We start from the raw sequence: 53,612 nt of genomic DNA, 5'->3' as shown, positions 1-53,612 counted from the left end.
GTCACATGCAGGAGCTGCTCGACGAGCCCACGCGCAGCGCCGATCGTGCCGGCGCGCCCGATCTGCCGCGCATCACCAACGACATCACCTTCGACCACGTGACCTTCCAGTACGAAGGCAGCCAGACGCCGGTGCTGGACAATCTCAGCCTCAAGCTCAATGTCGGCAAGCGCATTGCCATCGTCGGTCCCTCGGGCTCCGGCAAGAGCACGCTGCTGAATCTGATCCTGCGGCTCTATGTGCCGGACGAGGGGCGGGTCACCATCGACGGCGTCGACGTCCGCAAGGTGACGCTGGATTCGCTGCGCCGGAGCATGGCGGTGGTGTTCCAGGAGAACATGCTGTTCAACATGTCGATCCGGGAGAACATACGGCTCGGCAAGGAGGGCGCGACCGACGAGGAGGTGGAGGAGGCGGCCAAGAAGGCCGAGATCCACCGCTACATCATGAGCCTGCCGCAGCGATACGACACGCCGGTGGGCGAGCGCGGCGATACCTTGTCGGGCGGCCAGCGCCAGCGCATTGCGATCGCGCGCGCGGTCATCCGTAATCCCTCCGTGCTGCTGCTGGACGAAGCCACTTCGGCGCTCGACCAGACCACGGAAGCCGCAATCAACCGCACGCTGCTGAAGGTTGCCAAGGGCCGCACCATGATCTGGTCGACCCACCGCCTGACCTCGGTGGTCGAGATGGACGAGATCATCGTGATTTCAGGGGGCAGGGCGATCGAGCGCGGCTCGCATGCCGAGCTGCTCGCCAAGAACGGCACCTATCGCAAGCTGTGGAACGACCAGATCCACCAGCCTCATGGCGCGCCGGCTCACATCGACGAGGACAGCGACGATGACGACGAGGATGAAGACGACCTCGACGAGGACGATGAGGAGGAATGACCGAGAAAGTTCGGCTCCAGATCGAAGGCTCCTCCAAGCGGCCGCAATAGCCCCTGAACCGACCAGGCAATGAAGCGTGCCCAGCGCTGCGCCGTCCAATAGGGGCTCGTCGCAATCGAGACCGAGCGGAAGTCGAACGCCTTCGCCTCCGACCAATCGTCGCACGCCCGCTTGACCGGATCTGCGTAGAAGGTGGCGATCTTGCTTGCATCCATCCCGTCGGAGGCCAGCCACTGGGGGATGTAGAGGTTGCAGAGCCGCTCGACGTCGGTGAAGACCTTGTCGCAGCCGGTGCCGGCGGCAGGGCAGGAGGTCGAGAAGGCATCGCCCACCAGCACGAGGCCGGGTTGGCCGCTGGCATCGTTCACATAGAGATCGACCGGGCGGATTTTCAGCTCACCGGGAATGTCGAATCGTCCGGTGATGCGCTTGAGCCGTGGCAGCGCGGCGTTCAACGTCTCGGCGGGCGCGCGGCGCAGCTCAAGCAGCCAGGGATCGTCGAAGCTGCGGTAGACGAACAGATTGGCGCGCATCCGCGTCCCGATCGGAAAAAGCGTGAGATAGGGGATGCGGTCGCTCGGCCGTTCCGAGAAATAGGTCAGCGCCGGGAAGTCGAACGAGTCCCGTCCCGCGGGCACCACGTCGAACCCGATCGAAATCGAATGGCAGGCACTGACGACTGTTCGGGCAATTCCCAGCTGGTGGCGCAGGCCGACATTGAGGCCGTTGGCGAGCACGACAAGCCGGGCGGAGACCATCTCGTCGTTGGAGAGAGTGACCTTCTGCCGCTCCGTACTTGTCTCGACCGAGACGGCCTTGGCGCAGACGCGCTCGACGCCGGCAGGAATTTCGTCGCGGACAGCGTTGACGAGGGAATCGTAGAGGATGTTGAACTGCCGGCTTGGCGCCTTGTCGAGAAGACGGCCGAAGCGCGCGATCCAGTTCTCACCAACAAAGGTCGCGCGGCGCAGCACCGATTCGGCGATTCCCGTCTGCAGGAATCGCCCGACCTGCACGTGGCCGCTCAGTTTTTCGACTCGAAAGTCCGCAGAATAGCTCTCATGCGGATCGATCAGGATGGTCGAAATGCCGCTACGGCCGAGCATCGCGGCGGCGGTCGAGCCGGACAATCCCCCGCCGATAATGGCAATGTCGGTGTACCGCATGGTGCCAATCCCTGCCCAAGGCGGTACATTGGCGCCCCAACAGGAAAGAAAGCCTTAGCCAAAGGTCATAAAAGTATATTTAACCCGGGTATAAATTGGATTCGAGGTGGCGGAACGCGCTCTTCATTTCCATGTCGCGAAGGCGCAGCGAGCGGCCCAGGAAGCGATTTCGGCAGGCGCGGGAAGCGCTTCTGACTGACGTTTCGCCTTGACTTGACCGACTCCCACTTATAGAACCCCCTCACTTAACGACAGGCGGTGAGCATCGCCAACGTCGGAACGGGCCACCTGTTTGATCCCCTGGGATCGCCAAGACAGGCACCAACCTCGACGAATGCCGCTCAAACGCTGTCGATCATAGCTAGGCAATGCCAGTGCGATTTTAGGTCTCGTGAGCATGTTCTCTCGAGATCGAATTCGGATGCATGACCTCGGTGCGCGGACCGCAGCTTCAAGCTGACCGGTTCAACTACTGCGGTCCTCTGTGGCGTCGAAGCGCTTTCCGCCCGTTAATGGGTGGTTGGCGCGATTTCGCTTTGTGCGGATTGTTCCGCGCAAGGTGGCCTCGTCGGGCGGGTAGCTCGAAAGAATTTGCGGACCCGGTGACGGGCCGCGGCAGAACACAAAGGGTAATGCCAGGATGCCGACGATCAACCAGCTGATCGCTCAACCGCGGGAAGTGCAGAAGTCGCGCAAGAAGGTGCCGGCGCTGCAGCAGTCGCCGCAGAAGCGCGGTGTTTGCACGCGCGTTTACACCACGACCCCGAAGAAGCCGAACTCGGCGCTTCGTAAGGTTGCCAAGGTGCGCCTGACCAACGGCTTCGAGGTGATCGGCTACATCCCCGGTGAGGGCCATAACCTCCAGGAGCACTCGGTGGTCATGATCCGCGGCGGTCGCGTCAAGGACTTGCCCGGCGTGCGCTACCACATCCTCCGCGGCGTCCTGGATACCCAGGGCGTCAAGAACCGTAAGCAGCGCCGTTCGAAGTACGGCGCCAAGCGTCCGAAGTAAGCGGGAACCAGGTCCATGTCTCGTCGCCATTCTGCCGAAAAGCGCGAAGTCCTTCCCGATCCGAAGTTCGGGAATATCATCGTCACGAAGTTCATGAATTCGGTGATGTACGCCGGAAAGAAGTCGGTCGCCGAAGGCATCGTCTACGGCGCGTTCGGCCTCATCGAAAGCAAGACCAAGCAGAACCCGCTCGGCGTGTTCGAGCAGGCACTCGAGAACGTCATGCCGACGATCGAAGTGCGCTCCCGCCGCGTCGGCGGCGCGACCTATCAGGTTCCGGTCGAAGTTCGCTCGGTGCGCCGTCAGGCGCTGGGCATTCGCTGGTTGATCTCGGCTGCGCGTGACCGCAACGAGAAGACGATGACCGAGCGGCTCTCTGCGGAGCTCCTGGACGCGTCGAACAACCGGGGTAACGCCGTCAAGAAGCGCGAAGACGTGCACCGGATGGCGGAAGCCAACCGCGCCTTCTCGCACTATCGCTGGTAACGGCGACACACGGAATCTAAGGAACACTCCATGCCCCGCGTTCATGCCATAGAGAACTACCGTAACTTCGGTATCATGGCGCATATCGATGCCGGCAAGACCACGACCACCGAGCGCATCCTCTATTATACCGGCAAGAGCCACAAAATCGGCGAAGTGCACGAAGGTGCCGCGACGATGGACTGGATGGAGCAGGAGCAGGAGCGCGGCATTACGATTACGTCGGCCGCGACCACCGCGTTCTGGGAAGGCAAGCGTCTCAACATCATCGACACTCCCGGCCACGTCGACTTCACCATCGAAGTCGAGCGCAGCTTGCGCGTGCTCGACGGCGCCGTGTGCGTGCTCGACTCGAACCAGGGCGTCGAGCCCCAGACCGAGACGGTCTGGCGCCAGGGCGACAAGTACAAAGTTCCGCGCATCGTCTTCGCCAACAAGATGGATAAGACCGGCGCCGACTTCTACAAGTGCATGCAGGACATTATCGATCGTCTCGGCGCAAAGCCGATCGCGATCCAACTTCCGATCGGTTCCGAGAACAACTTCAAGGGTCTGGTCGATCTCGTTCGCATGAAGGGCGTGATCTGGGAAGAAGAGAAGCTCGACGCCAAGTTCGTGGACATCGATATTCCCGAGGACATGGTCGAGAAGGCCAAGGAATATCGCGAGAAGCTGCTGGAAGCCGCCGTCGAGCTCGACGACGAAGTTCTCGCCGCTTACCTCGACGGCAAGGAGCCCGATGAGGCGACGTTGAAGCGCTTGATCCGCAAGGCCGTGCTGACTGGCGCGTTCTTCCCGGTGTTGTGCGGCTCGGCGTTCAAGAACAAGGGCGTGCAGCCTTTGCTCGACGCGGTCGTGGATTATCTGCCGTCGCCGGTTGACGTGCCCGCCATCAAGGGCGTCGATGAAGACGGCAACGAGGTGGTTCGCCTGCCGGACGACAAGGAGCCGCTGGCTCTGTTGGCCTTCAAGATCATGGACGACCCGTTCGTCGGCACCATCACCTTCTGCCGCATCTATTCCGGCACGCTGCTGTCGGGTACCGGCGTCATCAATTCGACGCGCGACCGCAAGGAGCGCATTGGTCGCATGTTGCTGATGCATGCGAACAACCGCGAAGACATCAAGGAAGCCTATGCCGGCGACATCGTTGCGCTGGCTGGCCTGAAGGAAGCGCGCACCGGTGACACGCTGTGCGATCCCGACAAGGCGGTGATCCTCGAAAAGATGGAATTCCCCGAGCCGGTCATCGAGATCGCGATCGAGCCCAAGTCCAAGGCCGACCAGGAAAAGCTCGGTGTGGCGCTGGCGAAGCTCGCTGCGGAGGATCCGTCCTTCCGCGTGTCGACCGACCAGGAGTCCGGCCAGACCATCCTCAAGGGAATGGGCGAGCTCCATCTCGACATCAAGGTCGACATTCTCCGCCGCACCTACAAGGTCGATGCCAACATCGGCGCGCCACAGGTGGCGTTCCGTGAGCGCGTCACCAAGAGGGCCGAGGTCAAGTACACCCACAAGAAGCAGACCGGCGGTACCGGTCAGTTCGCGGAAGTGTCGATCGTGGTCGAGCCGAACGAGCCCGGCAAGGGTTACGAGTTCGAATCCAAGATCGTCGGCGGTGCGGTTCCCAAGGAATACATCCCCGGCGTCGAAAAGGGCCTCAACAGCGTGATGGGCTCTGGTGTCGTCGCGGGCTTCCCCGTGGTCGACGTCAAGGTTCAGCTCGTCGACGGCAAGTATCACGACGTCGACTCGTCGGCGCTCGCCTTCGAAATCGCTTCGCGTGCTGCATTCCGCGAAGCCTTGCAGAAGGGCAAGTCCGTCCTGCTCGAGCCGATCATGAAGGTCGAAGTGGTGACCCCGGAAGATTACACCGGCTCCGTCATCGGCGACCTGAATTCCCGGCGCGGTCAGATCCAGGGCCAGGACATGCGCGGCAACGCCAACGTCATCAACGCGATGGTGCCGCTCATGAACATGTTCGGTTACGTGAATAACCTGCGCTCGATGAGCCAGGGTCGCGCAACCTTCACCATGCAGTTCGACCACTACGCAGAAGCGCCGGCCAACGTGTCGGCAGAAGTCCAGAAGAAGTTTGCCTGATTGTCGTCGGTCTCGAACTGACGATTGAACGGAGAGTCAAATGGCCAAAGCAAAGTTTGAACGTAACAAGCCGCACTGCAATATCGGCACCATCGGTCACGTCGACCATGGCAAGACGTCGCTGACCGCGGCGATCACCAAGGTCCTCGCCGAAGCCGGCGGTGCGACGTTCACGGCGTACGACCAGATCGACAAGGCGCCGGAAGAGAAGGCGCGCGGCATCACGATCTCGACGGCGCACGTCGAATACGAGACCAAGAACCGCCACTACGCGCACGTCGACTGCCCCGGCCACGCCGACTACGTGAAGAACATGATCACCGGCGCTGCCCAGATGGACGGTGCGATCCTGGTCGTGTCGGCCGCTGACGGTCCGATGCCGCAGACCCGCGAGCACATCCTGCTCGCCCGCCAGGTCGGCGTTCCCGCGCTGGTCGTGTTCCTCAACAAGTGCGACATGGTCGACGATCCGGAACTGCTCGAGCTGGTCGAGCTCGAGGTTCGCGAGCTGCTCTCGAAGTACGAATTCCCGGGCGACACCATCCCGATCATCAAGGGCTCGGCGCTCGCCGCCCTCGAAGATTCCGACAAGACGCTCGGCCATGAGGCCATCCTCGAGCTGATGAAGCAGGTCGACGCTTACATTCCGCAGCCGGAGCGTCCGGTCGACCTTCCGTTCCTGATGCCGGTTGAAGACGTGTTCTCTATCTCGGGCCGCGGCACCGTCGTGACCGGCCGTGTCGAGCGCGGTATCGTCAAGGTCGGCGAGGAAATCGAGATCGTCGGCCTGCGCGCCACGCAGAAGACCACGGTTACCGGCGTCGAAATGTTCCGCAAGCTGCTCGATCAGGGCCAGGCCGGCGACAACATCGGTGCGCTGCTTCGTGGTACCAAGCGCGAGGACGTCGAGCGCGGCCAGGTGCTGTGCAAGCCGGGTTCGGTCAAGCCGCACACCAAGTTCAAGGCTGAGGCCTACATCCTCACCAAGGAAGAGGGCGGCCGCCACACCCCGTTCTTCACCAACTACCGTCCGCAGTTCTACTTCCGCACCACCGACGTGACCGGTGTCGTGCATCTGCCGGAAGGTACCGAGATGGTGATGCCGGGCGACAACATCGCGATGGAAGTGCACCTGATCGTGCCGATCGCGATGGAAGAGAAGCTCCGCTTCGCGATCCGCGAAGGCGGCCGCACCGTCGGCGCCGGCGTCGTCGCCTCGATCATCGAGTAATTACGAGAATAGGGATCGGCGAATAGCGAATGTGACATTCGCTATTCGCTATTCGCCACCCCACTGAAGAAAGACCACGGCAATGAACGGCCAAAATATTCGCATCCGTCTCAAGGCGTTCGACCATCGTATCCTCGATACGTCGACCCGCGAGATCGTGAACACGGCGAAGCGCACCGGCGCGCAGGTCCGCGGACCCATTCCGCTGCCCACCCGCATCGAGAAGTTCACCGTCAACCGTTCGCCGCACGTCGACAAGAAGAGCCGCGAGCAGTTCGAGATGCGCACTCACAAGCGCCTGCTCGACATCGTCGACCCGACCCCGCAGACCGTCGATGCTTTGATGAAGCTCGACCTGGCCGCCGGTGTCGACGTCGAGATCAAGCTCTAAGATTTTTGGATCACGTTCGCCACTAGCGGACAGAAAGAACAGGAAGCACGCCGATGCGCTCCGGAGTGATCGCACAAAAGGTCGGGATGACGCGGGTCTTTACAGAGGCCGGCGAACATATCCCCGTGACCGTGCTGAAGCTCGGCAATTGCCAGGTCGTAGGCCACCGCACCGAAGAGAAAAACGGTTATGTCGCGCTCCAGCTTGGTTCTGGCAGCCGCAAGACCGTGTACATGCCCAAGGCGGAGCGCGGCCAGTTCGCGGTCGCCAAGGTCGAGCCGAAGCGGCAGGTCGAGGAATTCCGCGTCTCCGCGGATCAGATGATCCCCGTCGGTGCCGAGATCCTGGCCGACCACTTTGTCGTCGGTCAGTTCGTCGACGTCACCGGTACTTCGGTCGGTAAGGGTTTTGCCGGCGGTATGAAGCGCTGGAACTTCGGCGGTCTGCGCGCCACTCACGGCGTCTCGGTCTCGCACCGTTCGATCGGTTCGACCGGTGGCCGTCAGGATCCGGGCAAGACCTGGAAGAACAAGAAGATGCCCGGTCACATGGGCGTCGACCGCATCACCACGCTCAACCTTCGGGTCGTTCAGCTCGATGTCGAGCGCGGTCTGATCCTCGTCGAAGGCGCCGTTCCCGGTTCCAAGGGCGGCTGGATCCGCGTGCGCGACGCCGTCAAGAAGCCGCTGCCGAAGGAAGCTCCGAAGCCCGGCAAGTTCAAGGTTGCTGGCGAAGCGGACGCTGCTCCGGCTGCGCAGGAGGCGTGAGATGGAATTGAAGGTCACGACCCTCGAAGGTAAGGAAGCCGGCTCGGTCCAGCTTTCCGACACCATTTTCGGCCTCGAGCCGCGCCAGGACATCATTGCACGTTGCGTGCAGTGGCAGCTCAACAAGCGCCAGGCCGGTACGCACAAGGCCAAGGGCCGCGCCGAGATCTGGCGCACCGGCAAGAAGATGTACAAGCAGAAGGGCACCGGTGGTGCTCGTCACGGCTCGGCTCGCGTGCCGCAGTTCCGTGGCGGTGGCCGTGCCTTCGGTCCGGTGGTGCGTTCGCACGCCACCGACCTGCCGAAGAAGGTCCGTGCGCTCGCCCTCAAGCATGCGCTCTCGGCAAAGGCCAAGGACGGCGATCTCATCGTGATCGACAAGGCCGCGCTGGAAGCTGCCAAGACCAAGGCGCTGCTCGGTCATTTCTCCGGTCTGGGTTTGACCAACGCGCTGATCATCGACGGCGCCGAGCTCAACAACGGCTTCGCCGCTGCAGCCCGCAACATCCCGAACATGGACGTGCTGCCGATCCAGGGCATCAACGTCTATGACATCCTGCGCCGTCGGAAGCTTGTTCTGACCAAGGCCGCCATCGATGCGCTGGAGGCGCGCTTCAAATGACGAAGAACATCGAGCCTCGCCACTACGACGTGATCCTGTCGCCGGTCGTGACCGAAAAGGCCACGATCGCCTCAGAGCACAACAAGGTGCTGTTCAAGGTGGCCGCAAAGGCGACCAAGCCGCAGATCAAGGAAGCGATCGAGAAGCTGTTCGACGTCAAGGTCAAGAGTGTCAACACGCTGGTCCGCAAGGGCAAGACCAAGATCTTCCGCGGCAATCTCGGCTCGCAGTCGAACTCCAAGCGCGCGATCGTGACTCTCGAAGAGGGTCACCGGATCGACGTGACCACCGGTCTGTAAGGTCGTACGACGATGGCACTGAAGACATTCAATCCCACGACGCCGGGCCAGCGCCAGCTGGTCATGGTCGATCGTTCGGCCCTCTACAAGGGCAAGCCGGTCAAGGCGCTCACCGAAGGCAAGCACTCCTCTGGCGGCCGCAACAACACCGGTCGCATCACCGTGCGCTTCCGCGGCGGCGGTCATAAGCGGACGTTGCGTACGGTCGATTTCAAGCGTGACAAGGTCGATGCGCCCGCGACGGTCGAGCGGCTGGAATACGATCCGAACCGCACCGCGTTCATCGCGCTGGTCAAGTACGAAGACGGCACCCAGGCCTACATCCTGGCGCCGCAGCGTTTGGCCGTCGGTGATTCCGTCGTCGCCGGCAACTACGTCGACGTGAAGCCGGGCAATGTCATGCCGCTCGGCAACATGCCGGTCGGCACGATCATCCACAACATCGAGGTCAAGATCGGGAAGGGCGGCCAGCTCGCCCGTTCCGCGGGCACCTACGCCCAGCTCGTCGGTCGCGACCAGGACTACGTGATCGTCCGCCTGAACTCGGGCGAACAGCGCCTGGTGCACGGCCGTTGCCGCGCCACGATTGGCGCGGTGTCGAACCCGGATCACATGAACACGTCGATCGGCAAGGCCGGCCGCAACCGTTGGCTGGGCCGCAAGCCGCACAACCGCGGTGTTTCCATGAACCCGATCGACCATCCGCACGGCGGTGGTGAAGGTCGTACCTCGGGCGGTCGCCACCCGGTTACTCCGTGGGGCAAGCCGACCAAGGGCAAGAAGACCCGCTCGAACAAGTCGACCAACAAATTCATTCTCCTAAGCCGCCACAAGCGGAAGAAGTAAGGAACGCCGGACATGGTTCGTTCAGTCTGGAAAGGCCCGTTCGTCGAGGGTTCTCTGCTCAAGAAGGCAGATGCCGCGCGCTCGTCCGGCCGTCACGACGTCATCAAGATCTGGAGCCGTCGCTCGACGATCCTGCCGCAATTCGTCGGCCTGACCTTCGGCGTCTACAACGGTCAGAAGCACGTGCCGGTGGCCGTCAACGAGGAAATGGTCGGTCACAAGTTCGGCGAGTTCTCGCCGACCCGTACCTTCCATGGCCACTCCGGGGACAAGAAAGCCAAGAAGGCTTGAGGATTAAACGATGAGCAAACCTAAGCGCGAACGGAGCCTCGCCGAGAACGAGGCCAAGGCGGTCGCCCGGATGCTGCGGGTGAGCCCGCAGAAGCTCAACCTGGTCGCCCAGCTCATTCGCGGCCGGAAGGCGGCTGCTGCGCTCGCCGACCTGCAGTTTTCGCGCAAGCGGATCGCGGTTGACGTGAAGAAGTGCCTGGAATCGGCTATTGCCAACGCCGAGAACAACCACGACCTCGACGTCGACGATCTCGTCGTGGCGCAGGCCTTCGTCGGCAACGGCCTCGTGATGAAGCGCTTTGCCGCCCGCGGCCGTGGCCGCTCGGGCCGTGTCTACAAACCATTTTCACAGCTGACGATCATCGTTCGTCAGGTCGAAGCCGCAGCAGCGGCTTAAGGGACGCAGGAGAACACGATGGGTCAAAAGATCAATCCGATCGGTCTGCGTCTCGGCATCAACCGGACCTGGGATTCCCGCTGGTACGCCGGCAAGCAGGAATACGGCAAGCTGCTGCACGAGGACGTCAAGATCCGCGAGATCCTGCACAAGGAGCTCAAGCAGGCGGCCGTCGCCCGCATCGTGATCGAGCGTCCGCACAAGAAGTGCCGCGTCACCATCCACTCGGCTCGTCCGGGCGTGGTGATCGGCAAGAAGGGCGCCGACATCGACAAGCTGCGCAAGAAGGTCGCGGACATCACCGCGTCCGACGTCGTCATCAACATCGTCGAAATCCGCAAGCCGGAGCTCGATGCGACGCTGGTGGCCGAGTCGATCGCGCAGCAGCTGGAGCGCCGCGTGGCGTTCCGCCGCGCCATGAAGCGCGCCGTCCAGTCGGCGATGCGTCTCGGCGCGGAAGGCATCCGCATCAACTGCTCGGGACGTCTGGGCGGTGCGGAAATCGCGCGCATGGAGTGGTACCGCGAAGGTCGCGTGCCGCTGCACACGCTGCGCGCAGACATCGACTACGGCGTTGCGACCGCGTTCACGACCTTCGGCACCTGCGGTGTCAAGGTCTGGATCTTCAAGGGCGAGATCCTCGAGCACGATCCGATGGCCCAGGACAAGAGAATGGCCGAAGGTGAGACTGGTGGCGGCGGCGATCGCGGCGGCCGGCAGCGCCGGGACAACGCTGCAGCCTGACGCCAGCACAGAGAATTTGAGGGCTTGAAGCCATGATGCAACCTAAGAAAACGAAGTTCCGGAAGGCGCATAAGGGCCGTATCCACGGCGTTGCGTCTTCGGGCGCGACGTTGGCGTTCGGCCAGTTCGGCCTGAAGGCGACCGAGCCTGAGCGCGTCACCGCGCGCCAGATCGAAGCCGCTCGCCGCGCGCTGACCCGTCACATGAAGCGCGCCGGCCGCGTCTGGATCCGCATATTCCCCGACGTTCCCGTGTCGAAGAAGCCTGCCGAAGTCCGCATGGGTTCCGGCAAGGGCGCGCCGGAATTGTGGGTCGCGCGCGTCAAGCCGGGCCGGGTACTGTTCGAGATCGACGGCGTCAACACCCAGACAGCGCGTGAAGCGCTGACCCTGGCGGCAGCCAAGCTGCCGATCAAGACGCGCTTCGTCGAGCGCATTGCGGAGTAATGGCCATGGCCCAGATGAAAATCGAAGACATCCGCGCGTTGAGCCCCGATCAGCAGGATGACGCCATCCTGAACCTGAAGAAGGAGCGCTTCAACCTGCGCTTCCAGCGCGCCACCGGGCAGCTCGAGAACACCTCGCGCCTGCGCGAGGCCCGCCGTGACATCGCCCGGATCAAGACCGTCGCCGCGCAGACGCGCGCGAAGAAGAAGTAAGAGGCTTACGAAGATGCCGAAACGTACTTTGCAGGGCGTGGTCGTCAGCGACAAGCAAGCCAAGACCATCGTGGTGCGCGTCGATCGCCGCTTTACGCACCCGATCTACAAGAAGACGATCCGCCGTTCGAAGAACTACCACGCGCACGACGAGAGCAACGAGTTCAAGCCGGGCGACATGGTGTGGATCGAGGAATCGAAGCCGATTTCGAAGTTGAAGCGCTGGGTCGTGATCCGGGGCGAACACAAGAAAAGCGCCTGATCTGTTGGCTTTAGCCGACTGACTTCAGGTAAATGTTGAGCGCCGGCTGGGCTGGCGCAAAGAGAAGAGGACGAGGTGCATCAATGATTCAGATGCAGACCAACCTCGACGTGGCCGATAATTCTGGCGCACGCCGTGTCATGTGTATCAAGGTGCTCGGGGGCTCCAAGCGCCGCTACGCCACGATCGGCGACATCATCGTTGTCTCGATCAAGGAAGCGATTCCGCGTGGCAAGGTGAAGAAGGGCGACGTGATGAAGGCCGTCGTGGTGCGCGTCCGCAAGGACATCCGCCGCGCCGACGGTTCGGTCATCCGCTTCGACCGCAACGCCGCCGTTCTGATCAACAATCAGTCCGAGCCGGTCGGTACCCGTATCTTCGGGCCCGTGCCGCGCGAGCTGCGCGCCAAGAACCACATGAAGATCATCTCGCTCGCGCCGGAGGTGCTGTGATGGCTGCGAAGATCCGCAAGGGCGACAAGGTCGTCGTGCTGACCGGCCGCGACAAGGGCCGCACCGGCGAGGTGTTCGAAGTGCGGCCCGACGCCGGTACGGCGCTGGTGCGCGGCATCAACATGGTCAAGCGTCACCAGAAGCAGACGCAGGCCCAGGAGGGCGGCATCATCTCGAAAGAGTCGCCGATCCAACTGTCCAACATCGCGTATGTCGGCAAGGACGGGAAGCCGACCCGCGTCGGATTCAAGATTCTGGCGGACGGCAAGAAGGTCCGCATCGCCAAGAGCTCGGGAGCTGAGATCGATGGCTGAGGCCGCTTACACGCCGCGCCTGCGCGCGGAATACGACGCGAAGATCCGGACGGAAATGACCGAGAAGTTCGGTTATGAGAACGTCATGCAGGTTCCGCGGCTGGACAAGGTCGTGCTGAACATGGGCGTTGGCGATTCCGTCAATGATCGCAAGAAGGCCGAGAACGCCGCTGCGGAATTGACCCAGATCGCCGGCCAGAAGGCGATCGTGACCTATTCGCGCATCGCGATCGCGACCTTCAAGCTGCGTGAGAACCAGCCGATCGGCTGCAAGGTCACGCTGCGCAAGGCCCGCATGTACGAGTTCATCGATCGCCTGGTGACGGTCGCGCTGCCGCGCGTCCGCGACTTCCGCGGCTTGAACCCGAAGAGCTTCGACGGCCGCGGCAACTACTCGCTCGGCCTCAAGGAACACATCATTTTCCCCGAGATCGACTTCGACAAGGTCACGGAATCCCGCGGTATGGACATCACCGTCTGCACCACGGCCAAGACCGACGACGAGGCGAGGGCCTTGTTGACCGCTTTCAATTTCCCGTTCCGGCAGTGAGACGCTGACCTAAAGCCTCTCAAACGCGGATACCCAGGAGCCAAGCATGGCAAAGAAGAGTTCAGTCGAAAAGAACAACCGGCGCAAGCGGATGGCGAAGAACGCCGCTCCGAAGCGCGAGCGGTTGAAGGCGATCATCGCCGACAAGTCGCTGCCGATGGAGGAGCGGTTCGCCGCGACCCTGAAGCTGGCGGAAATGCCGCGCAACTCGTCGACGACCCGCATCCGTCTGCGTTGCGAGCTGTCGGGCCGTTCGCGCTCGAACTATCGCTTGACCAAACTGTCCCGCATCGCAATGCGGGATCTTGGCTCCAGGGGCATGGTCCCGGGCCTCGTAAAGTCCAGCTGGTAAGGAGGGTCGTTTAGATGTCTACGCACGATCCAATCAGCGATCTGATCACCCGCATCCGTAACGCGCAGATGCGTTCCAAGAACAAGGTCTCCACGCCTGGCTCGAAGATGCGCGAGAACGTCCTCGAGGTGCTGAAGAGCGAGGGCTACATCCGCGGTTACGCCACGCTCGAGCACTCCTCGGGCCGCAGCGAGATCGAGATCGAGCTGAAGTATTTCGACGGCGAGCCCGTTATCCGCGAGATCGAGCGTGTCTCCAAGCCCGGGCGTCGCGTTTACGCCTCGGTGAAGAACCTGCCGCGGGTCAATAACGGACTCGGCATTTCGGTGTTGTCGACGCCGAAGGGAATCATGGCTGACCACAGTGCGCGTGAAGCGAACGTGGGCGGTGAAGTTCTCTTCACGGTGTTCTGAGAAGGATTTTTGATCCATGTCACGTGTTGGCAAAAGGCCGGTAGCGGTGCCGTCGGGTGTGACCGCGACCGTCGACGGGCAGACCGTCAAGATGAAGGGGCCGAAGGGCCAGCTTCAGTTCGTCGTCCATAACGACGTCGAGGTGAAGCTCGATAACGGGCAGGTCAAGGTGAACCCCCGGGTCGAGACCAACCGCGCGCGGGCCCTGTACGGGACCGCTCGCGCCCAGGTCGCGAATCTGGTCGAAGGCGTCACCAAGGGTTTCGAGAAGAAGCTCGAAATCACCGGCGTCGGTTACCGCGCCGCGCTGCAGGGCAAGAACCTGCAGCTCGCGCTCGGCTACAGCCACGATGTGGTCTACGCGATCCCGGAAGGGATCACGATCACCGTGCCGAAGCCGACCGAGATCACGGTGACCGGCAGCGACATTCAGCGCGTCGGCCAGGTCGCCGCCGAGATTCGCTCCTATCGTCCGCCGGAGCCCTACAAGGGCAAGGGCGTGAAGTATGTTGGCGAATTCATCTTCCGCAAGGAAGGCAAGAAGAAGTAACGGAGCCGGTCATGTCGAAAGCCAAGGTTACGAATGCCCGGCGCAAGCGCAGTGTACGTCTGAAGCTGCGCCGCTCGGGTGGCGGCCGTCCGCGCCTGTCGGTGTTCCGCTCGTCCAAGCACATCTACGCCCAGGTCATCGACGACCTGAAGGGCGAGACGCTGGCCTCTGCCTCGTCGCTCGAGAAGTCGATGCGCGATGGCGGCAAGACCGGCGCCGACATCGATGCGGCGAAGGCGGTCGGCAAGCTGCTGGCCGAGCGCGCCGCAGAGAAGGGTGTCAAGGAAGTCGTGTTCGATCGCGGCAGCTATCTCTATCACGGGCGCGTCAAGGCTCTTGCCGACGCGGCGCGTGAGAGCGGGCTGAGCTTCTAACAGAATTTGAGGATTGAGGCGTAAGCCTCTGAAGGACTGGAAAAACCATGGCAGAACGCGAACAACGTGGTGGACGCGATCAACGCGGCGGCGGACGTGAACGCAGGGAAGAGCGCGACAGCGAGTTCGTCGACAAGCTCGTCCACATCAATCGCGTCGCCAAGGTCGTCAAGGGCGGCAAGCGCTTCGGTTTCGCAGCGCTGGTCGTGATCGGCGACCAGAAGGGCCGCGCCGGCTTCGGTCACGGCAAGGCGCGCGAAGTGCCCGAGGCGATCCGCAAGGCAACCGAATCCGCCAAGCGCAACCTGACCCGCGTGTCGTTGCGCGAGGGCCGCACGCTTCATCACGACATCGCCGGCCGTCATGGCGCGGGCCGTGTTTACCTGCGCGCAGCTCCGGCCGGTACCGGCATCATCGCCGGCGGCCCGATGCGCGCCGTGTTCGAGACGCTCGGCGTCCAGGACGTGGTTGCGAAGTCGATCGGCTCGTCGAACCCGTACAACATGGTTCGCGCGACCTTCGATGCGCTGAAGCATCAGGATTCGCCGCGCTCGGTCGCTGCCCGCCGCAATATCAAGGTGTCCACCCTCCAGTCCCGCCGTATCGGTGGTGACGCCGAGGCGGTTGCCGAATAACGCAAGCTTTTCGGAGTAGACGCCCATGGCCAAGAGTGCCGTTACGACCGCAAAGACGATCAAGATCGAGCAGACCGGCAGCGCGATCCGCCGCCATCACTCGCAGCGCTCGACGCTGATCGGGCTCAAGCTCAACAAGATCGGCCGCACCAGCGAACTGCCGGACACCCCGGCGGTCCGTGGCATGATCTTGAAAGTTCACCATCTCGTTCGCATCGTCGACGAGAAGTAAGCAAAGGCGCACGATCCCGGAGCGGGGACCCGTTTTCGGTGAAGGTCATGCGCAAGAAACAAGGAGCAGGGCGATGAAGCTCAGCGATATCGCCGACAATGCCGGCTCGCGCAAGAAGCGTATGCGCGTCGGCCGCGGCATTGGTTCGGGCAAGGGCAAGCAGGCCGGCCGCGGGGGCAAGGGCCAGACCGCGCGTTCGGGTGTGCGCATCAAGGGTTTCGAAGGCGGCCAGATGCCCTTGCATCGTCGTCTGCCCAAGCGCGGCTTCAACAACATCTTCCGCGTCGAGTTCGCCGAGATCAATCTCGACCGGCTCCAGGACGCGGTCGATGCCAAGAAGATCGACACCGGCAGCGTCGTGAACGTCGAATCCCTGGTCAAGGCCGGCGTGCTGCGCCGCGCCAAGGGTGGCCTGCGGCTGCTCGGCCGTGGCGAGTTCAAGGCCAAGCTCAACATCGAAGTGCACGGCGCCTCGAAGACCGCGATTGCGGCAGTCGAGAAGGCCGGCGGCTCGGTGAAGATCCTCGCGCCTGCCAAGGAAGAAGGCGAGGCGGCGTAACAACTGCGTCATCGGCCCGCGGCTCGCGGGCCTTTACGCATGCGGGACGATGGACTTATCGAAGCCGTAGCCCCAGATAATGTCCGGTGTCCGGTATAATGTAGCCCGGCCGCGGGCATAACGGCGCAATAAGCGGCGGGAGAAAGTCCAAGATGGCCTCTGCAGCGGAACAACTGGCAGCCAATCTCAATTTCGGTGCGTTTGCCAAGGCCGACGAACTGAAGAAGCGCATCTGGTTTACCCTGGGTGCGCTGCTCGTTTATCGGCTCGGGACCTACATCCCGCTCCCCGGCATCGATCCCAACATCTGGGAGCAGGTGTTCCGCTCCCAGGCGGGCGGCATCCTCGGCATGTTCAACATGTTCGCCGGCGGCGGCATTCACCGCATGGCGATCTTTGCGCTGAACATCATGCCGTACATCTCGGCCTCCATCATCATCCAGCTCCTGACCACCGTCTCGCCGCAGCTCGAGGCGCTGAAAAAGGAAGGCGAGTCCGGCCGCAAGCTGCTGAACCAGTACACCCGCTATCTCACGGTGATCCTGGCCGCGTTCCAGTCCTACGGCATTGCGGTGGGCCTCGAAGGCGCCGGCAACGTCGTCAGCGACCCCGGCATGTTCTTCCGCCTGTCGACGGCGATCACGCTGACCGGCGGCACCATGTTCCTGATGTGGCTGGGCGAGCAGATCACCTCGCGCGGCATCGGCAACGGCATTTCCCTGATCATTCTCTCCGGCATCGTCGCCGAGCTGCCCGCGGCGCTCGCCAACATGCTCGAACTCGGCCGTCAGGGTGCGATGTCGACCGGCCTGATTCTGGTCGTCATCGTCATGGCGGTGGCCGTGATCGCCTTCATCGTGTTCGTGGAGCGCGCCCAGCGCCGGCTCTTGATCCAGTATCCAAAGCGCCAAGTCGGCAACAAGATGTTCGAGGGGCAGTCCTCGCATCTGCCGCTCAAGCTCAACACCTCGGGCGTGATCCCGCCGATCTTCGCGTCCTCACTGCTGCTGCTGCCGACCACGGTTGCGAACTTCAATGCGGGCAGCGGGCCGGAATGGTTCCAGTGGATCACCACCCAGCTCGGCCACGGCCGTCCGCTGTTCCTGATCATGTATCTGGCGCTGATCGTGTTCTTCGCCTTCTTTTACACCGCGATCGTGTTCAATCCGACCGAGACTGCGGACAATCTGAAGAAGCACGGCGGCTTCATTCCGGGTATCCGCCCGGGCGAGCGTACCGCGGAATATATCGACTACGTGCTGTCGCGCATCACCGTGCTCGGCGCGGTCTATCTCGCGATCGTCTGCTTGATTCCAGAAATCCTGATCTCCTACGCGTCGGTGCCGTTCTACTTTGGCGGCACTTCGCTGCTGATCGTCGTCAGCGTCACCATGGACACGGTGGCACAGGTGCAGGGCTATCTCCTGGCGCATCAGTACGAAGGCCTGATCCGGAAGTCGAAGCTGCGCGGCCGCCGCCGTTAAGCGCGGCGTCCTCTTGGGCGGCGCAATTGCCGCCGCCGATTCGCCGCGCGTGCAACGCGCGCGGACGGCGAGCCGGCCATTCGGTCGCCTCGGCAAAGCCGCTCTTACTGTCGTGCAAGCACTTATCTCCAAGCACTGGTCTCAAAGGCTTCTTGGCGTCCGGCCATTTGCTCCCCTATGATATGGGTAGCGGTGCGGCGCTGATTATGATTTGCACTGTAACTGGACTTCAAAACACAGGTGCACGACGTATCGCGCACCAATCGGGGGGCGTACGCCGATGAGAATTATACTTCTGGGGCCGCCGGGATCGGGCAAGGGCACCCAGGCGCAGCTGCTGGTGCAGCGCTATGGCATCGTCCAGCTCTCGACCGGCGAGATGTTGCGTGCAGCGGTGGCGGCCGGAACGCCGGTCGGTCTCAAGGCCAAGGAGATCATGGCCAGCGGCGGCCTCGTGCCAGACGATGTCGTGGTCGGAATCATCTCCGATCGGATCGATCAGCCGGATGCCAAGAACGGTTTTATCCTCGACGGTTTCCCGCGGACCGTGCCGCAGGCCGAGGCGCTGGATGAGCTGCTCAAGCACAAGCACCTCAAGCTCGATGCCGTGATCGAGCTCCGCGTCAACGAGAGCGCGCTCCTGAACCGTGTCGAGACTCGCGTCGCCCAGATGCGCGAGCGCGGGGAGGAGGTCCGGCTCGACGACACTCCGGAAGTCCTCACCAAGCGACTCGCCAGCTACCGCAACCAGACGGAGCCGCTGATTCACTACTATTCCGAGCGGCGGAAGCTCTCGACCATCGACGGCATGATGGCCATCGACGAGGTCACCCGCGCCATCCATCGCCAGCTCCTGGCGCTCGGGGCGGTCGAGCCCAAGACACATGGCAAGACCCGCGCCCGGAGCGCGGCCAAGGCGGCCCCGGCCAGAAAGGCCAAGACTGCTAAGAAATCGGCCAAAAAGCCCGTGAAAGCGGCCAAAAAGGCTGCGAAATCCAAGAAGGCGGCCAAGAAGGCGACGAAGGCAGGCAAGAGAATCGTCAAGAAAGCCGCCAAGAAGGTAGGAAAGAAGAAGGCAGCCAAAAAGACCGCCAGGAAGGCTGTCAAGAAAGGTGCCAAAAAGGCCGCAAAAAAGGTCACGAAAAGGCGAGCTAAGCGCTAGCAGCGGTTGACGAAAGCCCCCTGAATCCCCTAATAAGCCCCGCATCCAAGTCGGATAGTTTCAAACGATGCCGGGCCCCAGGAAGACCAGGGGTGGGCGTCGTGTTCGCGTTTGTGAACACCTGCCCGAGAAACCAAGCACTTAAAGCCCGATTCCTGACGAGGGATTGGCGACAGGAGAGAAGGCCGTGGCCCGTATTGCCGGCGTGAACATCCCGACCAACAAGCGCGTGCTGATCGCGCTCCAGTACATCCATGGCATCGGTCAGAAGATCGCCGGTGAGATCATGGAGAAGGTGAAGATCCCAGACGATCGTCGGGTCAATCAGCTCAGCGACGCCGAAGTGCTTCAGATCCGCGAAGTGATCGACCGCGACTATCTCGTCGAGGGCGATTTGCGTCGTGAGGTCGGCATCAACATCAAGCGTCTGATGGATCTCGGCTGCTACCGCGGCCTGCGCCATCGTCGCGGTCTGCCGGTGCGTGGCCAGCGTACCCACACCAATGCGCGTACGCGCAAGGGTCCGGCCAAGGCCATCGCCGGCAAGAAGAAGTAAGTTTTCGCATCCAATCACGGCGTGTGGCGACCCGGGGATGACCCGTTCGCCACGCGCCTTTCGTTCCACAGGTGTAGCCGCTGGCATTACGGCGGCGTTTGAGATCTTCAGGAAAGGTAGTCTATGGGCAAGGAAGCCACCCGCGTTCGTCGTCGTGAGCGCAAGAACATCGCCTCCGGCGTCGCGCACGTGAACTCGTCGTTCAACAACACGACCATCACCATCACCGACGCGCAGGGCAACACGATTGCCTGGTCCTCCGCCGGCACGATGGGCTTCAAGGGCTCGCGCAAGTCGACCCCGTATGCCGCACAGGTTGCCGCCGAGGACGTGTCGAAGAAGGCGCAAGAGCACGGCATGCGCACGCTGGAAGTCGAAGTCGCCGGTCCCGGTTCGGGCCGCGAATCGGCGCTCCGGGCGCTGCAGGCCGCGGGCTTCACCGTCACCTCGATCCGCGACGTGACCACGATCCCGCACAACGGTTGCCGTCCCCGTAAGCGTCGGCGCGTTTGATACCAGATTGCGGGCGCATCGGCGCCCGCGATGACTTTTTGCAAAGCCGTGGAAATGATCTGCGGCCTTTCTCCAACGCCAGTGCCTGCAACAGCAGTCTGACTGGCCTGTATGGGTGAAACAGTGACGATCCAGAAAAATTGGCAAGAACTGATTCGGCCGAACAAGCTGCAGGTACAGCCCGGCAGCGATCCGACCCGTTTCGCGACCATCGTCGCCGAACCGCTCGAGCGCGGCTTCGGCCAGACGCTCGGCAACGCGCTGCGCCGCATCCTGCTGTCCTCGCTCCAGGGCGCGGCAGTGCAGTCGGTGCACATCGACGGCGTGCTGCACGAGTTCTCCTCGATCGCGGGCGTCCGTGAGGACGTCACCGACATCGTGCTCAACATCAAGGACATCTCGATCAAGATGCAGGGCGAAGGCCCCAAGCGCATGGTCGTCAAGAAGTCCGGCCCGGGCGTCGTCACCGCCGGCGACATCCAGACCGTGGGCGACGTCGTCGTGCTCAATCCCGACCTGCAGATCTGCACGCTCGACGAGGGCGCCGAGATCCGCATGGAGTTCACGGTCGCAACCGGCAAGGGCTACGTTCCCGCCGAGCGCAACCGCCCCGAGGACGCACCGATCGGCCTGATCCCGGTCGATAGCCTGTACTCGCCGGTCCGCAAGGTCTCCTACAAGGTCGAGAACACCCGCGAGGGCCAGATCCTCGACTACGACAAGCTGACCATGACGATCGAGACCAACGGCGCGCTGACGCCTGATGATTCCGTCGCCTACGCTGCGCGCATCCTGCAAGATCAGCTCAACGTGTTCGTCAACTTCGAAGAGCCGCGCAAGGAAGTCGCCCAAGAGATCATCCCGGACCTCGCCTTCAACCCGGCCTTCCTCAAGAAGGTGGACGAGCTCGAGCTGTCGGTGCGTTCGGCCAACTGCTTGAAGAACGACAACATCGTCTACATCGGCGACCTCGTGCAGAAGTCCGAAGCCGAAATGCTCCGCACTCCGAACTTCGGCCGCAAGTCGCTGAACGAGATCAAGGAAGTGTTGGCCCAGATGGGTCTGCACCTCGGCATGGAAGTGCCGGGCTGGCCGCCGGAGAACATCGACGAGCTCGCCAAGCGCTTCGAGGATCACTACTGATCCGAACGACGACAGGCTGAGGCGCGAATTCATCGCGCCTTAGCGGGCGAACGCAGGCAGCCCACCTGAGCAACTGGTCCGACGAACCGTCGCGACGAATGAAATTCAAGGAATAGATAAATGCGTCACGGCAAGGTTCATCGTAAGCTCAACCGCACCGCCGAGCATCGCCGCGCGATGTTCGCCAACATGTGCGCCGCGCTGATCAAGCACGAGCAGATCGTCACCACGCTGCCGAAGGCGAAGGAATTGCGTCCGATCGTCGAGAAGCTGATTACCCTCGGCAAGAAGGGCGGGCTGGCCATGCGCCGCCAGGCCATCTCCGAAATGCGCGACAAGGATCAGGTCAGGAAGCTGTTTGACACGCTCGCGCCCCGCTACAAGGATCGCCAGGGTGGCTACACCCGCATCATCAAGGCCGGCTTCCGCTACGGCGACAACGCCCCGATGGCCGTGATCGAGTTCGTCGACCGCGACGTCGATGCCAAGGGCCAGGACTCCGGTCCGGTGCAGGAGAAGGAAGCCGAGGCGGCGTAAGCCGACCGGCAGAGAGTTTTCAGAAAGCGGCGCCTTCGGGCGCCGCTTTTTTATTGGCCGTCCTCGTTGGTTGCGTCCTGCTCCTCACGCGTCGGTGAGTGCCGATTGCTATCGTGCCGGCAGCGCCCAATATCTCCGCCAGCATCAACGGAGATCACGCATGAACATCGACCTTTCCGGAAAGACCGCCCTCGTCACCGGCTCGACCGCCGGCATCGGCCACGCCATCGCCAAGGGCCTTGCCGGCTCGGGTGCGAGCGTCGTGATCAACGGACGCGGCCAGGACAAGGTCGATGCCGCCGTGCGCAAGCTGGAAGGCGTGGGCGGGAAGGTCCGCGGCATCGCTGCCGATGTCTCGACCGCTGCGGGCTGCAAGGCGCTGGCCGCGGCGCTGCCGGAGGTCGACATCCTCGTCAACAATGCCGGCATCTTCGAGCCGAAGGACTTTTTCGACATTCCGGACGAGGACTGGAGCCGCTTCTTCGAGGTCAACGTGATGAGCGGCGTGCGTCTGTCACGCGCGTATATGAAGGGCATGCTCAAGCGCAACTGGGGCCGCATCGTCTTCATCTCCTCGGAGTCCGGGCTCAACATTCCCGTCGAGATGATCCACTATGGAATGAGCAAGACGGCGCAGCTCTCGGTCGCGCGGGGCCTGGCGCAGCTCACCCGCGGCACCGGCGTCACCGTCAATTCCGTGCTGCCGGGCCCGACAATGTCGGAGGGCGTCGAGACGTTCGTGAAGGATCTTGCCAAGCAGAACGGCCAGTCGGTCGATGAGGCCGCGGCCAATTTCGTCAAGCAGCATCGCCCGAGCTCGCTGATCCAGCGCTTCGCCAGTGTCGACGAGATCGCCAACATGGTGGTTTATGTCGCCTCGAAAGAAGCGTCCGCGACCAACGGTGCGGCGCTGCGCGCGGAAGGCGGCATCGTCAACACGATTGCCTGAGGCCTGCGCATGCCGGCCTACGTGATCTCCGAGGTCGAGGTGCGCGACAGAACCGCGATGGAGGCCTATCGCACGTTGGCCGCGGCAACCATCGCGCAATATGGCGGCCGCTATCTCGTGCGTGGCGGCGCCACTGAGGTGGTGGAGGGCGGCCCGCCGCCCAAGACCATCATCATCGTGGAGTTCCCATCGATGGCGCGGGCGCAGGAATGGTACGCGTCAGTGGAATATGCCGAAGCGCTAAAGCTGCGGCAAACGGCGCTGGAGCGACGGTTGATGTTCGTCGAAGGCGTGGTTCCAGTCTAGCTGGTCTGCTCGCTTGCCCCTTCAATTCGCGACGTGACCGGCTAAAACGGCTCATGCTCTGGCCCCTGTCGACCCGCCATAAACGCCTGTTCAGGCTGACATCCGCGCGATGGCAGCGGCGGGCGATCTTCGTGCTCGGTGGGATCGGGGTTGGCGCCGCGGCGGTGGTGCTGGCCCAGCTCGCCGATCTCGCCCAGCACGCCTTTGCGCTGCTGTTGGCTCAGTCGCGCTACGTCGTACTCGCGGTGACACCTCTCGGCTTCATGCTCTCGGCCTATCTGACCACCCGGCTGTTCCCGAACGCACAGGGCAGCGGCATTCCCCAGGCGATCGCCGCGCGGCATCTGACCGACCAGGCGGCGCGCGAGAGCCTGGTCTCGATCCGAATCGCGATCGGAAAAGTGATCCTCACCTTGTTCGGCCTGCTATGCGGCGGCTCCGTCGGCCGGGAAGGACCGAGCGTTCAAGTCGGCGCTTCCATCATGTTCGCCCTCGGCCGCGTCTCGCCACGCCGCCAGCCCGGATTGATCCTGGCCGGCGCGGCCGCCGGCGTCGCGGCCGCCTTCAACACACCGCTGGCGGGAATCGTCTTCGGCATCGAGGAGATGAGCCGTGCTTTCGAGACACGTACCAGCAGCCTCATCATTGCGGCGGTGATCGCGGCCGGCCTGACCTCGCTCGCTCTGATGGGCAACTACGCCTATTTCGGCAGCAGTGCGATGTCGCTGGCCCCCGGCGTCGACTGGCTGGCGGTTCCGGTGTGCGGCGTGGTCGGCGGTTTGGCTGGCGGCATCTTCAGCCGTATCGTCATCATTATGGCGCGCGGCTTGGCCCATCCGTTCGGACGCGCGGTGAAGGGCCACCCTCTGTGGTTCGCGCTTGCGTGCGGATTGGCGGTCGCGATCTGCGGCCTTGTCTCCGGCGATACGATCTATGGCACAGGCTACCAGCAGGTAAAGACGGCCCTGGAGCAGGGCGGACCGCTGCCGCAGGACTTCGGCATCCTCAAGCTTCTCGCCACCACCTTCGCGGCAATCAGTGGCATACCCGGCGGAATTTTTTCGCCGTCACTCGCCGTTGGAGCCGGCCTCGGCAGCAATATCGCGTCCTTCTTCCACGACGCTCCGGTCGGCGCGATCATGCTGCTTGGCATGGTGTCGTATTTTGCCGGTGTGGTGCAGGCGCCGATCACCGCTTTCGTCATCGTGACCGAGATGACCGACAACCACGCCATGGTGGTGCCGTTGATGGCCGCCGCCCTGATTGCACATGCCACATCGCGGATGATCTGCGAGGAAGGGATCTACCACGCGCTCGCCAAGGGCTTTATCGAGCGGGCGACGCGTCCGCCGGAGACGAATGCGGCGCCCGGTTCGAGCTAGGACCTACCACCCCTCCAGCACGATCTTGCCGCGCGACTTGCCACTCTCGAGCAGTGCATGCGCGCGCTTGAGATTGATCGCGTTGATCGTGCCAAAGGTCTGGTCGAGCGTCGTGCGCAGCACGCCCTTGTCGATGAGGTCGGCGACATCATTGAGCAGATGATGCTGCGCGATCATGTCGGCGGTCTGGAACGAGGAGCGCGTGAACATCGATTCCCAGTGCACCGAGATCGCCTTGCCCTTGAACGCGCTCACGGTGAATTCCGGGGGATCGTCGATCAGGCCGAACTTGCCTTGCGGTGCCATGAATTCGGCGATGTTCTTGTAGTGCTGGTCGGTGAAGGTGAGGCTCGCCACCAGCGCGACCGGCGGCAGCTTGAGCTTCTCGATCTGCTCCTTCATCGGCTTGCCGTGGTCGATCACCGCATGCGCGCCGAGATCGAGGCACCATTTTTGCGACTCCGGTCGCGTCGCGGTCGCGACAACCGTAAGGCCGGTGAGGCGGCGTGCAAGCTGGATCAGGATGGAGCCGACACCGCCGGCGCCGCCCGTGATCAAGAGCGTGCGCGGATCAACACTCTTGCCGGGCACCGCACCGAGCCGATCGAATAACAGCTCCCACGCGGTGATGGAGGTGAGGGGTAGGGCGGCGGCCTGCGCAAACGACAGGCTCTTCGGCTTGTTGCCGACGATGCGCTCGTCGACGAGATGGAATTCGGAATTGGTACCCTGGCGCAGGATCGAGCCGGCGTAAAACACCTCATCGGCCGGCTTGAACAGCGTGACGTCCGGACCGACGGCGTCGACCACGCCGGCCGCGTCATAGCCCAGAATCTTCGTCTCGCCCTCGGGCGGGGCTGCGCGCTTGCGCACCTTGTAATCGACCGGATTGGCCGAGATCGCCTTCACGGCCACGCGGATATCACGGCCCTTCGGTTCGGGCTTTGCGGTCTCGAAATTGATCAGCGCGTCCTGATCCTCGATCGGAAGCGACTTCCTGTAGCCGACGGCCTTCATGGCGTGTCTCCTTCAGACAGCGTTGCAGATGCTGGGTCCCGGGTTCGCATTTTGGCGCCCCGGGACGACAGGCGAGACCTAGAACGCGAACTGCGTCCGCATCGCGACCGCATCGAATTTCGAGCCGACATCGGCGGTCGAGACCGGCGAGGCCTGCCTCGACACCGTGCCATGCAGATAGTCCAGCATGAAACGGACGTTGCCGTTGACGTACCAGTTCAGCGCCGCCGTGTAGAGGGTCTGCCGGCCGCCTGCGACGCCGGTGGCGGTTCCGAGCTGATCGTTGAGGTCGACCGTGGAGAACCGTCCCGCGATTTCCCACGCGCCCCAGCCACCGCCCTCGAGCGAGAACGGGTGCGCCGGCTTAACGCCGCCATAGGCCGCATTCGCCGCATTGTAACTGCGGCTCTCGCCCGTCAGCACGTAGCCGGCCTGCGCGTAGCCGCCCTGGAATTTGAGGCTCGGCGCACCCAGCGGCGGCAGGCCGGTATTGGCGCTGCGATCGATGTTGTACCAGAAATACTCGCCTTGCAGGATCAGCGGTCCATAGGTGGCGGCCGCTTCGACGCTGTAGACCTGCGCGCCGGAGGCATTGGCGATTGCGCCGGTCGTAGCCAGTGCCGTGGGATCGATGCGCAGTTCCGGACGATCGCTCAGCGTCACCGTCTGTGCACCCGTCACCAGATTGCGCGTCGGCTGGATCAGCCATTCGGCATTGCCGCCGAGATGGACTGAGTAGTCTTTGCCACTGACGACCTGGCCGGCGACACGGGCGACCGCGCCGTATTGTTCCGTGGTGCCGTTCGGCGCAACGCTCGAGGCTGAGTGGATCGCACCGGTAGCGGGACCGGTAACATAGCCGCCCGCCCAGAACATGTCGTTGTACCAGCGCGTGCCGACAGCCGAGCGGAAGTCGCCTGCGGCGATGCTGGTGGCAACGATGCCCGCCGAGGCGCGCTCCATGAACATGATGTCGTTGGAGCTCGTGGCCTCATCGAGCGTGTAGGGCAGGTCCATGATGCCGCCTTCGATGGCCATCTTGCCGCCGAATGGCTTCAAGCCGGTGTAGCTGAGATAGGCGTTCTCGACGCCGGAGACGCCGCCGCCGGGCAGCGAACCCGGAGCTGCGCCGCCAAATCCGTCGGAGGAGCCGCCGAAGTCGTAGATCAGCGCGAAATTCCAGTCATTGAAGAACTTGCCGGCGAGACCGATGCGCGCGCGGCGGACGTTCTCGCCGCTGTCGAGCTTTTGTGGCACGGTAGCCGCTGTGTTGGGCCGATAGTCATAGCCGCCGACATCGTAGTGCACGCGGCCTGTGATTCCGACGCAGTTTGCTCCATCGGCAGTGCAGATGGTGGGCCGGTTGTTCGGCATCGTCACGACGACGCCGGATGCGGGCGCCGGTCCCTTGAGCGGGATCGCCGCGTTGGCGTTGGCGACGACGGCCTTCGCTTCGGACCGCGCTTCGGCTTTCGCCTCCGCCTTCGCCTCAAGCCTGGCCTTCGCCGTCGCCGCGGTATTCGCGGCGGTCTGGCTCTGGAGCTTGTCGAGCTTCTGCTCCAGCATCTTCAACTGCTGCTTCAGGAGCGCGATCTCCTGGTCGCTGCTGCTCGCCGATTGGGCCTGGGCCTGCGAAGCTGCCAGTGCGGCGGCGAGACCAATCGCCGTGGCTGCAATTCTTGTCCTGCTCACGTCATGACTCCATCGTTTGATGAACTTCCCCAAGTCGCTGGCGGAGAGCCTAGGTGTGATCGATGACTGCCCCGCGACGCTGCGCCCGGTTGCGCGGTTCCCACTGGTGTAAATTCGCCGCAACCGAATCCGCCTTGCACCACCATGCAAGATGACGCACATCATGCCAATCCACAGCCCCGGCAAATTGCCATTTCGCACGCACAGCTTGCAGGCCGGACACACCAAAAAGGGGGGCGAATATGGCGCCGGGCGCCCTTCTATTGGGGGGCGAACGCGCCTATATTCCGGCGTCTTTTCCAAGAGGTAGGAATGTTTCGATCGACCTGGACCGCCGTCGTCACGGCACTGTGCATAGCCTTTTCGGCCAGCTTCAATCCGGCCGCCGCGCAGGACCGCCGTGTGCCGTCCTCGCCCGCCGAACTGCGGCTGTCTTATGCGCCGATCGTGCAGCGGGTGCAGCCGGCGGTTGTCAACGTCTATGCCGCCAAGGTGGTGCAGAACCGCAACCCGTTGCTCGATGACCCAATCTTCCGCCGCTTCTTCGGCGTGCCCGGCCAGCAGCAGGAGCAGGTGCAGCGCTCGCTCGGTTCGGGCGTGATCGTCGATGCGTCGGGGCTCGTTGTCACCAACGTCCACGTCATCGAAGGCGCCGACCAGGTCAAGGTGTCGCTGTCGGACAAGCGTGAGTTCGAGGCCGAGATCGTGCTGAAGGACTCTCGCAGCGATCTGGCCGTGCTGCGTTTGAAGGACACCAAGGAGAAGTTTCCGGCTCTCGAATTCACCAATTCGGACGAGCTGATGGTAGGCGACGTCGTGATGGCGATCGGCAATCCCTTCGGCGTCGGCCAGACCGTGACTCACGGCATCATCTCGGCCTTGGCGCGCACGCAGGTCGGCATCACCGACTACCAGTTCTTCATCCAGACCGACGCGGCGATCAATCCCGGCAATTCCGGCGGCGCGTTGGTCGACATGAGCGGCAGGCTCGCGGGCATCAACACCGCGATCTATTCGCGCTCCGGCGGCTCGCAGGGCATCGGCTTCGCGATCCCCGCCAACATGGTGCGCGTCGTCGTCGCCTCCGCCAAGGGCGGTGGCAAGGCGGTAAAACGGCCATGGCTCGGCGCGAAGTTGCAGGCGGTGACGCCGGAGATCGCCGAGAGTCTCGGCCTGCGTTCGCCGACCGGTGCGCTGGTCGCAAGCGTCGTTCCGAACGGCCCGGCGGCCAAGGCCGGGCTGAAATCGTCCGACCTGATCGTCTCGATCGACGGCCAGACTGTGGATGATCCCAACGCCTTCGACTATCGTTTCGCCACACGGCCGCTCGGCGGCACGGCGCAGATCGACGTGCAGCGCGGTGGCAAGCCGGTCAAGCTGACAGTGGCGCTGGACGCCGCGCCTGATACCGGCCGCAATGAGCTCGTCATCACCGCGCGCTCGCCTCTCCAAGGTGCGAAGGTCTCGACCATCACCCCGGCGCTCGCCGACGAGCTGCATCTGGACGCCGACACCGAAGGCGTCGTGGTCACCGATCTCGGCGGCGACAGCGCGGCCGCAAATGTCGGCTTCCAGAAGGGCGACGTCATCCTGGCGGTCAACAACCAAAAGATCAGCAAGACCAGCGATCTAGAAAAGGCGGCGGCCGAGCGCCAGCGCATCTGGCGCATCACGCTGGTGCGCGGCGGCCAGCAGATCAACGTCACGCTGGGCGGATGAGTCCGAAACGACCACAGGAGACGCCAACTCTCTTCGCCGCGGCGGGGCTCGATCACGAGGCTCCGCATCCGCTGCCGGATCGGCTGCGGCCGCGCGCGCTCTCGGAGGTCGTCGGCCAGGATCACATCCTGGGTCCCGACGGCGCGCTGACGCGCATGCTGGAGACGCGCACGCTGGGCTCGCTGGTGTTCTGGGGCCCGCCCGGCACCGGCAAGACCACGGTGGCGCGGCTTCTCGCGGACGCCACCGATCTGCATTTCGAGCAGATCTCCGCGGTGTTCTCCGGCGTCGCCGATTTGAAGAAGGCCTTTGAGGCGGCGCGTGCACGCCGCGAGATGGGCAAGGGCACGCTGCTGTTCGTCGATGAGGTGCATCGCTTCAACCGCGCCCAGCAGGATTCGTTTCTGCCCGTCATGGAAGATGGCACAGTGGTGATGGTCGGCGCTACCACCGAAAATCCGTCCTTCGAGCTCAACGCGGCGCTTCTGTCCCGGGCGCGCGTGCTGGTGTTTCGCTCGCTCGACGCGGCCGCGATCGAAAAGCTGTTTGCGCATGCCGAGGAGGTCGAGGGCCGCAAGCTGCCCCTCGACGAGGAAGCGCGCGCCGTGCTGGTGCGCATGGCCGATGGCGACGGCCGCGCGTCGCTGACGCTCGTCGAGGAAGTCTGGCGCGCCGCGCGCAAGGACGAGATTTTCGACGCCGCGCAGTTGCAGGAGATTTTGCAGCGCCGCGCGCCGATCTACGACAAGTCGGCCGACGGCCACTACAATTTGATCTCGGCGCTGCATAAGTCGGTGCGGGGCTCCGATCCCGATGCCGCGCTGTATTATCTCGCGCGCATGCTCGATGCCGGCGAGGATCCGCTGTTTCTGGCCCGCCGCGTCGTGCGCATGGCTGTCGAGGATATCGGGCTTGCCGATCCGCAGGCGCTGGTCATCGCCAACGCCGCCAAGGACGCTTTCGACTTCCTCGGCCATCCCGAGGGCGAGCTCGCGATCGCGCAGGCGGTGGTCTATCTCGCCACCGCGCCGAAATCGAATGCCGTCTACACCGCCTTCGGCACAGCGATGCAGGTCGCAAAGCAGGCCGGCTCGCTGCTGCCGCCGAAACACATTCTGAACTCGCCGACCAAGCTGATGAAGTTGGAAGGCTACGGCGCATCTTACGAATACGACCACGACGCCCCCGACGCCTTCTCCGGCCAGGATTACTTCCCGGAAGCCCTGGGCCGCCAGACCTTCTACGACCCGCCCGACCGCGGGTTCGAGCGGGAGATCAGGAAGCGGCTGGATTATTGGGCGAAGTTGCGGAAGGAGCGGGGTGGGGCCTAACCCTTTCGGGCTTGCCGCAGGGTTCGATTTACGGTTTACGTAACGCGTAATTCACGCTAGTCCGGCCAAGAAATCGCCATGCCCCGCACGCCCATACATCCCGGTGAACACCTTGCCGAAGAACTGCGACAACTCGGCATCTCCGCCGCAGAACTCGCGCGTCAGGTCGATGTACCCGTGAACCGGATCACCGGCATCATCAATGGACAGCGCGGAATCACGGCCGATACGGCGTTGCGTCTTGGTCACTGGTTCGACACCAGCCCGCAGTTCTGGATGGACCTGCAGCAGCAATATGAGCTGCGCCTCGCGGAAGAAGAGGTGGGGGCGCAGGTTGCGTCGCTGCCGCGCCGCGCGACGGTGCAGTCGACACGAAAGCTTGGAAAAACCGCATGAGCCGCCGCATCAAGAGAATGAACCCGAAACCTCGCGAGCGCGACGAGCGCAAGGAGGCGCGTCCGTTCAAGGCGCGCAGCGCCAAGGCGGCGGGGCCGCGGCCTGGGGCGAAGCCAGGCGGGAAGCCGCCGCGATTTGCGGCCGAGCGCAACGAACGGCGCGCGCCCAAAGCTGTTGTGCAGGAAACGCCGGTTGCTGCAAAGCCCGTCGAGGCATTGCTGCCGACCAAGGTGCAGACCGTCAAGGTGACAGCCGACGAGAACAACATGCGCGTCGATCGCTTCCTTGAAGCGCACTTTCCCGGCCTCTCATTCTCCCACATCCAGCGCGTCGTTCGCAAAGGCGAGCTGCGCGTCGACGGCAAGCGCGTCGACAGCAAGGACCGCCTGGAGGAGGGTCAGAGCGTCCGCATTCCGCCGCTGAAGCTCGACACGCCGAAGGCACCCAACCCGCAGTCGGAGGCGGCGCAAAAGACGCTTGCCGCGCTGAAGGAGATGACGATCTATGAGGACGACGACGTTCTCGTCCTGAACAAACCGGCCGGTCTCGCCGTGCAGGGCGGCTCGGGCATGACGCGACACATCGACCAGATGCTGGAGGTGATGCGCGATTCCAAGGGCCAGAAGCCGCGCCTCGTGCATCGCATCGACAGGGAGACGTCGGGCTGTCTCCTGGTCGCCAAGACGCGCTTTGCCGCCTCGCATCTGACCGGCGCGTTCCGTTCGCGGTCGGCGCGAAAAACCTATTGGGCGCTGGTGCCGGGGCTACCGAAGCCGAAGCAGGGCCGCATCTCGACATTCCTTGCCAAGGAAGAGAGCGAGGACGACACCATCATGCGCATCGCCCAGCATGGCGACGAGGGCGCAAGCCACGCTGTGACATACTATGCGGTGGTCGAGACCGCCGGCAACAAGCTGACCTGGGTGTCGCTGAAGCCGGTGACGGGGCGCACCCACCAGCTGCGCGCCCACATGGAACATATCGGCCACCCCATCGTCGGCGATCCCAAATATTTCAACATCGAGAACTGGCAGCTGCCGGGCGGCCTGCAAAACCGGCTGCACCTGCTGGCACGCCGCATCGTCATCCCGCATCCGCGCGGCGGCTTCATCGATGCCACCGCGCCGCTGCCGCAGCACATGCAGCAGTCGTGGAACCTGCTCGGACTCGACGCAAGCCGGTTTGATCCGATCGAGAACGCGCCTGAAGAGTAGTTGAACGGGGGCGGTTGAAGGGTTGGTGACTGGGCAGGGACCGAAACAAGATGCGCGAATTGTTCGATGAAGCTGCGGGGCGATCCCCGCTCGATCCGCAGGAGTTGGTCCGCCAGGCCACGCGCGTGCCGTTGCGCAAGCGTTTCTACAAGGAGGCTGGGGTAACCGAGGCCGAGGACGGCTTCGCCATCACCCTCGATGGCAAGGCGATCCGAACGCCCTCCGGGCGCCAGGTGGTGATCCCCTCGCGCGCGCTGGCCGACGCAGTGGCTGCCGAGTGGGCGGATCAGAACGAGACGATCAAGCCCATGACCATGCCGCTGACGCGGATCGCCAACAGCGTGGTCGAGGGCGTCGTCGACCGCGTCGATCTCGTCACGGACGACCTCGCAAAATACCTCCAGTCCGATCTGCTGTTTTATCGCGCCGGCCATCCCGAGGGACTTGTCGCCCGGGAGGCCGCGCATTGGGACCCCGTGCTGTTCTGGGCCGCGGAGACGCTCGGCGCGCATTTCATCCTGTCCGAAGGCGTCATGCATGTGACGCAGCCGGAGGAGGCGCTCCAGGCCGCGCGTGCGGCGCTGCCGGGGGATGCCTGGTCGGTCGCCGCGCTCCACGTGATCACCACGCTCACCGGCTCGGCCCTGCTGGCGCTGGCACTAGCCCATGGCGTACGCGACGCCGATCAGGTCTGGGCGGCGGCTTATGTCGACGAGGACTGGAATGCCGAGAAATGGGGCGTGGACGAGGAGGCGGCGGGCCGCCGCGCAGCCCGCCTGCGGGATTTCGAGGCTGCCGTGGCGGTTTTGACCGCGGTGAAGCTGCCCTCGGCCAAAGGTCCTTAACGAGAGGTTTACGACGCAGGCGTTAGGGTGGCCCGTGCTCCAGGGCCCCTCGCGATGCCGACGCCGATAAGCTCGATTCTTCCCGTCAGTGCCGCCAGCCCTGTTGCTGACGCGGCGACGCCCGATCTTGTGCTGCAGGCCGGCAGCGTGGTCGACGCCAGAGTGGTCAGCGTGCTCGCCGATAATCTGGTGCGGATCGCGATCGCCAACCTCTCGATGGATGTGATGTCCGAGGTGTCGCTGACACCGGGACAAAATCTCCAGCTTGCGGTGTCGCAGAACGGCGGCACCATCCGGCTCGCCGTCATGGGCGGCGCCGGCGAGGCGACCGCCGATCAGGTCACGCTGACGCCGGCTGCGGCCTCGCTGGTTGACAGCCCCTCGCTTGCTCCGTCGGCGAGCGCGGGACGCAACGTGCTGACGCCATCGGAGCAGGTCGCCGTTACCGCAGCTTCGGCCGAGGCGGTCACAAAGCAGGGCAGCCAGGCGCCGCTGTTCGCCAATCTGGCCGCGGTCGTCACCGGCAGCGATCTTCCGGCGGGGCTGAAGCAGGCGATGCTGGGCGTGCTGGCGCAGCAGACGCCGCTCAACACCGGGCTCGATGGCGGCGATATCGAATCCGCCTTCCAGAAGTCCGGGCTGCTCCTCGAGGCCTCGCTCGCCGCAGGCGTGACGCCGTCCTCCGGAACGATGCCGGATTTGAAAGCCGCGCTGCTGGTGCTGCGGCAGACTCTGACAACGCTCGAGACGGCGCCACAGGCGCAAGGTGCCGCCCTTCCAGCTGATACCGTGGCGGCACCGCAGGTCGCTGTCGCGCAGACGCAGGCTGCACAGGCCGCATTGACCGCAACCGAACCTGAGATCGCCCAATCACCGCAAATGCCGCGCAGCGCCAATCTCGTAGCCTCTGTTTTGGCGGACATCGCTGGCGGTGCGCCGCAGGCCTCGATGCCGCGGACCATGACCGCAGGCCTTGCCGCCAGTCTCCTGCAAGAGATCACGCAAAACCTGCCGCGCATGATGGGGAACGTGCCGGGCTCGAACAAGGCCGTGCCCGACGGACATATTTTCGAGGCCGCCGCGCGCGCGACGCCACCACCGGTTCGCGGCGCGCTGCCGTCGCCGCAATCCATCGCCTCGCCGTCACTCGTACCGGATACGCCGCTCGCTGCCACCGTGCATCGCCTGCTCGACGACACCGATGCAGCGATCGCGCGCCAGACCTTGCTGCAGGTTGCTTCGCTCCCCGATCGCACCGACGCCGGCGGTCACAGGATCGATCCGACCGTGCCGCAGTGGAATTTCGAGATTCCATTCGCAACGCCGCAGGGCACGGCAATGGCGCAGTTCGAGATCTCGCGCGACGGCGGCAATGAATCCGCCGATCCCGCCAAGCGCGCCTGGCGCGCGCGCTTCACGCTCAATGTCGAGCCGGCCGGCCCCGTGCACGCTTTGATTACTCTGAACGGTGACAAGACCTTCGTGCGGATGTGGGCGGAGCGGCCGGCGACCGCACAGCAGCTCCGCGCCGGAATCGGCGAGCTCAACCAGGCCCTGACCAGGGCCGAGCTCAAGCCCGGCGACATCCTGGTCCGCGATGGCACCCCGCCGCAGCCCACACCGGCCCGTGCCGGCCACTTCCTGGATCGCGCCACATGAGCGACCCGTCGAAGCTTGCGATTGCGCTCCATTACGAGAAGGGCAGCAACGCGCCTGTCGTCGTCGCCAAGGGCAAGGGCACGATCGGCGAAAAAATCGTCGAGATCGCCAAGGCCAACGACATCCCGATCGAGGAGAACGAGATCCTGGCCGGCGCGCTCTCCAAGGTCGAACTCGGCGAGGAGATCCCGCCCGACCTCTACAAGGCCGTCGCCGAAGTACTGGTGTTCGTGCTGCGGCTGTCGGGCAGGCGGTAGCTGTCATCGTTTCACCACGATAACGGCTTCATGGTCGGGTCCATTTTATCGTTCAACGGACATCGCTCTTGCTCACCCGCCGTTCGACTCTCGGTCTTCTCGCCGCAGCCGCGATCCTGCCATCGCGCGCACTCGCTCACGTCGCGCCGCCGCGCAACGAGATCCGTGACAGCCTTGCAAAGCGCTTCACCGACCTCAACACGGCCGGGACGTTCGTCGGCTACAAGGTCGAGGACTATCTGATCGTCGCCAGCGACAAGGAACGTTCGGGCGAGGCGAAGCTGCCGGCTTCGACCTTCAAGATTCCGAACTCGCTGATCGCGCTCGAAACTGGCGTCGTCACTGATCCCGACAAGGACGTATTTCCCTGGGATGGCGTGAAGCGTCCGATCGAGGCCTGGAACAAGGACCACACGCTGCGCAGCGCGATTCTCGTGAGCGCGGTGCCGGTCTATCAGGAGATCGCGCGCCGGATCGGGCAAGAGCGCATGCAGAAATACGTCGATCTGTTCGACTACGGCAATCGCGACATCGGCGGCGGCATCGACCAATTCTGGCTCACCGGCGCCTTGCGCATCGATCCGGTCGAGCAGGTCGATTTCGTCGACCGGCTGCGCCGTCGCGCGCTGCCGATCTCGAAACGCAGCCAGGATCTCGTCGCTGACATCCTGCCGGTGACCAAGGTCGGCGATAGCGTCATTCGCGCCAAGTCCGGGCTGCTTGGTGCAGAGCGCGGCGAGCCGTCGCTTGGCTGGATGGTGGGCTGGGCCGAGAAGGGCGAAGCGCACACCGTGTTCGCGCTCAATATGGACTGCAAGGAGCCGCGTCTGGTCGGTGAGCGCATGCCGCTGACGCAAGCCTGCCTTGCCGAGATCGGCGCGATCTAGCGCTACCGCGCGAGCGCCGCTCGACTAGCATCCTCCGGGTCAAGAAAAAACCGGGAGGACACAACATGAACTCAACGCCGCTCTGGCTGTCGTCGCTGACGCTTGCTGCCGCGGGCGGCTGGCTCGCCGCTACGATGTTTGCCGCTCCCGCCACCAGCAGGGAGCCGCGCTTCCGCAGCTCACGATGGACCAGCTCGACGCCAAGCAGAAGCCGCTCGCCGAGCAGATCATGAAGGTCTCGAGCGTGGGCATCGGCGGGCCCTACAATCCGATGATCCGCAGCCCGGTGCTCGGCCAGCGTCTGTTTGACCTGTTCCACTATCTGCGCTGGGAGACCTCGGTCCCGACAAAACTCAACGAGTTCGCGATCCTGATCATCGGGCGGCAATGGCGCTCGCAGGTCGAATGGTACGCCCATGCGCCGCTCGCGGCGAAGGCGGGCCTGTCGCCCGACGTCATCGCGGAGCTGATGGCCAATAAGCGGCCTGCGAACATGGCCGAGGACGAGGCCGTGGTCTACGATTTCGTCACTGAGCTCACCACGACGAAGAAGATCGGCGACGAAACCTTTGCGCGCGCGAAGAAGGTGTTCGATGACCAGCAGATCGTCGACCTTACCGCGGTCGCCGGCAATTACGTGATGGTCGCGATGCTGCTGGCAATGGCGGAGGAGACCGTGCCGCCGGACAAGCAGGAGCCGTTCAAGCCGGGCGAGCCGTAAGAGCGCGTCATTGCGAGGAGCGAAGCGACGAAGCAATCCAGACTGCCGCTGCGGAAAGATTCTGGATTGCTTCGCTGCGCTCGCAATGACGGAGTATGTCGCGCTGGCCTAACCCAGCTTGAACAGCGCCTGCAAAAACTCCACCACGGCCTTGCGCGACTCGGCGGCAGTCGCGGGATTGCCGCCGACATGCGGATTGAGCTCGACGCAGGAATCCTTGTACGTGAATGGCGCTTTCGTATCGGCGTTCATCAGCACGCCGCCATCGCCTTCCTTGATCTGGCAGCTGCGTACCGTCTGCGCCCCCGTGGACACGGCAACCGTATTGACGCCGAGCAGCCCACTGTCAAAACCATGCGCGCTGTCGGGGTATTCGGCCAGCACCACGTCGCGGCCGGCCGTCTTGAGCCGCTCAACGAAAGCCTTGCAGCTCTTGACGGGATTGTAGTCGTCGGGCGTGCCGTGAAAGATGCGGATCGGGCGCACGGCGACGTCCGTGTCGTTCTGATAGGTCGTCGAGCAGTCGGGGTAGAACGGAATGTAGGCGGCGAACTGGATGCCGGACTTGTTCCAGAGCTTGTGGAAGCGCTCGAGGCTCGCATAGAGCGTCGCCTGTCCGCCGCGTTAAAAGCCCATCAGCACGATGCGATCAGGATCGACGCGGGGATGTTTTGCGAGGATCTCCAGCGAGCGGTAGATGTCGATGACGAGGTTGAGCCGGCCGAGCAGAGCCTGGTCCGGCCCCACCACCGTCAGCCCGCGGCCGGTAAAGCCGTCGATCACGAAGGTCGAGATGCCCATGGCGTTGAACGCGTGCACCCAGGCTTCGATGGTGGTGCCGACGCCGCTCGAGCCGTGCATCAGCACCACGACGGGGAGTTTTCCGCTGCCTTGCGCCACGCGGAGTTCGCCTGCGACCGTCACCGGCTTGCCGGCCGCGGCGTCGCCGCTCAGGAATTGCTGGTCGGAGAGGGTGAGCGAGGGGATCGGGTAGATCTCGGCGCGGGTGGCGACTTCCCTGGGAAGCGATTGCGCGTTGGCGCAAATGCCGACGAACAGCGTTGAAATGCAGAGCGCCATGGCGACGCGGAATGCCGTCGGCATCGGATCCTCCCCCGTGATTTTCAGTGAGTAGAACAACAGGCCTGCGCGCTGTCAAATTGACGCAAGCCGGCGGTTCGCCTCAGGCGGGATCGACCTTCTTCACCGTCAGCGCCTGGTCGATCGCAAAACCGCCAATCTCGCTGATCGCCTGCGAGATGACGTCGCCCTTGCGGGCAAAGCCGGCGGAGAGGAAATCGAACTGGGTGCGCGCCAGCCGCAGCACCTCGATCGGCACGGAGATTGCGGTCTCGTTGAAGCTGTCGACCGAGGCGTGCAGCGTTTCCAGCTCGCTTGTGAGCTGGCCAATATGGCTCTCGGCGTGCTGCATCAGGCCGAGCAGCTTGCCGCGCTCGGCATCGAATGCCGCGCGCTCGGCCGCGGCGGCCGCGGTGATTTCGGCAAGCTGGCTGCGCAGCCCGTCGATTTGCTTGACCATGGCGTCCGACGCCATCTCACCGGCCTCGCGCAGCTCGCTGTTGCGCGTGTTCTCTTCGTGCTCCCGGTGATAGAGGCGTTCCGCCGACATCGCCCGCTGCGTCAGCGACTCGATCAGCGCGGCCGCACGCAGCAGCATTTCGCCGTTCCGCCCCGACACCATGCTGGCCATGCGCCGCAGGAAGTCGGTGGTTTCGGACGACGAGTTCGGCGGCAGGGGAACGACCGTCGCGGACATGGGGTGATGCTTGCAGCCGGAAATGATGACCGCCGCCGTACCGACTGAGCTCACGCAACATTCGGCGCCTGATCGTAAACGTGAGCAAGCCTGAATCGGCAGGTCCGGTCAACCGGAGCGGGCCGCCAAATTTACGGGCAGCGCGTGGGGTCAGGTATCCTTCTGCCGGCCGATCCGGCCGAGATGGGTGAAGCCGAACCCGGCCGAATATTTCAGGCCATAGCCCAGTGCCCGGTCGAGGCCGATATGGGCGAGCCAGATCAAGGCGATGGACAGGGTGAGCGGCGAGGCGAGGCCGAAGCCGAGCGTCAGCAGCGCGACCGGCGCCATGTAGCTGTGGGCGGCGTTGTAGACCATCGCGCCGAGTTTGGCGTCCGACAGATATGCCAGGAAGCTGAGATCGGGGACGAAGAACAGCAGGGCGAACACGAGCCATGAGCCGTCCCAGGCCCAGTAGAGCATCACCATCCCCACAAACAGGGTCAGGCCCTCCAGCCGCAGCAGGATGTTGACGCCGCCCGTCGCCGCGCCGGTCTCAGCCGTTCCTTCGGTCATGCTCGTCTCCCAGGCAAAACTTTGTAATTCCTTGCGCTTTCCCGCTGCGGCAAGGCAGCCCTGCGGGACCGAAAGCCGCTTCCCGGCCCGCAAAATGCCGTGTTAGAACCCCGGCAATCGCATTTAGGCTAAGAACTGGCGGGAGCAAATGAAGAATATCCTGGACGCCCTTGAAGACCGTCGCGCCGGCGCAAAGCTCGGCGGCGGTGAGAAGCGCATCGAGGCGCAGCACGCCCGCGGCAAGCTGACCGCGCGTGAGCGTATCGAGCTCTTGCTCGACAAGGGATCGTTCGAGGAATTCGATATGTTCGTCGAGCACCGCTCCACCGAGTTCGGCATGGAGAAGAACAAGGTGCCCGGCGACGGCGTGGTCACCGGCTGGGGCACCGTCAACGGCCGCAAGACTTTTGTGTTCGCCAAGGACTTTACGGTGTTCGGCGGCTCGCTCTCGGAAACGCACGCGCTGAAGATCACGAAACTCCAGGACATGGCGATGAAGGCGCGTGCGCCCATCATCGGCCTCTATGATGCGGGGGGCGCCCGCATCCAGGAAGGCGTCGCAGCGCTCGCCGGCTATTCCTACGTGTTCCGCCGCAACGTGCTCGCCTCCGGCGTGATCCCGCAGATCTCCGTCATCATGGGCCCCTGCGCCGGCGGCGACGTCTATTCGCCTGCGATGACCGACTTCATCTTCATGGTGAAGAACACCAGCTACATGTTCGTCACCGGCCCGGACGTGGTGAAGACCGTCACCAACGAGGTCGTCACGGCGGAAGAGCTCGGCGGCGCCTCGGTCCATGCCACGCGCTCCTCGATAGCCGACGGCGCCTTCGAGAACGACGTCGAGACGCTGTTGCAGATGCGGCGCCTGATCGACTTCCTGCCGTCCAACAACACCGACGGCGTGCCGGAATGGCCGAGCTTCGACGACATCGGCCGCGTCGACATGTCGCTCGACACGCTGATCCCCGACAATCCGAACAAGCCCTACGACATGAAGGAGCTGATCCTGAAGGTCGTGGACGAGGGCGACTTCTTCGAGATCGCGGACGCTTTTGCCAAGAACATCGTCACCGGCTTCGGCCGCATCGCGGGCCGGACGGTAGGCTTCGTCGCCAACCAGCCGATGGTGCTCGCCGGCGTGCTCGACTCTGACGCCTCACGCAAGGCGGCGCGCTTCGTGCGCTTCTGCGATGCCTTCAACATCCCGATCGTCACCTTCGTCGACGTGCCGGGCTTCCTGCCGGGCACCGCGCAGGAATATGGCGGCCTGATCAAGCACGGCGCCAAGCTGCTGTTTGCGTACTCCCAGTGCACCGTGCCGCTGGTCACCATCATCACCCGCAAGGCCTATGGCGGCGCCTTCGACGTCATGGCCTCCAAGGAGATCGGCGCCGACATGAACTATGCCTGGCCGACCGCCCAGATCGCGGTGATGGGCGCCAAGGGCGCGGTCGAGATCATCTTCCGCGCCGACATCGGCGACCCCGACAAGATCGCCGCGCGTACCAAGGAATACGAAGACCGCTTCCTCTCCCCCTTCATCGCCGCCGAGCGCGGCTACATCGACGACGTCATCATGCCGCACTCGACGCGAAAGCGGATCGCGCGGGCGCTGTCGATGCTGAAGGACAAGAAGGTGGAAACGCCGGCGAAGAAGCACGACAATTTGCCGTTGTAGAGCGCACTTGTAGCCCGGATGAGCGTAGCGACATCCGGGTTTTCTATCCAAGTCCCGCATGTCGCTTCGCTCATGCGGGCTACTGATTCTGTTTCTGAGTTGGCATCCTCGATCCAAATCCAATGACCGACAGCGATCCGACCGACGCCATTTCCGACATCGAAGCGCGTATCGAGGCTTTGGCCGAGGTCGCCGAGCGCTGCCGGAAGTACATCCTGGCATCCAAGCTCGCGATCGGTGGCGGGGCTGCGCTGTTGCTGATCACGATCCTCGGCTTGTTCGGGATGGGTCAGACCGCCGCGCTCGGATCGATCGCTCTGGTGCTCGGCGGGATCGTCTCGCTCGGTTCGAACGTCAGCACGCTGCGGCAGACGGAGGGTGCGATCGGTGATGCGGAGGCGCTTCGGTCTCAACTGATCAGCCGCATCGACCTTCGCGTGGTCGCGGATGCGCCGATGAAGCTCGTGTAACCGAGCAGCCTTACGCCGCGGCCCTGCGCGTCAGCACCTGCAACTCCTCGCGGCATTCGGCTGCGAACGCCTGAAGCTGCTCCGCGGTTTGCCGGTCGAGGATCGCTTTTGCCAGTCTTTCGGCGCGGGCAAGCTGGTCTCTGAGATATGCGATGCGGGCCATGTGTCACCTTCCGCAGGGTTGATTTGATGGCCGAGCCTACGGCCGCCGTCGGGCTAGTTATGTGCGGAGCATCACGTTCGGTGCGTAGGGTGGATTAGCGACAGCGTAATCCACCAAGGTTCATCGGATAGGGAAGTGGCGGATTACGCTTCGCTAATCCGCCCTACGAACTACGAACGCGCCGCGTCCGCCGCAGCGAAATGCGCCATCTGGTCCGCGTGGGCTTTTGCGAACGCTGGGCGGCTGGTGGCGCGCGCGACATAGGCGCGGCAGGCGGGACCGTCCGCGAGCCCACCGAACTGATCGACGACGCGCAGCACGTCGGCCATCAGGATGTCGGCGACGGAGAACGTGCCTGCCAGCCATTCGCGGTTGGCCAGCACCGCCTCCATGTGCTTGAGGCGGAGTTTGAGGAAGTCGTCCACGAATTTCCACGCCGCCGTATCGGTCGGATGTCCCATGAACTTCGACATCCCCCAGGGCAGGCTCGCCATCTCCACCGAATTGAGCGCGGCGAACAGCCATTCCGTGGCCTCGTTGCGGCCGCGCGGATCTGATGGCATCAGCTTCGCGCTGAGGCCGCCGAGATGTAGCAGGATCGCGCCGCTCTCGAAGATCGAGAGATCGCCGTCGGTCAGCCATGGCACCTGCCCGAACGGCTGGTGCGCAAGATGCTCGGCGCCGCGCCCGTCGAACGGCGCGCTCGCGACGCGATAGGGCAATGCGGCCTCCTCGAGCGCCCAGCGCACCCGTAGGTCGCGCACGAAACCGCGCGGGGGCGGGGGAACCCAGTCGAAGGTGGTGAGGGTGAGGTCGGGCATGTGGTGTCTCCGTCTGCTGTTCAGGCATAGGACGGGCGAGAGATGCGCGTTCCGACACCGGTGCCGTCCTTTTTTGTCGTCGCCGACGTGACCGGCTAGTCTCACCCAAGCAACAGGAGGAAATCCGATGCCGTCAGCCTTCTTCGTCGTCCGCGCCATCGTCCCCGATGCCCGGCAGGCGCGCCGCCTTTGACAGATGGTACGAGACGGAACATCTGCCCGACGCGGTGAAGGCGTTCGGTGTGGCTAAGGCCTGGCGGTTCTGAAGCCTCGACGATCCGCCACTGCATCAGGCGATATATCAGTTCGAGAGCGAGGCTGCGCTGCACGCCATGTTGAAGGGCGATGCGCTGACGCAGCTGGTGGCCGATTTCAACCGCGATTGGCCCGACGTGACGCGCACGCGCGAGTTGCTGGCGCTGGCGCAGGAGTTTGGGAAATAGAGCACCGGGCTACGGCGCTGCGAATCCTCCCTGTCACCTGCGCAACGAAGCTGAACGCGCGATTCAGCTTCGGTTCATGTCGTCGCCGCGACACTTCCTCTGCATCACTGGCACGACCATCCAAGAGGAAAGAAGTCATGGAGCGCCGGAACTTTTTAAAATTTGCAATCGGTGTCGCGGCCGGAGCTGCCGCGTTCACCACTGCCGCACAGGCCGCGCCGCTGGCGCCGCAGCCGCTCGGTGATGGCAGGATGCCGCAAGGCAATCCCGACGCTCATCCCGCAGTCACCAGCAGCGATGAAGCCGCGCAGTTGAAGCCGGAGCAGGTGCACTGGCACGGCCATCACCGTCATTGGGGTTGGCGCCGCCGTCACTGGGGCTGGCATCGCCGGCGCTGGCACCGCCGCCATTGGTAAGCGTCGCGCTAAGCGAGGCTTGAGCGGGGACCGCGATCACGGTCCCCGTTCTGATTCGAAGCATCACGGTGCGACGTGAGGCGCTCAAAAAGAAAATGGCCGCGCAGGCTTTCGCCGCGCGGCCATTTCGCTATGCGAAAAAGTGAGCTCAGAATGGGCGGCAGCGGCCGGCGTACCAGCGGAAGCCGTAGGGGCACACACGCGCGCGCGGCACGACCACCACAGGGGCCGGCGCAACCACGATCGGACCCGGGCGGACAACGACCGGACCGCGCATCGGCCGGCAGCCGCCATAGGCGCCGCGATACCAGCCGGGGCCGCAACCGCCGGCGGCGCTGGCCGCCTCGCTGAAACCAACGACCGCGCTGGCGAGCATCACGGCGGCAAACAGGTATTTCATTTGATCTTCCTTCTCGTCTTTGGGGGCAAGCTTTGGGGGCAGGTGCGGGCAGGATTGGGGCAGCTTCTAGGAGGGCTTGGCGCTTTCGGCGCACCATGAATCAAAAGACACGATTCGACACGTTAAAATCGCAACATGACGACACGACGCGAGCCAAATCTGCCAATCATGACCTGAATGCGGCATGAACATTCCCGCACGCGGCTCCGGACGACAGCAATGTCGCTAGCGGCCGAGAAAGCCCAGGACCAGCTCCTTGTACTTCTCAGGCGCTTCCAGGAAGACGAGATGGCCGGTGTCCGGGATCACCTCGGCCCGCGCATTCGGCATCTTCGCGGCGAGTGCTTTCGCGAGCTCGGCGTTCTGCCCCATTTTCGCGCGCAGCGCTTCCGGCGCGTTCGGCCGGCCCGGCGCGTTGTGGTCGTCGGCGCCCATGATGAACAGCGTCGGCTCGGTGATCAGTGCGATCTCGTGCGCCACCGGCTCGCGATAGATCATCTGGCCGGAACTGACGAAGGCGCGCAGCCAGCGCGAATAGTCCGGGCTGCCCTTGATGTTGAAGCGGGCGTCGATGAACGGCGTGATCGCCTCCGGCGGCAGCTTGATGGCATAATTAGTCTGGAGCTGCTTGCGATAGCCATCGGCCGTGAGCTTGTCTTCGGTCTCGATGATCTTGTCAGTCGGCGTCGGCGGTACATAGAGACGGTAGTCTTCCAGCCCGATCGGGGCCGTCAGAACAAGGTGAGCGACGCGGTCGGGATAGGCGCGGGCGATGCGGACGCCCAGCATGCCGCCGAGCGAATGGGCGACGATCTCGGCCTTGTCGATCTTGAGGTGATCGAGCAGCGCGATGGTGTTGCGCGCCAGATTGTCGAAATGCAGCTCGCCAGTCGGCTTGGAGGATTTGCCGAAGCCGATCTGGTCCGGCACCACGACGCGGAAGCCGGCCTCGCTCAGCATCTTGATGACAGGCGCCCAGTAGCTCGACGGGAAGTTGCGCCCGTGCAGCAGCACGACAGTGCGGCCGTTCGGCTGCGCAGGCGGCACGTCCATATAGGCCATGCTGAGCTGCTCCCCGTCATTGGTCAGAGGCAGCAGGTGTACGGGGTAGGGATAGGCAAAGCCTTCGAGCGCGACGCCGTAAGGCTCGCGCGGCGCGGTGTCGGCGGCGTGCGCGGAGGTGAGCGGAGAGGCGATGAGGACTGCGACGAGCGCGGCCGAAGCGAAGCGGATCATGGGGGTCTCTGAGCGTTACGGAACGATCGTTCGCATAAAGACCTGGTTGGCCGGGTCAAGCCTGGCTCCGACGACGGCACCCGTTCACACGCGATTGTGCTATCGCACGCGTTTCGCGTGATCAGTCCCGCCCGTCACCGAACAACGCGGCAAACTGCTTCTCGCCGGTTCGGGTGAAATTCACCACGCGGCTGCCGGGCGTAGCGTCGCGCGCGGCCCATTTCAGCTCGGCAAAACGCTGCATCATGGCGGCGCCCAGCGTGCCGGCGAGATGGTGGCGCCGCTCGCTCCAGTCGAGACAGGCCTTGCACACGGGGCGGCGGGGATGGGTGAGCATGTCGGGCGAGATCTGCAGATGCTTCGCCAGGAAGCGCTCGCCATCCGCCGTCAGCTCGATCTCCTGCTTCCTCTGCTTGACCAGGTTTTTCGCGCGCAGGGTGTCGAGCATCTGCACGCCGAGATCGCCGGCGAGATGGTCGTAGCAGATCCGCGCTCGCCGCAACGCCGGATCCTTCGGCCCGGTGCGCACGCGCATGTGGCCGGTCCGCGCGGCAAGGCCCGCAAGGCCCTCCAGCACGCCGGCGACGTCGTCGTCGGTGAGGCGGTAGTAGCGGTGGCGGCCTTGCTTCTCCGGCTCGATCAGGCCGCCGGCCTCGAGCTTGGAAAGATGCGAGCTCGCGGTCTGCGGCGTGATGCCGGCCTCCTGCGCCAGCTCGCTCGCGGTGAGCGCGCGGCCGTTCATCAGCGCCGTCAGCATGTTGGCGCGTGCGGGATCGCCGACGAGCGAGGCGATCATGGCGATGTCTGGACCTGATTTCATGCTTCGATGGTAGCCGAAGCATTGCGGTCGGGCAAGCGCGTAGCTTGGGGTTGCTCGTCATTGCGAGGAGCCCGTGACAAAATTGCGAAGCAATTTTGCACTGGCGACGAAACAATCCAGGCTGCCTCCGCAGAGGGATTCCTGGATTGCTTCGCTGCGCTCGCAATGACGGTTTGGAACCAGAGGAGCCCATCATGTCCGTCACCGTCTTCATCCGTTACCAGCTCGATCCCTTCAAGCGTGCGCAGTTCGAGGAGTATTCGAAGCGTTGGCTCACCATCATCCCGAAATGCGGCGGCGAGCTGATCGGCTATTTCATGCCGCACGAGGGCACCAACAACATCGCGTTTGCACTGATCACCTTCGAGAGTCTCGCTGCGTATGAGGCTTATCGCGCCCGGCTGCGTCAGGATACGGAAGGCATGGCGAACTTCCACTTCGCCGAGGAGCACAAATTCATCCTCGCGGAAGAGCGCACGTTTCTGCGCCAAGTGGTCTTGTAAGTGATATTGTAGGCCATCAACGACAGGAGAGACGCCCATGATCGCCGTGATCTTCGAGGTCTGGCCGAAGCCGGAACACCGCCAGGATTATTTCGACCTCGCGGCCGACCTCAAGCCGATCCTGCAAACCATCGACGGCTTCATCTCGGTCGAGCGTTTCGAGAGCCTGACCGACAAGGGCAAAATCTTGTCGGTGTCGTTCTGGCGGGACGAGGCGGCCGTGCAAGCCTGGCGCAACACGATGGAGCACCGCCGCACCCAGGCCAAGGGCCGCGCGAAAATCTTCGCCGATTATCATTTGCGTATCGCCAGCGTCATCCGTGACTACAGCATGAATGATCGCGAGCAGGCGCCGAAGGATAGCCGCGCGGTGCACGATGCGCACTAGCGCGCGCCGCGGCACGTCCCCATCTCTGCGCGGCCAACAAGGGAGAGAAACATGCACGTGACAACTGCTGACAAGCGCGCGACCTTCAGGAAGATGCACGAGAGCGGCTGCTTCATCCTGCCCAATCCGGTCGACGTCGGCAGCGCGAAAGCGTTGCAGCACCTCGGTTTCAAGGCACTCGCGTCGTCGAGTGCGGGCTTTGCCTGGACCATCGGCAAGGCCGACAACCACGTCTCCGTCGAGGACGTATGTCAGCATCTGGCGGCATTGAGCACGTCCGTCGACATCCCGGTGAACGCGGATTTCGAAGGCGGCTTTGCAGTCGAGCCGGACAAGGTCGCGGACAATGTCGAGCGCTGTGTGCGCACCGGCGTTGCCGGCCTGTCGATCGAGGATTCCACCGGCGACAAGGACAAGCCGATCTACGAGCGCGCGCTCGCAGTCGAGCGCATCAAGGCGTCGCGCAAGGCGATCGGCGATAGCGGCGCGCTGCTGGTTGGTCGCTGCGAGGCTTATCTGTGGGGCGTGACCGACCTCAAGCTCGTCATCGACCGGCTCACCGCTTACGCCGATGCCGGCGCCGATTGCCTCTACGCGCCGGGCCTGAAGAGCCGCGAGGACATCGCCGCGGTGGTGAAGGCTGTCGCACCCAAACCATTCAACCTGCTGATCGGCGGCTCCGGGCTGTCATTGCAGGAAGCTGCCGATCTCGGCGTGCGCCGGATCAGCGTCGGCGGTTCGCTCGCTCGCGCCGCCTGGGGCGGCTTCATGCGGGCCGCGAAAGAAATGGCGGAGAAGGGCACCTTCGCGGAGCTCGCGAGCGGCTATCCCGGCGGCGAGCTCAACAAGATGTTCAGCTAAAGACAAACGAAAGCGGCAGGATCTGAAATCCCGCCGCTGTCGCATATTGTTGCAAATCGTTACTTCGCGCCGTCGGCCGGTGCGGGCGTATCCGGGGTCGGCTTGCTCGGCGCGGCGCCCGTGGTCACGCCCGGCCCGGTGTTGGTGCGCGGCGTCACGTCGCGCATGCCGGGAGGTGCAGCCGGATTGGTAGCCGGCGCCTGCTGGGCGGTCTGCGTCGCCGGCGTGGTGCTCGCCTGGTTGCTGGTGCCGGTGTTGTTCAGGCCGTAGAACACGGCACCCAGCACCAAGGCGATGGCCACGGCGAACAGGGCTACTTTGCCGCTGGAGGCGGGGCCTTCGCCAAGCTCCGGGTCGACCTGGAGCTGGGCATCCCGTCGCGCCGCATTGCGATACTCATCATCGGCGAGATTCGGGCGGTACGGATCGTTGATAAAACGGTCGTCAGCCATCGATTGGTTCTCCTCGATTATTGCGGCGGGACAACCCGTGGATGCGAGATTCTGTTCCGCCCTCCTTAATGCTTTCGTCGCATGTTGCGCCCGCGGCGGGAATCGGGAACCTGTTCGCTGGGGAACCTGAAGCGTAAGCTCCGCTGACGGAAGGGAACAAAGCGATGTGGAGCTTGCCGCCGAGCGATAGCGTGCTGCATCTGTTGTCGCTGGTCGCGGTCGCGGCGCAAGGCATGACGGCCGCGCTCGCTGCCGGCCGCCGCAGCATGGATTGGCTCGGCGTCTGCTTCCTCGGCTGCATCACGGCGCTCGGCGGCGGCACCTTGCGCGATCTCTTTCTCGGTCATTATCCGCTGGCCTGGGTGCAAAATCCCATCTACCTCGCACTGGCCGGCGGCGCCGCCTTCCTCACCATCCTGATGGCCCGGCTGGTGCACCGGCTGAAATTGGCCTTCATCGTGCTCGATGCTATCGGCCTCGTCGTCTTCACCATGACCGGCTGCGACATCGCCTGGCAGATGGATGCCACGCTGCCGATCGTCATCGTCTCCGGCATGGTGACCGGTTGCGCCGGCGGCGTCTTGCGGGACGTGCTCTGCAATGACGTGCCGTTGCTGTTCCGCTCCGAGCTCTATGCCAGTGTCTCGGTGGTGACGGGACTGTTCTATGCGACCGCCTTTGGCCTCAAGCTGAACGCCGAGCTCTGGACCATTTTGACGTTCGTCCTCGGCATCAGCTTCCGTCTGCTCGCGGTGCGCTACAAATGGGAGATGCCGAAGTTCGTGTTCACGGAAGAGGAGGAGCGGTAGGTCTTCTTTCTTACCTCGCCCCGCTTGCGGGGAGAGGTCGACGCGCGAAGCGTGGCGGGTGAGGGGGGCTCTCCGCGAGTCCAAGTGTCACGATTGTCGCCGAAGCAGCCCCTCACCCCAACCCTCTCCCCGTAAGAACGGGGCGAGGGAGCGTACCGTCGCGGCCGCGCGAGGTTCGTTCGTTACGGCTCCTGCTTCCGCGCCTTGGCGACCTGCGCCGGCGTCACCAGCGGAGCGGCGTTGCCCCAGGAGTTGCGGATGTAGTTCGTCACCGCCGCGACCTCTTGGTCGGAGAGCTGGTTGGAATAGGCCGGCATCTCCCCGGTGTTGGGCGCGCGCGGCGTGGTCACGGTGTGGGCGCCGTCGAGGATGATCCGCAAGGTCGAGGACGGATTGACCGATTGCAGCAGCGCGTTGGCAGGCAGCGGCGGATAGATGCGCGGTGCGCCGGATCCGTCGGCCTCATGGCAGGCGATGCAGAGCTTGGCGTAGACGGCTTGGCCGGCCTTCATCTCGGGATCGTCAGGCGGCGTCACGATCGTCTCACGCCGCGCCGGCGGCAGGTCCTTGAGGTAAACCGCGATCGCGCGCACGTCGGCATCGCTCATCTTCGAAGTCGAGTTGACGACCACCTCTGCCATCAGCCCGCTGGCATGGCTCCTGGCGTTGCGCCCGCTCTGAAGATATTCCGTGACGTCCTCGACGCTCCACGATTTCAGCCCGGTGCGGGCGGCGCCATCGAGCCGTGGCGCGTACCAGCCGCCGACCTCGTTGCCCGCGAGTGCCTGCGCCTGCTTGTCCGCGCCAAAATAGTTCTTCGGCGTGTGGCAGGCGCCGCAATGGCCGAGCCCGGTGACGAGATAGCCGCCCCGATTCCACACCGCGCTCTGGCTCTGGTCCGGCTCGAACAGCCCGGGCTTGAAATACACCATGTTCCAGATCCGCATCAGGCCGCGATGGCTAAACGGCCAGCGTAGCTCCGGCGGCTTGTTGCGGCTCGTGACAGCCGCGAGCGTTCCGAGATAGGCGCGGATCGCTAGTGTGTCGTCCTTCGTCATCCGCGTGAAATAGGGGTAGGGGAACGCCGGGTAATAGTTGGAGCCATCGGGCGCGACGCCGGTGCGCACGGCGCGGGTAAAGTCGGCGTCGGTCCAGGCGCCGATGCCGGTGTCGCGGTCCGGCGTCAGGTTCGGCGCGTAGATAGCGCCGAACGGCGTGTCGATGCGCTTTCCGCCCGCGAACGGTTTGGCGGGATCGGCGGTGTGGCAGCCGGCACAGTCGCCGGCCTCCACCAGCGCCTTGCCGGTGGCGATCAGCTCCGGTGAAGGCTCGGCAGCGACGGCCGCGCTCGCAACCGCACTGCACAACGCCAGACCCACGAGAGCCAGGCCAGCCAGAATCGTCCGCATCGAAAGCCTCTCCTGCGCCCCATCGACGCCGTCCCGGATGACCGGGCGTCAATTCGTTGCGCGACGGCGGGGGTATGGTGACACAAAATGAAAATCGCGGATGCCAATGCAGCCACGAAATTGCGATTTTTACCCGGCGCTGCCTTTGGTCCAGAATTGTGATGCGGAGCGTGAAATATCCGACATAGAGTGGCGGAAATGGTCGGCGCGCCCTAGCTAAAAACAACGGGCAGGCAACGGCTTAAGCAGCCAAGCGCTCAAAAGGGCGGAAGAGGACATAATGGGCATCAACCAGGGTCCGATCAGTCTCGATCAGAAATACACCCAGGACACCGGACATATTTTCACGACCGGCATTCAGGCCCTGGTCCGCCTGCCGATGGCCCAGATCCGGCGCGACCGTGCCGCGGGGCTGAACACCGCGGGCTTCATCTCCGGCTATCGCGGCTCGCCGCTCGGCGGCTACGACCAGCAGCTCTTCGCCGCGCGCAAGCATCTCGAGCAGTACAACATCAAGTTCCAGCCCGGCGTGAACGAAGATCTGGCCGCGACCGCGGTCTGGGGCTCGCAGCAGCTCAACCTCTCGCCCGGCGCCAAGTATGACGGCGTGGTCGGCATCTGGTACGGCAAGGGCCCCGGCGTCGATCGCTGCGGCGACGTCTTCCGCCACGGCAATGCCGCGGGCTCGGCCAAGAACGGCGGCGTCTTGTGTCTCGCCGGCGACGACCACGGCGCAAAATCCTCGACGGTCCCGCATCAGTCCGACCACGCCTTCATGTCGGCGCTGATGCCCTATCTCTATCCCTCGAGCGTCCACGAGATGATCGAGATGGGTCTTCTCGGTATCGCGATGTCGCGCTATTCGGGCTGCTGGGTCGGCATGAAGGTGATCACGGAGACGGTGGAGACCACCGCCGAGATCGACCTTACCGACGAGATGACGCCGTTCGTGATCCCGACCGATTTCGAGATGCCCGAAGGCGGCCTCAATCTGCGCTGGCCCGACGACCGCTTCGCCCAGGACCGCCGCCTGCAGGACTACAAGGGCTTTGCCGCGATCGCCTTTGCGCGCGCCAACAAGGTCAATCGCATCACGATGGACTCGCCGAACGCGCGCTACGGCATCATGGCGTCCGGCAAGAGCTACGAGGATATCCGTCAGGCGCTGCGCGAGCTCGGTATCACCCCCGAGGTCGCCGCCAAGATCGGACTTCGATTGTACAAGATCGGCATGCCCTGGCCTCTGGAGCCGGAAGGCGTCAGGCAATTCGCCGTGGGCCTCGAGGAAATCTTCATCATCGAAGAGCGCCGCGAGATCGTCGAAAATCAAGTGAAGCAGGAGCTGTTCAACTGGCGCGACGATGTCCGTCCCCGGATCATCGGCAAGATGGACGACCACGACAAGCGCTTCCTCCCCTTTGCCGAAGAACTCAGCGTCGCCTCACTGGCCAGCTCGCTCACCGAGCGTCTGCTTCGACTTGATCTCAATCCCGAAATTGCAACGATGCTGCGCGCCAAGGCCGATTGGTTCAACGGCCGCCAGGCGTCGCAAATGCAGGCGACCGCGCCTGTCGCCCGCACCCCGTATTTCTGCTCCGGCTGCCCGCACAACACATCGACCAAGGTGCCCGAAGGTAGTCGCGCCTTTGCCGGCATCGGTTGCCACTTCATGGCCCTGTGGATGGATCGGTCGACCGAGACCTTCACACACATGGGCGGCGAGGGTGTGCCGTGGGTCGGCGTTGCCCCCTTCACCAAGGAAGAGCACGTGTTCGCCAATCTCGGCGACGGCACGTATTTCCACTCCGGCAGCCTCGCGATCCGCCAGGCGATCGCCTCCGGCGCCAACATCACCTACAAGATCCTCTATAACGACGCGACCGCGATGACCGGCGGCCAGCATGTCGACGGCGAATTGTCGCCGCAGCAGATCACCTTCCAGCTTCACAGCGAAGGCATCCGCGAGATCTATCTGGTCTCGGAAAACCCCGACGCCTATCCGGCGAACGAGATCGCGCCCGGCGTCAAGACCGCGCACCGTGACGAGCTCGATGCGGTCCAGAAAACCCTGCGCAAGGTCAAGGGCGCGTCCGCCATCGTCTTCGTGCAGACTTGCGCCGCCGAGAAGCGCCGCCGCCGCAAGCGTGGCACGATGGAGGATCCTGCGCGCCGTGTGCTCATCAATCCCGCGGTGTGTGAAGGCTGCGGCGATTGCTCGGTGCAATCGAACTGCATTTCGGTCGAGCCGCTGGAGACCGAGTTCGGCCGCAAGCGCGCGATCAACCAGTCGACCTGCAACAAGGATTATTCCTGCGTCAAAGGCTTTTGCCCGTCCTTCGTCACCGTCGACGGCGGCAAGATGCGCAAGCGCGCGCCGGCGGGCGTCGGCGATATTGGCGCGCTGCCCGAGCCGGCATCGCGCCCGAACCTGGACAAGCCCTACAACATCGCCGTCGGCGGCGTCGGCGGGACCGGCGTGCTGACCATCGGCGCGCTGCTCGGCATGGCCGCCCATATCGAGGGCAAGGCCTCGATGATCCTCGACATGTCGGGCCTGGCGCAAAAGGGTGGGGCGGTGCTGAGCCACGTCCGCCTGTCTGATCATCCGGCCGAGGTGACCTGCTCGCGCATCGTCACCGGCACGGCCGATGTCGTGCTCGCAGCCGACGAGGTGGTCGCGGTTGCCAAGGACACCATCTCGCTCTGCGACAGCAGCCGCACCCGCGGCATCATCAACAGCCACGTCATTCCCACCGCGGACTTCGTCCTCAACCGCGATTTCAACTTCCAGACCCGCAAGCTGAACGGGTTGCTGGAGACCGCGCTGCACAAGGACTCGGTATTCTTCGACTTCACCAAGCCGGCCGAGCAGCTGCTCGGCGACAGCATCGCCACCAACATGATGATGATGGGCTACGCCTATCAGAAGGGCCTCTTGCCGTTGTCGGCGGAAGCGATCGAGCAGGCGATCGAGGTCAACGGCGTCTCGATCAAGATGAACAAGGAAGCCTTCCGCCTCGGCCGCCTCGCGGTCGCGGATCCCCAGCGCCTTGCCGGCATGCTGAAGGGAACGGACGAGGTCGTCGCGCCCAGGACGCTGGACGCCATGACGCTCGACGAGCTCGTCGAGCACCGCGCCAAGCACCTCACCGCCTATCAGAACGGCCGGCTGGCAAAGCGCTACCGCAAGCTGGTGGACCAGGTCAGCGACGCCGCCAGGCAGGGCGGCTATGACGAGGCGCTGACGCGCGCCGTTGCGGTCAATTACGCAAAACTGCTGGCCTACAAGGACGAATACGAAGTCGCGCGCCTTTATACCGACGGCGCGTTCGAAAAGCAGCTTCGCGACCAATTCGAGGGCGACTTCAAGTTCAACTTCAACCTGGCCCCGCCGATTCTCAGCAGGGGCGTCGATGCGCTCGGTCGTCCGAAGAAGCGCGCCTTCGGCCCATGGATGCTCCCGGTGTTTCGCGTGCTGGCAAAATTCAAATTCCTGCGCAGTACGCCGCTCGACATCTTCGGTCGCAGCGCCGACCGCAAGCTCGAACGCGATCTGATCGCCGGCTACGAGAAGGACGTCGCCACCGTGCTCGGCCTGCTGTCGCCGCTCACGATCGACACCGCGGTGGAGCTGTTGTCGTTGCCCGACCGCATCCGCGGCTACGGCCCGGTGAAGGAGAAGGCCGTCGCGGACGCCAAGGCCCGCTACGCCCAGCTCGCCGCCGACCTCGCGAACCCGCCGCCCGCGCCGAGGCAGATCGCGGCGGAGTAGAATTTGTGGGGTGGACTTGCTAATCCACCCACCAAATTCCTGTTTGAAATCAACCACCGGTCTACTGTGCATGGGGTTGTTTTCGCAGAAAAGTGTGTTCCGATAAAACGAAACCGCTTGTGCCGTCGGGCAAAACACCTTTAGGGTTCGGCCCGTCGTTCCCGTCATTGCGAGCGCAGCGAAGCAATCCAGAAATGCGTCCGCGGGAAGATTACTGGATTTGTTAGGGGGGCGCGCCATGAGGGTTTAGGTAGCAGAGGGCCGGGA

Annotated in this window: 64 protein-coding genes and 2 pseudogenes (1 of these 66 only partly in view); 53 read left to right on the top strand and 13 right to left on the bottom strand. The window is 63.9% G+C overall.

The features are described 5' to 3' along the window. Positions 1–893, top strand: the final stretch of a protein-coding gene (locus AC0L3A_RS16550; RefSeq protein WP_473254767.1) for an ABC transporter ATP-binding protein. The gene continues 1,129 nt to the left of window position 1, outside the view; the window shows 893 of its 2,022 coding nt (coding positions 1,130–2,022); its start codon lies off the left edge, out of view; its stop codon occupies positions 891–893. On the opposite strand, the gene AC0L3A_RS16545 is transcribed toward AC0L3A_RS16550, so the two are convergent. Beyond that, a complete protein-coding gene (locus tag AC0L3A_RS16545) occupies positions 821–2,059 on the bottom strand; it encodes an FAD-dependent oxidoreductase (RefSeq protein ID WP_473254766.1) in 1,239 nt (412 codons plus the stop codon). The two genes, AC0L3A_RS16550 and AC0L3A_RS16545, sit on opposite strands and share 73 nt — an antisense overlap. 640 nt (positions 2,060–2,699) lie before the next feature. Between AC0L3A_RS16545 and rpsL the strand changes: the two genes are divergently transcribed. The 34 genes from rpsL (at position 2,700) to AC0L3A_RS16375 (ending at position 24,631) form a co-directional block, all read left to right on the top strand. Further along, positions 2,700–3,071, top strand: coding sequence for a 30S ribosomal protein S12 (gene rpsL, locus AC0L3A_RS16540; RefSeq protein WP_007603006.1), 372 nt, complete (start codon positions 2,700–2,702; stop codon positions 3,069–3,071). A 15-nt stretch (positions 3,072–3,086) separates the two neighbouring features. Then, complete coding sequence (gene rpsG, locus AC0L3A_RS16535) at positions 3,087–3,557, top strand: 30S ribosomal protein S7 (protein ID WP_007603009.1); 471 nt, start codon at positions 3,087–3,089, stop codon at positions 3,555–3,557. 30 nt (positions 3,558–3,587) lie between these two features. Continuing rightward, on the top strand, positions 3,588–5,660 hold the full coding sequence (fusA, locus tag AC0L3A_RS16530; RefSeq protein ID WP_007603010.1) for an elongation factor G: 2,073 nt from the start codon (positions 3,588–3,590) through the stop codon (positions 5,658–5,660). Between the two features lie 40 nt (positions 5,661–5,700). Next, a complete protein-coding gene (tuf, locus tag AC0L3A_RS16525) occupies positions 5,701–6,891 on the top strand; it encodes an elongation factor Tu (RefSeq protein WP_007603012.1) in 1,191 nt (396 codons plus the stop codon). A gap of 82 nt (positions 6,892–6,973) precedes the next feature. After that, the gene (gene rpsJ / locus AC0L3A_RS16520; protein ID WP_002712302.1) at positions 6,974–7,282 is read left to right on the top strand and encodes a 30S ribosomal protein S10; all 309 of its coding nucleotides are present in this window, start codon (positions 6,974–6,976) and stop codon (positions 7,280–7,282) included. A 53-nt stretch (positions 7,283–7,335) separates the two neighbouring features. Next, positions 7,336–8,049 carry a 50S ribosomal protein L3 gene (rplC, locus tag AC0L3A_RS16515; protein ID WP_007603016.1) on the top strand — a complete coding sequence of 238 codons (714 nt, stop codon included), beginning with the start codon at positions 7,336–7,338 and terminating at the stop codon, positions 8,047–8,049. Between the two features lies 1 nt (position 8,050). Next, a complete protein-coding gene (gene rplD, locus AC0L3A_RS16510; protein ID WP_007603018.1) occupies positions 8,051–8,671 on the top strand; it encodes a 50S ribosomal protein L4 in 621 nt (206 codons plus the stop codon). After that, positions 8,668–8,970, top strand: a complete 303-nt coding sequence (locus AC0L3A_RS16505) for a 50S ribosomal protein L23 (RefSeq protein ID WP_007603019.1) — start codon at positions 8,668–8,670, stop codon at positions 8,968–8,970. The genes rplD and AC0L3A_RS16505 overlap by 4 nt, the downstream gene beginning before the upstream one ends. Before the next feature lie 12 nt (positions 8,971–8,982). Continuing rightward, positions 8,983–9,816 carry a 50S ribosomal protein L2 gene (gene rplB / locus AC0L3A_RS16500; RefSeq protein WP_007603020.1) on the top strand — a complete coding sequence of 278 codons (834 nt, stop codon included), beginning with the start codon at positions 8,983–8,985 and terminating at the stop codon, positions 9,814–9,816. 12 nt (positions 9,817–9,828) lie between these two features. Then, positions 9,829–10,107, top strand: coding sequence for a 30S ribosomal protein S19 (gene rpsS / locus AC0L3A_RS16495; RefSeq protein WP_007603021.1), 279 nt, complete (start codon positions 9,829–9,831; stop codon positions 10,105–10,107). A gap of 10 nt (positions 10,108–10,117) precedes the next feature. Next, a complete protein-coding gene (gene rplV / locus AC0L3A_RS16490; protein ID WP_007603022.1) occupies positions 10,118–10,504 on the top strand; it encodes a 50S ribosomal protein L22 in 387 nt (128 codons plus the stop codon). A gap of 18 nt (positions 10,505–10,522) precedes the next feature. Further along, complete coding sequence (rpsC, locus tag AC0L3A_RS16485; protein WP_007603023.1) at positions 10,523–11,248, top strand: 30S ribosomal protein S3; 726 nt, start codon at positions 10,523–10,525, stop codon at positions 11,246–11,248. A gap of 32 nt (positions 11,249–11,280) precedes the next feature. Further along, complete coding sequence (rplP, locus tag AC0L3A_RS16480; RefSeq protein ID WP_007603024.1) at positions 11,281–11,694, top strand: 50S ribosomal protein L16; 414 nt, start codon at positions 11,281–11,283, stop codon at positions 11,692–11,694. 5 nt (positions 11,695–11,699) lie between these two features. Continuing rightward, positions 11,700–11,906, top strand: coding sequence for a 50S ribosomal protein L29 (gene rpmC, locus AC0L3A_RS16475; RefSeq protein ID WP_007603026.1), 207 nt, complete (start codon positions 11,700–11,702; stop codon positions 11,904–11,906). Positions 11,907–11,919: 13 nt separating this feature from the next. Next, positions 11,920–12,168: a 30S ribosomal protein S17 gene (rpsQ, locus tag AC0L3A_RS16470; RefSeq protein ID WP_007603028.1), complete on the top strand. Its 249-nt coding sequence runs from the start codon at positions 11,920–11,922 to the stop codon at positions 12,166–12,168. An 83-nt stretch (positions 12,169–12,251) separates the two neighbouring features. After that, complete coding sequence (gene rplN / locus AC0L3A_RS16465) at positions 12,252–12,620, top strand: 50S ribosomal protein L14 (RefSeq protein ID WP_007603030.1); 369 nt, start codon at positions 12,252–12,254, stop codon at positions 12,618–12,620. Continuing rightward, a complete protein-coding gene (rplX, locus tag AC0L3A_RS16460; RefSeq protein WP_007603031.1) occupies positions 12,620–12,934 on the top strand; it encodes a 50S ribosomal protein L24 in 315 nt (104 codons plus the stop codon). The genes rplN and rplX overlap by 1 nt, the downstream gene beginning before the upstream one ends. Further along, positions 12,927–13,484 carry a 50S ribosomal protein L5 gene (gene rplE, locus AC0L3A_RS16455; RefSeq protein WP_007603032.1) on the top strand — a complete coding sequence of 186 codons (558 nt, stop codon included), beginning with the start codon at positions 12,927–12,929 and terminating at the stop codon, positions 13,482–13,484. Before rplX ends, rplE begins: the two co-directional genes overlap by 8 nt. 46 nt (positions 13,485–13,530) lie before the next feature. Continuing rightward, a complete protein-coding gene (gene rpsN, locus AC0L3A_RS16450) occupies positions 13,531–13,836 on the top strand; it encodes a 30S ribosomal protein S14 (RefSeq protein WP_007603033.1) in 306 nt (101 codons plus the stop codon). A gap of 14 nt (positions 13,837–13,850) precedes the next feature. Beyond that, positions 13,851–14,249, top strand: coding sequence for a 30S ribosomal protein S8 (gene rpsH, locus AC0L3A_RS16445; RefSeq protein ID WP_007603034.1), 399 nt, complete (start codon positions 13,851–13,853; stop codon positions 14,247–14,249). A gap of 16 nt (positions 14,250–14,265) precedes the next feature. Further along, entirely contained in the window at positions 14,266–14,799 is a 534-nt protein-coding gene (rplF, locus tag AC0L3A_RS16440; RefSeq protein ID WP_007603035.1) for a 50S ribosomal protein L6, read from the top strand. Between the two features lie 11 nt (positions 14,800–14,810). After that, positions 14,811–15,173, top strand: coding sequence for a 50S ribosomal protein L18 (rplR, locus tag AC0L3A_RS16435; RefSeq protein WP_007603036.1), 363 nt, complete (start codon positions 14,811–14,813; stop codon positions 15,171–15,173). 47 nt (positions 15,174–15,220) lie between these two features. Then, complete coding sequence (gene rpsE / locus AC0L3A_RS16430) at positions 15,221–15,808, top strand: 30S ribosomal protein S5 (protein WP_007603037.1); 588 nt, start codon at positions 15,221–15,223, stop codon at positions 15,806–15,808. Between the two features lie 25 nt (positions 15,809–15,833). After that, positions 15,834–16,040 (top strand): 50S ribosomal protein L30, encoded by a 207-nt coding sequence (gene rpmD, locus AC0L3A_RS16425; protein WP_007603038.1) that lies wholly within the window; start codon positions 15,834–15,836, stop codon positions 16,038–16,040. Positions 16,041–16,113: 73 nt separating this feature from the next. Beyond that, positions 16,114–16,599 (top strand): 50S ribosomal protein L15, encoded by a 486-nt coding sequence (gene rplO, locus AC0L3A_RS16420; RefSeq protein ID WP_007603039.1) that lies wholly within the window; start codon positions 16,114–16,116, stop codon positions 16,597–16,599. Between the two features lie 152 nt (positions 16,600–16,751). Next, positions 16,752–18,083, top strand: a complete 1,332-nt coding sequence (gene secY / locus AC0L3A_RS16415) for a preprotein translocase subunit SecY (RefSeq protein ID WP_007603040.1) — start codon at positions 16,752–16,754, stop codon at positions 18,081–18,083. A 280-nt stretch (positions 18,084–18,363) separates the two neighbouring features. Then, entirely contained in the window at positions 18,364–19,245 is an 882-nt protein-coding gene (locus AC0L3A_RS16410; RefSeq protein ID WP_354158579.1) for an adenylate kinase, read from the top strand. A 187-nt stretch (positions 19,246–19,432) separates the two neighbouring features. Beyond that, complete coding sequence (gene rpsM, locus AC0L3A_RS16405; protein ID WP_007611599.1) at positions 19,433–19,801, top strand: 30S ribosomal protein S13; 369 nt, start codon at positions 19,433–19,435, stop codon at positions 19,799–19,801. Between the two features lie 123 nt (positions 19,802–19,924). After that, on the top strand, positions 19,925–20,314 hold the full coding sequence (gene rpsK / locus AC0L3A_RS16400) for a 30S ribosomal protein S11 (protein ID WP_007603045.1): 390 nt from the start codon (positions 19,925–19,927) through the stop codon (positions 20,312–20,314). Positions 20,315–20,425: 111 nt separating this feature from the next. Continuing rightward, the gene (locus AC0L3A_RS16395; protein WP_007603046.1) at positions 20,426–21,457 is read left to right on the top strand and encodes a DNA-directed RNA polymerase subunit alpha; all 1,032 of its coding nucleotides are present in this window, start codon (positions 20,426–20,428) and stop codon (positions 21,455–21,457) included. 120 nt (positions 21,458–21,577) lie between these two features. Beyond that, positions 21,578–21,994 carry a 50S ribosomal protein L17 gene (gene rplQ / locus AC0L3A_RS16390; RefSeq protein WP_007603047.1) on the top strand — a complete coding sequence of 139 codons (417 nt, stop codon included), beginning with the start codon at positions 21,578–21,580 and terminating at the stop codon, positions 21,992–21,994. Between the two features lie 160 nt (positions 21,995–22,154). Continuing rightward, positions 22,155–22,943, top strand: a complete 789-nt coding sequence (locus AC0L3A_RS16385) for an SDR family NAD(P)-dependent oxidoreductase (protein ID WP_473254765.1) — start codon at positions 22,155–22,157, stop codon at positions 22,941–22,943. A gap of 9 nt (positions 22,944–22,952) precedes the next feature. After that, positions 22,953–23,249 (top strand): DUF1330 domain-containing protein, encoded by a 297-nt coding sequence (locus AC0L3A_RS16380; RefSeq protein ID WP_473254764.1) that lies wholly within the window; start codon positions 22,953–22,955, stop codon positions 23,247–23,249. A gap of 53 nt (positions 23,250–23,302) precedes the next feature. Continuing rightward, entirely contained in the window at positions 23,303–24,631 is a 1,329-nt protein-coding gene (locus AC0L3A_RS16375; RefSeq protein ID WP_007603050.1) for a chloride channel protein, read from the top strand. Positions 24,632–24,634: 3 nt separating this feature from the next. Here AC0L3A_RS16375 and AC0L3A_RS16370 read toward each other — a convergent pair whose 3' ends face one another. Both AC0L3A_RS16370 and AC0L3A_RS16365 read right to left on the bottom strand, forming a co-directional pair. Then, entirely contained in the window at positions 24,635–25,648 is a 1,014-nt protein-coding gene (locus AC0L3A_RS16370; protein WP_473254763.1) for a zinc-binding alcohol dehydrogenase family protein, read from the bottom strand. Positions 25,649–25,726: 78 nt separating this feature from the next. Next, positions 25,727–27,340, bottom strand: coding sequence for an OprO/OprP family phosphate-selective porin (locus tag AC0L3A_RS16365; RefSeq protein ID WP_473254762.1), 1,614 nt, complete (start codon positions 27,338–27,340; stop codon positions 25,727–25,729). A gap of 312 nt (positions 27,341–27,652) precedes the next feature. Here AC0L3A_RS16365 and AC0L3A_RS16360 point away from each other — a divergent pair, with 312 nt between their 5' ends. The 9 genes from AC0L3A_RS16360 (at position 27,653) to AC0L3A_RS16320 (ending at position 36,369) form a co-directional block, all read left to right on the top strand. Next, complete coding sequence (locus tag AC0L3A_RS16360; RefSeq protein ID WP_473254761.1) at positions 27,653–29,059, top strand: DegQ family serine endoprotease; 1,407 nt, start codon at positions 27,653–27,655, stop codon at positions 29,057–29,059. Further along, complete coding sequence (locus tag AC0L3A_RS16355) at positions 29,056–30,390, top strand: replication-associated recombination protein A (protein ID WP_473254760.1); 1,335 nt, start codon at positions 29,056–29,058, stop codon at positions 30,388–30,390. Before AC0L3A_RS16360 ends, AC0L3A_RS16355 begins: the two co-directional genes overlap by 4 nt. A gap of 78 nt (positions 30,391–30,468) precedes the next feature. Further along, the gene (locus AC0L3A_RS16350; protein ID WP_007603055.1) at positions 30,469–30,786 is read left to right on the top strand and encodes a HigA family addiction module antitoxin; all 318 of its coding nucleotides are present in this window, start codon (positions 30,469–30,471) and stop codon (positions 30,784–30,786) included. Beyond that, entirely contained in the window at positions 30,783–32,000 is a 1,218-nt protein-coding gene (locus tag AC0L3A_RS16345; protein WP_007603056.1) for an RluA family pseudouridine synthase, read from the top strand. Before AC0L3A_RS16350 ends, AC0L3A_RS16345 begins: the two co-directional genes overlap by 4 nt. 50 nt (positions 32,001–32,050) lie before the next feature. Next, entirely contained in the window at positions 32,051–32,845 is a 795-nt protein-coding gene (locus tag AC0L3A_RS16340; protein WP_473254759.1) for an ATP12 family chaperone protein, read from the top strand. A 54-nt stretch (positions 32,846–32,899) separates the two neighbouring features. Then, entirely contained in the window at positions 32,900–34,504 is a 1,605-nt protein-coding gene (fliK, locus tag AC0L3A_RS16335) for a flagellar hook-length control protein FliK (protein WP_007603058.1), read from the top strand. Next, a complete protein-coding gene (locus AC0L3A_RS16330) occupies positions 34,501–34,761 on the top strand; it encodes an EscU/YscU/HrcU family type III secretion system export apparatus switch protein (protein ID WP_007603059.1) in 261 nt (86 codons plus the stop codon). The genes fliK and AC0L3A_RS16330 overlap by 4 nt, the downstream gene beginning before the upstream one ends. Before the next feature lie 68 nt (positions 34,762–34,829). After that, on the top strand, positions 34,830–35,648 hold the full coding sequence (gene blaOXA / locus AC0L3A_RS16325; RefSeq protein WP_219684091.1) for a class D beta-lactamase: 819 nt from the start codon (positions 34,830–34,832) through the stop codon (positions 35,646–35,648). Between the two features lie 184 nt (positions 35,649–35,832). After that, on the top strand, positions 35,833–36,369 hold the full coding sequence (locus tag AC0L3A_RS16320) for a carboxymuconolactone decarboxylase family protein (RefSeq protein WP_473254758.1): 537 nt from the start codon (positions 35,833–35,835) through the stop codon (positions 36,367–36,369). Positions 36,370–36,477: 108 nt separating this feature from the next. Here the strand turns inward: AC0L3A_RS16320 and AC0L3A_RS16315 are convergent. From AC0L3A_RS16315 to AC0L3A_RS16305, 3 genes and pseudogenes are all read right to left on the bottom strand, one after another. Beyond that, positions 36,478–37,473, bottom strand: a pseudogene (locus tag AC0L3A_RS16315) (dienelactone hydrolase family protein). Positions 37,474–37,552: 79 nt separating this feature from the next. After that, positions 37,553–38,146 carry a hypothetical protein gene (locus tag AC0L3A_RS16310; RefSeq protein WP_473254775.1) on the bottom strand — a complete coding sequence of 198 codons (594 nt, stop codon included), beginning with the start codon at positions 38,144–38,146 and terminating at the stop codon, positions 37,553–37,555. Positions 38,147–38,296: 150 nt separating this feature from the next. Then, positions 38,297–38,701, bottom strand: a complete 405-nt coding sequence (locus AC0L3A_RS16305; protein WP_354129016.1) for a DUF4260 domain-containing protein — start codon at positions 38,699–38,701, stop codon at positions 38,297–38,299. A gap of 148 nt (positions 38,702–38,849) precedes the next feature. On the opposite strand from AC0L3A_RS16305, the gene AC0L3A_RS16300 reads away from it, so the two are divergent. Further along, the gene (locus AC0L3A_RS16300; RefSeq protein ID WP_007603066.1) at positions 38,850–40,382 is read left to right on the top strand and encodes an acyl-CoA carboxylase subunit beta; all 1,533 of its coding nucleotides are present in this window, start codon (positions 38,850–38,852) and stop codon (positions 40,380–40,382) included. A gap of 122 nt (positions 40,383–40,504) precedes the next feature. Next, a complete protein-coding gene (locus tag AC0L3A_RS16295) occupies positions 40,505–40,852 on the top strand; it encodes a hypothetical protein (protein WP_354158559.1) in 348 nt (115 codons plus the stop codon). A 10-nt stretch (positions 40,853–40,862) separates the two neighbouring features. Here AC0L3A_RS16295 and AC0L3A_RS16290 read toward each other — a convergent pair whose 3' ends face one another. Next, on the bottom strand, positions 40,863–41,015 hold the full coding sequence (locus AC0L3A_RS16290) for a hypothetical protein (protein ID WP_354158557.1): 153 nt from the start codon (positions 41,013–41,015) through the stop codon (positions 40,863–40,865). A gap of 170 nt (positions 41,016–41,185) precedes the next feature. Next, positions 41,186–41,836 carry a glutathione S-transferase family protein gene (locus AC0L3A_RS16285; protein ID WP_473254757.1) on the bottom strand — a complete coding sequence of 217 codons (651 nt, stop codon included), beginning with the start codon at positions 41,834–41,836 and terminating at the stop codon, positions 41,186–41,188. 127 nt (positions 41,837–41,963) lie between these two features. Between AC0L3A_RS16285 and AC0L3A_RS16280 the strand changes: the two are divergent. Continuing rightward, positions 41,964–42,279: pseudogene (locus AC0L3A_RS16280) on the top strand (hypothetical protein). A 137-nt stretch (positions 42,280–42,416) separates the two neighbouring features. Beyond that, positions 42,417–42,695 (top strand): twin-arginine translocation signal domain-containing protein, encoded by a 279-nt coding sequence (locus AC0L3A_RS16275; protein ID WP_473254756.1) that lies wholly within the window; start codon positions 42,417–42,419, stop codon positions 42,693–42,695. A gap of 148 nt (positions 42,696–42,843) precedes the next feature. On the opposite strand, the gene AC0L3A_RS16270 is transcribed toward AC0L3A_RS16275, so the two are convergent. From AC0L3A_RS16270 to AC0L3A_RS16260, 3 genes are all read right to left on the bottom strand, one after another. Next, on the bottom strand, positions 42,844–43,095 hold the full coding sequence (locus AC0L3A_RS16270; RefSeq protein WP_007603074.1) for a GCG_CRPN prefix-to-repeats domain-containing protein: 252 nt from the start codon (positions 43,093–43,095) through the stop codon (positions 42,844–42,846). Positions 43,096–43,320: 225 nt separating this feature from the next. After that, a complete protein-coding gene (locus tag AC0L3A_RS16265; RefSeq protein ID WP_473254755.1) occupies positions 43,321–44,331 on the bottom strand; it encodes an alpha/beta fold hydrolase in 1,011 nt (336 codons plus the stop codon). 121 nt (positions 44,332–44,452) lie between these two features. Further along, positions 44,453–45,151, bottom strand: coding sequence for a winged helix-turn-helix domain-containing protein (locus AC0L3A_RS16260; RefSeq protein ID WP_035994716.1), 699 nt, complete (start codon positions 45,149–45,151; stop codon positions 44,453–44,455). Positions 45,152–45,345: 194 nt separating this feature from the next. Here AC0L3A_RS16260 and AC0L3A_RS16255 point away from each other — a divergent pair, with 194 nt between their 5' ends. From AC0L3A_RS16255 to AC0L3A_RS16245, 3 genes are read left to right on the top strand one after another with little or no spacing between them, the layout of a single operon-like run. Next, positions 45,346–45,654, top strand: coding sequence for an NIPSNAP family protein (locus AC0L3A_RS16255; RefSeq protein WP_473254754.1), 309 nt, complete (start codon positions 45,346–45,348; stop codon positions 45,652–45,654). Positions 45,655–45,691: 37 nt separating this feature from the next. After that, positions 45,692–46,042, top strand: a complete 351-nt coding sequence (locus tag AC0L3A_RS16250; protein WP_007603077.1) for an antibiotic biosynthesis monooxygenase family protein — start codon at positions 45,692–45,694, stop codon at positions 46,040–46,042. Between the two features lie 51 nt (positions 46,043–46,093). Further along, positions 46,094–46,903, top strand: coding sequence for an isocitrate lyase/PEP mutase family protein (locus AC0L3A_RS16245; protein WP_354129520.1), 810 nt, complete (start codon positions 46,094–46,096; stop codon positions 46,901–46,903). Positions 46,904–46,962: 59 nt separating this feature from the next. Here AC0L3A_RS16245 and AC0L3A_RS16240 read toward each other — a convergent pair whose 3' ends face one another. Beyond that, positions 46,963–47,355, bottom strand: coding sequence for a hypothetical protein (locus tag AC0L3A_RS16240; RefSeq protein ID WP_007603078.1), 393 nt, complete (start codon positions 47,353–47,355; stop codon positions 46,963–46,965). Between the two features lie 164 nt (positions 47,356–47,519). On the opposite strand from AC0L3A_RS16240, the gene AC0L3A_RS16235 reads away from it, so the two are divergent. Further along, a complete protein-coding gene (locus tag AC0L3A_RS16235) occupies positions 47,520–48,164 on the top strand; it encodes a trimeric intracellular cation channel family protein (protein WP_007603079.1) in 645 nt (214 codons plus the stop codon). Between the two features lie 182 nt (positions 48,165–48,346). Here AC0L3A_RS16235 and AC0L3A_RS16230 read toward each other — a convergent pair whose 3' ends face one another. Further along, entirely contained in the window at positions 48,347–49,573 is a 1,227-nt protein-coding gene (locus AC0L3A_RS16230) for a cytochrome c (RefSeq protein WP_007603081.1), read from the bottom strand. Between the two features lie 280 nt (positions 49,574–49,853). Between AC0L3A_RS16230 and AC0L3A_RS16225 the strand changes: the two genes are divergently transcribed. After that, entirely contained in the window at positions 49,854–53,345 is a 3,492-nt protein-coding gene (locus tag AC0L3A_RS16225; RefSeq protein ID WP_473254753.1) for an indolepyruvate ferredoxin oxidoreductase family protein, read from the top strand. Positions 53,346–53,612: the final 267 nt, after the last annotated feature.

This window comes from Bradyrhizobium sp. MI1.3 (genome assembly GCF_055811695.1).
The sequence above is the reverse complement of the archived record's forward strand: the minus strand, read 5'-3'. Positions and strand labels throughout refer to the sequence as shown.

Excerpts from the sequence above, each read along its gene's own strand:
- rplE (WP_007603032.1), top strand. The coding sequence starts at position 12,927 with ATGGCTGAGGCCGCTTACACGCCGCGCCTGCGCGCGGAATACGACGCG.
- AC0L3A_RS16370 (WP_473254763.1), bottom strand. The coding sequence starts at position 25,648 with ATGAAGGCCGTCGGCTACAGGAAGTCGCTTCCGATCGAGGATCAGGAC.
- rplV (WP_007603022.1), top strand. The coding sequence starts at position 10,118 with ATGAGCAAACCTAAGCGCGAACGGAGCCTCGCCGAGAACGAGGCCAAG.
- rpmC (WP_007603026.1), top strand. The coding sequence starts at position 11,700 with ATGGCCCAGATGAAAATCGAAGACATCCGCGCGTTGAGCCCCGATCAG.
- rplP (WP_007603024.1), top strand. The coding sequence starts at position 11,281 with ATGATGCAACCTAAGAAAACGAAGTTCCGGAAGGCGCATAAGGGCCGT.
- rpsH (WP_007603034.1), top strand. The coding sequence starts at position 13,851 with ATGTCTACGCACGATCCAATCAGCGATCTGATCACCCGCATCCGTAAC.
- rplD (WP_007603018.1), top strand. The coding sequence starts at position 8,051 with ATGGAATTGAAGGTCACGACCCTCGAAGGTAAGGAAGCCGGCTCGGTC.
- AC0L3A_RS16375 (WP_007603050.1), top strand. The coding sequence starts at position 23,303 with ATGCTCTGGCCCCTGTCGACCCGCCATAAACGCCTGTTCAGGCTGACA.
- fusA (WP_007603010.1), top strand. The coding sequence starts at position 3,588 with ATGCCCCGCGTTCATGCCATAGAGAACTACCGTAACTTCGGTATCATG.
- rpmD (WP_007603038.1), top strand. The coding sequence starts at position 15,834 with ATGGCCAAGAGTGCCGTTACGACCGCAAAGACGATCAAGATCGAGCAG.
- AC0L3A_RS16225 (WP_473254753.1), top strand. The coding sequence starts at position 49,854 with ATGGGCATCAACCAGGGTCCGATCAGTCTCGATCAGAAATACACCCAG.
- AC0L3A_RS16250 (WP_007603077.1), top strand. The coding sequence starts at position 45,692 with ATGATCGCCGTGATCTTCGAGGTCTGGCCGAAGCCGGAACACCGCCAG.
- rplN (WP_007603030.1), top strand. The coding sequence starts at position 12,252 with ATGATTCAGATGCAGACCAACCTCGACGTGGCCGATAATTCTGGCGCA.
- AC0L3A_RS16355 (WP_473254760.1), top strand. The coding sequence starts at position 29,056 with ATGAGTCCGAAACGACCACAGGAGACGCCAACTCTCTTCGCCGCGGCG.
- AC0L3A_RS16275 (WP_473254756.1), top strand. The coding sequence starts at position 42,417 with ATGGAGCGCCGGAACTTTTTAAAATTTGCAATCGGTGTCGCGGCCGGA.
- AC0L3A_RS16265 (WP_473254755.1), bottom strand. The coding sequence starts at position 44,331 with ATGATCCGCTTCGCTTCGGCCGCGCTCGTCGCAGTCCTCATCGCCTCT.
- AC0L3A_RS16240 (WP_007603078.1), bottom strand. The coding sequence starts at position 47,355 with ATGGCTGACGACCGTTTTATCAACGATCCGTACCGCCCGAATCTCGCC.
- rpsJ (WP_002712302.1), top strand. The coding sequence starts at position 6,974 with ATGAACGGCCAAAATATTCGCATCCGTCTCAAGGCGTTCGACCATCGT.
- AC0L3A_RS16245 (WP_354129520.1), top strand. The coding sequence starts at position 46,094 with ATGCACGTGACAACTGCTGACAAGCGCGCGACCTTCAGGAAGATGCAC.
- rplC (WP_007603016.1), top strand. The coding sequence starts at position 7,336 with ATGCGCTCCGGAGTGATCGCACAAAAGGTCGGGATGACGCGGGTCTTT.
- rpsN (WP_007603033.1), top strand. The coding sequence starts at position 13,531 with ATGGCAAAGAAGAGTTCAGTCGAAAAGAACAACCGGCGCAAGCGGATG.
- AC0L3A_RS16290 (WP_354158557.1), bottom strand. The coding sequence starts at position 41,015 with ATGGCCCGCATCGCATATCTCAGAGACCAGCTTGCCCGCGCCGAAAGA.
- rpsK (WP_007603045.1), top strand. The coding sequence starts at position 19,925 with ATGGGCAAGGAAGCCACCCGCGTTCGTCGTCGTGAGCGCAAGAACATC.
- AC0L3A_RS16235 (WP_007603079.1), top strand. The coding sequence starts at position 47,520 with ATGTGGAGCTTGCCGCCGAGCGATAGCGTGCTGCATCTGTTGTCGCTG.
- rpsQ (WP_007603028.1), top strand. The coding sequence starts at position 11,920 with ATGCCGAAACGTACTTTGCAGGGCGTGGTCGTCAGCGACAAGCAAGCC.
- AC0L3A_RS16270 (WP_007603074.1), bottom strand. The coding sequence starts at position 43,095 with ATGAAATACCTGTTTGCCGCCGTGATGCTCGCCAGCGCGGTCGTTGGT.
- AC0L3A_RS16320 (WP_473254758.1), top strand. The coding sequence starts at position 35,833 with ATGGACCAGCTCGACGCCAAGCAGAAGCCGCTCGCCGAGCAGATCATG.
- tuf (WP_007603012.1), top strand. The coding sequence starts at position 5,701 with ATGGCCAAAGCAAAGTTTGAACGTAACAAGCCGCACTGCAATATCGGC.
- AC0L3A_RS16360 (WP_473254761.1), top strand. The coding sequence starts at position 27,653 with ATGTTTCGATCGACCTGGACCGCCGTCGTCACGGCACTGTGCATAGCC.
- AC0L3A_RS16295 (WP_354158559.1), top strand. The coding sequence starts at position 40,505 with ATGACCGACAGCGATCCGACCGACGCCATTTCCGACATCGAAGCGCGT.
- AC0L3A_RS16345 (WP_007603056.1), top strand. The coding sequence starts at position 30,783 with ATGAGCCGCCGCATCAAGAGAATGAACCCGAAACCTCGCGAGCGCGAC.
- rplQ (WP_007603047.1), top strand. The coding sequence starts at position 21,578 with ATGCGTCACGGCAAGGTTCATCGTAAGCTCAACCGCACCGCCGAGCAT.
- rplF (WP_007603035.1), top strand. The coding sequence starts at position 14,266 with ATGTCACGTGTTGGCAAAAGGCCGGTAGCGGTGCCGTCGGGTGTGACC.
- rplX (WP_007603031.1), top strand. The coding sequence starts at position 12,620 with ATGGCTGCGAAGATCCGCAAGGGCGACAAGGTCGTCGTGCTGACCGGC.
- AC0L3A_RS16230 (WP_007603081.1), bottom strand. The coding sequence starts at position 49,573 with ATGCGGACGATTCTGGCTGGCCTGGCTCTCGTGGGTCTGGCGTTGTGC.
- rplB (WP_007603020.1), top strand. The coding sequence starts at position 8,983 with ATGGCACTGAAGACATTCAATCCCACGACGCCGGGCCAGCGCCAGCTG.
- AC0L3A_RS16380 (WP_473254764.1), top strand. The coding sequence starts at position 22,953 with ATGCCGGCCTACGTGATCTCCGAGGTCGAGGTGCGCGACAGAACCGCG.
- AC0L3A_RS16300 (WP_007603066.1), top strand. The coding sequence starts at position 38,850 with ATGAAGAATATCCTGGACGCCCTTGAAGACCGTCGCGCCGGCGCAAAG.
- AC0L3A_RS16330 (WP_007603059.1), top strand. The coding sequence starts at position 34,501 with ATGAGCGACCCGTCGAAGCTTGCGATTGCGCTCCATTACGAGAAGGGC.
- AC0L3A_RS16545 (WP_473254766.1), bottom strand. The coding sequence starts at position 2,059 with ATGCGGTACACCGACATTGCCATTATCGGCGGGGGATTGTCCGGCTCG.
- rpsS (WP_007603021.1), top strand. The coding sequence starts at position 9,829 with ATGGTTCGTTCAGTCTGGAAAGGCCCGTTCGTCGAGGGTTCTCTGCTC.
- AC0L3A_RS16260 (WP_035994716.1), bottom strand. The coding sequence starts at position 45,151 with ATGAAATCAGGTCCAGACATCGCCATGATCGCCTCGCTCGTCGGCGAT.
- rpsL (WP_007603006.1), top strand. The coding sequence starts at position 2,700 with ATGCCGACGATCAACCAGCTGATCGCTCAACCGCGGGAAGTGCAGAAG.
- rplO (WP_007603039.1), top strand. The coding sequence starts at position 16,114 with ATGAAGCTCAGCGATATCGCCGACAATGCCGGCTCGCGCAAGAAGCGT.
- rpsC (WP_007603023.1), top strand. The coding sequence starts at position 10,523 with ATGGGTCAAAAGATCAATCCGATCGGTCTGCGTCTCGGCATCAACCGG.
- fliK (WP_007603058.1), top strand. The coding sequence starts at position 32,900 with ATGCCGACGCCGATAAGCTCGATTCTTCCCGTCAGTGCCGCCAGCCCT.
- AC0L3A_RS16395 (WP_007603046.1), top strand. The coding sequence starts at position 20,426 with ATGGGTGAAACAGTGACGATCCAGAAAAATTGGCAAGAACTGATTCGG.
- AC0L3A_RS16340 (WP_473254759.1), top strand. The coding sequence starts at position 32,051 with ATGCGCGAATTGTTCGATGAAGCTGCGGGGCGATCCCCGCTCGATCCG.
- AC0L3A_RS16255 (WP_473254754.1), top strand. The coding sequence starts at position 45,346 with ATGTCCGTCACCGTCTTCATCCGTTACCAGCTCGATCCCTTCAAGCGT.
- AC0L3A_RS16305 (WP_354129016.1), bottom strand. The coding sequence starts at position 38,701 with ATGACCGAAGGAACGGCTGAGACCGGCGCGGCGACGGGCGGCGTCAAC.
- AC0L3A_RS16410 (WP_354158579.1), top strand. The coding sequence starts at position 18,364 with ATGAGAATTATACTTCTGGGGCCGCCGGGATCGGGCAAGGGCACCCAG.
- secY (WP_007603040.1), top strand. The coding sequence starts at position 16,752 with ATGGCCTCTGCAGCGGAACAACTGGCAGCCAATCTCAATTTCGGTGCG.
- AC0L3A_RS16285 (WP_473254757.1), bottom strand. The coding sequence starts at position 41,836 with ATGCCCGACCTCACCCTCACCACCTTCGACTGGGTTCCCCCGCCCCCG.
- rpsG (WP_007603009.1), top strand. The coding sequence starts at position 3,087 with ATGTCTCGTCGCCATTCTGCCGAAAAGCGCGAAGTCCTTCCCGATCCG.
- AC0L3A_RS16350 (WP_007603055.1), top strand. The coding sequence starts at position 30,469 with ATGCCCCGCACGCCCATACATCCCGGTGAACACCTTGCCGAAGAACTG.
- rplR (WP_007603036.1), top strand. The coding sequence starts at position 14,811 with ATGTCGAAAGCCAAGGTTACGAATGCCCGGCGCAAGCGCAGTGTACGT.
- rpsE (WP_007603037.1), top strand. The coding sequence starts at position 15,221 with ATGGCAGAACGCGAACAACGTGGTGGACGCGATCAACGCGGCGGCGGA.
- AC0L3A_RS16310 (WP_473254775.1), bottom strand. The coding sequence starts at position 38,146 with ATGTCCGCGACGGTCGTTCCCCTGCCGCCGAACTCGTCGTCCGAAACC.
- AC0L3A_RS16385 (WP_473254765.1), top strand. The coding sequence starts at position 22,155 with ATGAACATCGACCTTTCCGGAAAGACCGCCCTCGTCACCGGCTCGACC.
- AC0L3A_RS16505 (WP_007603019.1), top strand. The coding sequence starts at position 8,668 with ATGACGAAGAACATCGAGCCTCGCCACTACGACGTGATCCTGTCGCCG.